The organism is Streptomyces sp. 2A115, from assembly GCF_052245575.1.
GTDB lineage: Bacteria > Actinomycetota > Actinomycetes > Streptomycetales > Streptomycetaceae > Streptomyces.
Genome location: NZ_JBQQCG010000083.1, coordinates 1 through 54,421, shown reverse-complemented (window position 1 = coordinate 54,421; position 54,421 = coordinate 1). Strand labels below are relative to the sequence as shown.

41 protein-coding genes and 1 pseudogene are annotated in these 54,421 nt (G+C 69.6%); 22 read left to right on the top strand and 20 right to left on the bottom strand.

Going from position 1 to position 54,421, the window contains the following annotated elements; translation table 11 throughout:
- From ACTWQR_RS44525 to ACTWQR_RS44510, 4 genes and pseudogenes are all read left to right on the top strand, one after another.
- Window positions 1-127 (top strand): annotated as a pseudogene (locus tag ACTWQR_RS44525) (glutamine synthetase); the annotation flags it as partial.
- A gap of 422 nt (window positions 128-549) precedes the next feature.
- Window positions 550-1,905, top strand: coding sequence for a sensor histidine kinase (locus tag ACTWQR_RS44520; protein WP_443233012.1), 1,356 nt, complete (start codon window positions 550-552; stop codon window positions 1,903-1,905).
- Window positions 1,890-2,543 carry a LuxR C-terminal-related transcriptional regulator gene (locus ACTWQR_RS44515; RefSeq protein ID WP_443233011.1) on the top strand — a complete coding sequence of 218 codons (654 nt, stop codon included), beginning with the start codon at window positions 1,890-1,892 and terminating at the stop codon, window positions 2,541-2,543. Before ACTWQR_RS44520 ends, ACTWQR_RS44515 begins: the two co-directional genes overlap by 16 nt.
- Window positions 2,544-2,778: 235 nt before the next feature.
- Window positions 2,779-4,332, top strand: coding sequence for a DUF1996 domain-containing protein (locus tag ACTWQR_RS44510; protein WP_443233010.1), 1,554 nt, complete (start codon window positions 2,779-2,781; stop codon window positions 4,330-4,332).
- Window positions 4,333-4,425: 93 nt separating this feature from the next.
- Here the strand turns inward: ACTWQR_RS44510 and ACTWQR_RS44505 are convergent, their stop codons facing one another.
- Window positions 4,426-4,863, bottom strand: a complete 438-nt coding sequence (locus ACTWQR_RS44505) for a hypothetical protein (RefSeq protein WP_443233009.1) — start codon at window positions 4,861-4,863, stop codon at window positions 4,426-4,428.
- A gap of 245 nt (window positions 4,864-5,108) precedes the next feature.
- Here ACTWQR_RS44505 and ACTWQR_RS44500 point away from each other — a divergent pair, with 245 nt between their 5' ends.
- From ACTWQR_RS44500 to ACTWQR_RS44490, 3 genes are all read left to right on the top strand, one after another.
- Complete coding sequence (locus ACTWQR_RS44500) at window positions 5,109-5,648, top strand: tetratricopeptide repeat protein (RefSeq protein WP_443233008.1); 540 nt, start codon at window positions 5,109-5,111, stop codon at window positions 5,646-5,648.
- Between the two features lie 60 nt (window positions 5,649-5,708).
- Window positions 5,709-7,655, top strand: coding sequence for a hypothetical protein (locus ACTWQR_RS44495; protein ID WP_443233007.1), 1,947 nt, complete (start codon window positions 5,709-5,711; stop codon window positions 7,653-7,655).
- Window positions 7,656-7,811: 156 nt separating this feature from the next.
- Window positions 7,812-8,501, top strand: a complete 690-nt coding sequence (locus ACTWQR_RS44490) for a TetR/AcrR family transcriptional regulator (RefSeq protein ID WP_443233006.1) — start codon at window positions 7,812-7,814, stop codon at window positions 8,499-8,501.
- Between the two features lie 28 nt (window positions 8,502-8,529).
- Here ACTWQR_RS44490 and ACTWQR_RS44485 read toward each other — a convergent pair whose 3' ends face one another.
- From ACTWQR_RS44485 to ACTWQR_RS44450, 8 genes are all read right to left on the bottom strand, one after another.
- Window positions 8,530-8,886 (bottom strand): 5-carboxymethyl-2-hydroxymuconate Delta-isomerase, encoded by a 357-nt coding sequence (locus tag ACTWQR_RS44485; protein WP_443233005.1) that lies wholly within the window; start codon window positions 8,884-8,886, stop codon window positions 8,530-8,532.
- Window positions 8,887-8,918: 32 nt separating this feature from the next.
- Window positions 8,919-10,553, bottom strand: a complete 1,635-nt coding sequence (locus tag ACTWQR_RS44480) for a SpoIIE family protein phosphatase (protein WP_443233004.1) — start codon at window positions 10,551-10,553, stop codon at window positions 8,919-8,921.
- Window positions 10,554-10,624: 71 nt separating this feature from the next.
- Window positions 10,625-16,042 (bottom strand): pullulanase-type alpha-1,6-glucosidase, encoded by a 5,418-nt coding sequence (gene pulA / locus ACTWQR_RS44475; RefSeq protein ID WP_443233014.1) that lies wholly within the window; start codon window positions 16,040-16,042, stop codon window positions 10,625-10,627.
- Window positions 16,043-16,329: 287 nt separating this feature from the next.
- Window positions 16,330-17,703 (bottom strand): alpha-amylase, encoded by a 1,374-nt coding sequence (locus ACTWQR_RS44470; protein ID WP_443233003.1) that lies wholly within the window; start codon window positions 17,701-17,703, stop codon window positions 16,330-16,332.
- 147 nt (window positions 17,704-17,850) lie between these two features.
- Entirely contained in the window at window positions 17,851-19,533 is a 1,683-nt protein-coding gene (locus ACTWQR_RS44465; protein WP_443233002.1) for a glycoside hydrolase family 13 protein, read from the bottom strand.
- A gap of 308 nt (window positions 19,534-19,841) precedes the next feature.
- Window positions 19,842-20,753, bottom strand: coding sequence for a sugar ABC transporter permease (locus ACTWQR_RS44460; RefSeq protein ID WP_443233001.1), 912 nt, complete (start codon window positions 20,751-20,753; stop codon window positions 19,842-19,844).
- A 13-nt stretch (window positions 20,754-20,766) separates the two neighbouring features.
- Window positions 20,767-21,771, bottom strand: a complete 1,005-nt coding sequence (locus ACTWQR_RS44455; protein WP_443233000.1) for a carbohydrate ABC transporter permease — start codon at window positions 21,769-21,771, stop codon at window positions 20,767-20,769.
- A 98-nt stretch (window positions 21,772-21,869) separates the two neighbouring features.
- Window positions 21,870-23,138 carry an extracellular solute-binding protein gene (locus tag ACTWQR_RS44450; protein WP_443232999.1) on the bottom strand — a complete coding sequence of 423 codons (1,269 nt, stop codon included), beginning with the start codon at window positions 23,136-23,138 and terminating at the stop codon, window positions 21,870-21,872.
- A 479-nt stretch (window positions 23,139-23,617) separates the two neighbouring features.
- On the opposite strand from ACTWQR_RS44450, the gene ACTWQR_RS44445 reads away from it, so the two are divergent.
- Both ACTWQR_RS44445 and ACTWQR_RS44440 read left to right on the top strand, forming a co-directional pair.
- Window positions 23,618-24,652, top strand: a complete 1,035-nt coding sequence (locus ACTWQR_RS44445) for a LacI family DNA-binding transcriptional regulator (protein ID WP_443232998.1) — start codon at window positions 23,618-23,620, stop codon at window positions 24,650-24,652.
- A gap of 98 nt (window positions 24,653-24,750) precedes the next feature.
- Window positions 24,751-25,737 carry a phosphatase PAP2 family protein gene (locus tag ACTWQR_RS44440; RefSeq protein ID WP_443232997.1) on the top strand — a complete coding sequence of 329 codons (987 nt, stop codon included), beginning with the start codon at window positions 24,751-24,753 and terminating at the stop codon, window positions 25,735-25,737.
- Here ACTWQR_RS44440 and ACTWQR_RS44435 read toward each other — a convergent pair.
- Entirely contained in the window at window positions 25,688-28,684 is a 2,997-nt protein-coding gene (locus ACTWQR_RS44435; protein WP_443232996.1) for a bifunctional [glutamine synthetase] adenylyltransferase/[glutamine synthetase]-adenylyl-L-tyrosine phosphorylase, read from the bottom strand. The two genes, ACTWQR_RS44440 and ACTWQR_RS44435, sit on opposite strands and share 50 nt — an antisense overlap.
- Before the next feature lie 182 nt (window positions 28,685-28,866).
- Here ACTWQR_RS44435 and ACTWQR_RS44430 point away from each other — a divergent pair, with 182 nt between their 5' ends.
- Together ACTWQR_RS44430 and ACTWQR_RS44425 are read left to right on the top strand one after the other, a co-directional pair.
- Entirely contained in the window at window positions 28,867-29,370 is a 504-nt protein-coding gene (locus ACTWQR_RS44430; protein ID WP_443232995.1) for a pyridoxamine 5'-phosphate oxidase family protein, read from the top strand.
- A 36-nt stretch (window positions 29,371-29,406) separates the two neighbouring features.
- The gene (locus ACTWQR_RS44425) at window positions 29,407-29,847 is read left to right on the top strand and encodes a VOC family protein (RefSeq protein ID WP_443232994.1); all 441 of its coding nucleotides are present in this window, start codon (window positions 29,407-29,409) and stop codon (window positions 29,845-29,847) included.
- Between the two features lie 245 nt (window positions 29,848-30,092).
- Here the strand turns inward: ACTWQR_RS44425 and ACTWQR_RS44420 are convergent, their stop codons facing one another.
- The gene (locus ACTWQR_RS44420) at window positions 30,093-31,454 is read right to left on the bottom strand and encodes a glutamine synthetase family protein (RefSeq protein WP_443232993.1); all 1,362 of its coding nucleotides are present in this window, start codon (window positions 31,452-31,454) and stop codon (window positions 30,093-30,095) included.
- Between the two features lie 354 nt (window positions 31,455-31,808).
- On the opposite strand from ACTWQR_RS44420, the gene ACTWQR_RS44415 reads away from it, so the two are divergent.
- The 4 genes from ACTWQR_RS44415 to ACTWQR_RS44400 all read left to right on the top strand — a co-directional run bounded on the left by ACTWQR_RS44415 (window position 31,809) and on the right by ACTWQR_RS44400 (window position 35,845).
- Entirely contained in the window at window positions 31,809-32,471 is a 663-nt protein-coding gene (locus ACTWQR_RS44415) for a DUF3105 domain-containing protein (protein ID WP_443232992.1), read from the top strand.
- Window positions 32,472-32,502: 31 nt separating this feature from the next.
- A complete protein-coding gene (locus tag ACTWQR_RS44410) occupies window positions 32,503-33,126 on the top strand; it encodes a DUF305 domain-containing protein (protein WP_443233013.1) in 624 nt (207 codons plus the stop codon).
- A 145-nt stretch (window positions 33,127-33,271) separates the two neighbouring features.
- Window positions 33,272-35,050, top strand: a complete 1,779-nt coding sequence (locus ACTWQR_RS44405; protein WP_443232991.1) for an NAD+ synthase — start codon at window positions 33,272-33,274, stop codon at window positions 35,048-35,050.
- Window positions 35,051-35,263: 213 nt separating this feature from the next.
- Window positions 35,264-35,845 (top strand): DUF4232 domain-containing protein, encoded by a 582-nt coding sequence (locus tag ACTWQR_RS44400; protein ID WP_443232990.1) that lies wholly within the window; start codon window positions 35,264-35,266, stop codon window positions 35,843-35,845.
- Window positions 35,846-35,912: 67 nt separating this feature from the next.
- On the opposite strand, the gene ACTWQR_RS44395 is transcribed toward ACTWQR_RS44400, so the two are convergent.
- The 4 genes from ACTWQR_RS44395 to ACTWQR_RS44380 form a co-directional block, all read right to left on the bottom strand.
- Window positions 35,913-37,133, bottom strand: a complete 1,221-nt coding sequence (locus ACTWQR_RS44395) for an MFS transporter (RefSeq protein WP_443232989.1) — start codon at window positions 37,131-37,133, stop codon at window positions 35,913-35,915.
- A gap of 88 nt (window positions 37,134-37,221) precedes the next feature.
- Window positions 37,222-38,259: an endonuclease/exonuclease/phosphatase family protein gene (locus ACTWQR_RS44390; RefSeq protein WP_443232988.1), complete on the bottom strand. Its 1,038-nt coding sequence runs from the start codon at window positions 38,257-38,259 to the stop codon at window positions 37,222-37,224.
- Window positions 38,260-38,460: 201 nt separating this feature from the next.
- Window positions 38,461-39,087: a TetR/AcrR family transcriptional regulator gene (locus ACTWQR_RS44385; protein WP_443232987.1), complete on the bottom strand. Its 627-nt coding sequence runs from the start codon at window positions 39,085-39,087 to the stop codon at window positions 38,461-38,463.
- Window positions 39,088-39,285: 198 nt separating this feature from the next.
- Window positions 39,286-40,869, bottom strand: coding sequence for an MFS transporter (locus ACTWQR_RS44380; RefSeq protein ID WP_443232986.1), 1,584 nt, complete (start codon window positions 40,867-40,869; stop codon window positions 39,286-39,288).
- Between the two features lie 192 nt (window positions 40,870-41,061).
- Here ACTWQR_RS44380 and panB point away from each other — a divergent pair, with 192 nt between their 5' ends.
- From panB to ACTWQR_RS44365, 3 genes are all read left to right on the top strand, one after another.
- Complete coding sequence (gene panB, locus ACTWQR_RS44375; RefSeq protein WP_443232985.1) at window positions 41,062-41,925, top strand: 3-methyl-2-oxobutanoate hydroxymethyltransferase; 864 nt, start codon at window positions 41,062-41,064, stop codon at window positions 41,923-41,925.
- A gap of 388 nt (window positions 41,926-42,313) precedes the next feature.
- Window positions 42,314-43,354 carry an ATP-binding cassette domain-containing protein gene (locus tag ACTWQR_RS44370; RefSeq protein WP_443232984.1) on the top strand — a complete coding sequence of 347 codons (1,041 nt, stop codon included), beginning with the start codon at window positions 42,314-42,316 and terminating at the stop codon, window positions 43,352-43,354.
- Window positions 43,351-44,169 (top strand): ABC transporter permease, encoded by an 819-nt coding sequence (locus ACTWQR_RS44365; RefSeq protein ID WP_443232983.1) that lies wholly within the window; start codon window positions 43,351-43,353, stop codon window positions 44,167-44,169. The genes ACTWQR_RS44370 and ACTWQR_RS44365 overlap by 4 nt, the downstream gene beginning before the upstream one ends.
- A 58-nt stretch (window positions 44,170-44,227) precedes the next feature.
- Here the strand turns inward: ACTWQR_RS44365 and ACTWQR_RS44360 are convergent, their stop codons facing one another.
- The gene (locus ACTWQR_RS44360) at window positions 44,228-47,539 is read right to left on the bottom strand and encodes a BTAD domain-containing putative transcriptional regulator (RefSeq protein ID WP_443232982.1); all 3,312 of its coding nucleotides are present in this window, start codon (window positions 47,537-47,539) and stop codon (window positions 44,228-44,230) included.
- A gap of 257 nt (window positions 47,540-47,796) precedes the next feature.
- Between ACTWQR_RS44360 and ACTWQR_RS44355 the strand changes: the two genes are divergently transcribed.
- Window positions 47,797-48,597 (top strand): site-2 protease family protein, encoded by an 801-nt coding sequence (locus tag ACTWQR_RS44355; protein WP_443232981.1) that lies wholly within the window; start codon window positions 47,797-47,799, stop codon window positions 48,595-48,597.
- On the opposite strand, the gene ACTWQR_RS44350 is transcribed toward ACTWQR_RS44355, so the two are convergent.
- The 3 genes from ACTWQR_RS44350 to ACTWQR_RS44340 all read right to left on the bottom strand — a co-directional run bounded on the left by ACTWQR_RS44350 (window position 48,587) and on the right by ACTWQR_RS44340 (window position 50,739).
- On the bottom strand, window positions 48,587-48,769 hold the full coding sequence (locus ACTWQR_RS44350) for a hypothetical protein (RefSeq protein ID WP_443232980.1): 183 nt from the start codon (window positions 48,767-48,769) through the stop codon (window positions 48,587-48,589). The genes ACTWQR_RS44355 and ACTWQR_RS44350 overlap by 11 nt on opposite strands.
- A gap of 135 nt (window positions 48,770-48,904) precedes the next feature.
- A complete protein-coding gene (gene npdG / locus ACTWQR_RS44345) occupies window positions 48,905-49,621 on the bottom strand; it encodes an NADPH-dependent F420 reductase (protein WP_443232979.1) in 717 nt (238 codons plus the stop codon).
- Between the two features lie 38 nt (window positions 49,622-49,659).
- Window positions 49,660-50,739, bottom strand: coding sequence for a sialidase family protein (locus ACTWQR_RS44340; protein WP_443232978.1), 1,080 nt, complete (start codon window positions 50,737-50,739; stop codon window positions 49,660-49,662).
- Between the two features lie 103 nt (window positions 50,740-50,842).
- On the opposite strand from ACTWQR_RS44340, the gene ACTWQR_RS44335 reads away from it, so the two are divergent.
- Together ACTWQR_RS44335 and ACTWQR_RS44330 are read left to right on the top strand one after the other, a co-directional pair.
- Window positions 50,843-51,445 (top strand): hypothetical protein, encoded by a 603-nt coding sequence (locus ACTWQR_RS44335; RefSeq protein WP_443232977.1) that lies wholly within the window; start codon window positions 50,843-50,845, stop codon window positions 51,443-51,445.
- 149 nt (window positions 51,446-51,594) lie between these two features.
- Complete coding sequence (locus tag ACTWQR_RS44330) at window positions 51,595-52,923, top strand: MFS transporter (RefSeq protein ID WP_443232976.1); 1,329 nt, start codon at window positions 51,595-51,597, stop codon at window positions 52,921-52,923.
- A 325-nt stretch (window positions 52,924-53,248) separates the two neighbouring features.
- Here the strand turns inward: ACTWQR_RS44330 and ACTWQR_RS44325 are convergent, their stop codons facing one another.
- Complete coding sequence (locus ACTWQR_RS44325; RefSeq protein WP_443232975.1) at window positions 53,249-53,479, bottom strand: hypothetical protein; 231 nt, start codon at window positions 53,477-53,479, stop codon at window positions 53,249-53,251.
- 60 nt (window positions 53,480-53,539) lie between these two features.
- Between ACTWQR_RS44325 and map the strand changes: the two genes are divergently transcribed.
- Entirely contained in the window at window positions 53,540-54,397 is an 858-nt protein-coding gene (map, locus tag ACTWQR_RS44320) for a type I methionyl aminopeptidase (protein WP_443232974.1), read from the top strand.
- Window positions 54,398-54,421: the final 24 nt, after the last annotated feature.

The window sequence follows — 54,421 nt, the reverse complement described above, 5'->3', positions numbered from 1 at the left end:
GGTCGAGAAGGACGGCAAGGGCTACATCGAGGACCGCCGCCCGAACGCCAACGTCGACCCGTACGTCGTCACACGCCTGATCGTCGACACCTGCTGCACCGCCCTGGACAAGGCCGGCCAGATCTGATCCCGCTTCTCTCTCTGAAGGGGCGCCCACCGATTCGGTGGGCGCCCCTTCGGCGGTTGTCCGAGTGCGGGTGGGTGGGGCTGGTCGCTCCCCCATGGCGGCGGAGCCGCAAAATGTCACAGCCCCGCGCCCGTGAAGGGGCGCGGGGCCGACCCCGTACGCAACCCGACCCCGTCTGCTTTGGAGTCATGGCCAGCTTCCGCCGCGCGGGCCCTCCGGTCAGAGTCGCCGTATGAGACTTCTGACGCTGGGTGGTACGGAGTTCGCGGGGCGCGCGGTGGTGGAGGCGAAGGTCCTGAGCCTGAGCCTGAACCCGGGTCCGGACCCGGACCGCTGAGCGTGGCCGGGGGTGCTACTGGCACCACCCCCGTCCGGGTGTCCGGCCCAGTGACCCCGCCGACCGGCTCGGCGAGACTGAGGCCATGGACGCGAAGAGCACGGACACGAGGATCAGGGGCGCGAGGACGGAGGACGCCGACGAGAACGGCGGGAGCGGCGGAAACGGTGGCGGCCGGGTGCGTACCGTCCTGCTCGCCGGACTGCGGGCGCTGGTGCTGGCCGTCGTGGTCCCCGTCGGGTCGATCACCCTCTTCGCGCTGTCCGTCGTGTCGGTCGTTCTCGTGCTGGTGGGCATCGGCATTGTCACGACGCCCTGGGTGCTGACCGCCGTACGCGGTTTCGCGGACTGGCGGCGCATGGTGGCGGCCCAGTGGTACGGGGTGCGGATCCCGCCCGCGTACCGGCCCGTCCCGAAGGACGCCAACCCGTGGACGCGGTGCTTCCGCATGCTCGGCGATCCGGCGACCTGGCGGGACCTGATGTGGCTGCCGGTCGACATGACCGCGGGGTTCGTGACCGCGGTGCTGCCGGCCGGGCTGCTCCTCTACCCCTTCGAGGGCTTCGCGCTGGGCGCCGGGTTGTGGCGGGTCTTCACGGACGGGACGTACGTCGGCTGGTGGTACGGCTTCGTGCCGGTCAGCGGGCAGGCCGGCGCCCTCGGCGCGGCCGCGCTGGGTGCCGTCCTCCTCGTCGTCGCCTACTACACGGTCCCGTACCTCCTGCGTGTCCACTTCCTGCTGACCCGGGCCGTCCTCGGGTCCGGGCAGGGCGAGCTCGCCGAGCGCGTCCGTGTGCTCACGGAGACCCGGCGCGACGCCGTCGACACCTCGGCGGCCGACCTGCGCCGTATCGAGCGGGACCTGCACGACGGCGCGCAGGCCCGGCTGGTCGCGATGGGCATGGATCTCGGCACGGTCGAGGCCCTGATCGAGAAGGATCCGGCGAAGGCCAGGCGGTTGCTCGCGCAGGCCCGCAAATCCTCCGCCGACGCGCTGACCGAGCTGCGCGACCTCGTCCGCGGCATCCATCCGCCCGTCCTCGCCGAACGCGGACTGGGGGACGCCGTACGGGCGTTGGCGCTGCGGCTGCCGATCAGCACCGAGGTGGACGTGGACCTGGCGGGGCGGCCGGAAGCACCCGTGGAGGCCGCCGCGTACTTCGCCGTCAGCGAGGTCCTCACCAACGCCGTCAAGCACTCGGGCGCCGACCGCATCTGGGTCGACGTGCACCACACGCGCGAGCACGGCAGCCGGGACCACGACGGCATGCTGCGGATCGCCGTCACCGACAACGGCAAGGGCGGCGCGGCCGTCGGCGCGGGGTCGGGACTCTCCGGAGTCGAGCGGCGACTCGGTACATTCGACGGCGTTCTGGCCGTCAGCAGCCCCGCGGGCGGTCCCACCATGGTGACCATGGAGATCCCTTGCGAGTTGTCCTAGCCGAAGATCTCTTCCTGTTGCGCGACGGCCTGGTCCGGATGCTGGAGGCGTACGACTTCGAGATCGCCGCGGCCGTCGAGAGCGGGCCCGAACTGACCCGGGCGCTAGCGGAGTTGGCACCGGACGTCGCCGTGGTCGACGTGCGCCTGCCGCCCTCGCACACGGACGAGGGGCTGCAGTGCGCACTGGAGGCCCGCCGGGCCAGACCCGGCCTTCCGGTGCTCGTACTGTCGCAGCACGTGGAGCAGTTGTACGCGCGTGAGCTGCTGGCCGACGGGACCGGCGGGGTCGGCTATCTGCTCAAGGACCGGGTGTTCGACGCCGAGCAGTTCATCGACGCGGTGCGCCGGGTCGCGGCGGGCGGTACCGCGATGGATCCGCAGGTCATCCAGCAGTTGCTGTCGCGGCGGCAGGGGGACGGCCGGCCGCTGGGCCGACTCACTCCGCGCGAGCTGGAGGTTTTGGAACTCATGGCGCAGGGCAGGTCGAATGCGGCGATCGCGGGCCAACTGGTGGTCACGGAGCGGGCGATCGCCAAGCACACCTCCAACATCTTCGCGAAGCTGGCCTTGGAGGTCTCGGACGACGACAACCGTCGCGTTCTGGCCGTTCTCGCCTATTTGGACCAGGACCGCTGAAAGGCCCTGAATGGTCCGCGATAAAGATCGGCTTTCGCTGAACGATATTCAATAATCCCCCCTCAACTGCCGTTGCTTCAGGGGCTTCTGAGCCCCTTGCGCCACAATTGCCCCACGGAACTCTCACCAATTTCTGAGGCCGCTGAACACCTCAGGAACCTCCTCCGTATTCAACGGAGCCGCTTCACCTCCTGTCGGGCACCTCGATGCCCCGCAAGGAAGCCAGAGGAGTTCCATGGGACGCACAAACCGTAAACGCCGCTCCACGCTCGCCAACCGGGCGATAGCCGCTTCGGCGGCTCTCGCGCTGGGTGGCGGCGGCTTGCTCGCGGCGAATTTCTACGCTTCGGCGCACGAGGAGAAGGATTCGACGCAGAACGCGCAGACGACCGCCGCCACGGGGGTCGCCACCATCGACTGCCCCGACGTGGGCCAGCAGCTGACCGACGTGCCGGACGGCGCACGCGCCGGTGTCGACCAGGAGCTGGCGAAGCTCGACCAGCAGGTCACGGAGGCCTACAAGCGTCTCGCGGACACACGCCAGGCTCAGGCGGGGGACCCCGGCTACGTCAACAACGCCATCCTCGGGCCGCTGAAGTCCAAGCGGACGGCCACGATCGACCGGATCGGCATCAACATCAACCGCGCGGGCGGTAAGCCTCCGCAGGGAGCCGACCAGCTCGCCGAGTGTCAGGGTGTGGCGGCCGACCAGCCGGAGGTCGTCGACGGCGAAGGCCAGGACCAGGCCGGCGACGGTCAGGACCAGGACCAGGGCCAGGACCAGGCCGGCGACGGTCAGGACCAGGGCCAGGACCAGGGCGACGGTCAGGACCAGGGCGACGGCGGCCAGGAGGGCAACGGCCCGGTGGCGGCCGACTTCCAGGACATCACCACCGTCCAGCCGAACGGCGGCGCGAAGGGCGTCGGTGCGAACGGGCTCCCCGCGAACGGGGACTCCGGTTCGACGGGCAGCTTCACCACGAGCTGTGGCACCAACCCGAACGACAACCACAACTCGGACAACGTGATCGTCGCTCCGGGTGTCGACAACGGTGCGCAGCACACGCACGACTACGTCGGCAACCAGGACAACAACGCCTTCACCAGCGACGAGCAGTTCCTCCAGGCCGACACCAGCTGCGAGAACCAGGGCGACAAGTCGTCGTACTACTGGCCGGTGCTGCGCCTGCAGAACGGCACGGACGAGTTCGACGCGAACGACCTCGGTGGCGGTGCGGAAGGCAACATCGGCCCGATCCAGGAAGCCACCCAGGCGGAGCTGAAGTTCGTCGGCAACAAGACGAGCGATGTCGTCGCGATGCCGCAGGCCCTGCGCATCATCACCGGTGACGCCAAGGCCTTCAGCAACGGCCTCGCCAACGCCAACACGAACTGGAGCTGCACCGGCTTCGAGGACAGGCAGCTGACGGACAAGTACCCGATCTGCCCCGAGGGCAGCTCGGTGGTACGGACGTCCAACTTCCAGAGCTGCTGGGACGGCCAGAACATCGACAGCGCCAACCACCGCACGCACGTGGCCTTCGTGCAGGAGGACGGTACCTGCGCCAACGGTTTCCAGGCCATCCCCCAGCTCCAGGCCCGTCTGGTCTACGACGTTCCGGCGCCGCAGATCGAGAACGGACAAGTCGTGAATCCGTTCGCGGTGGACGGCTTCCCGACAGAGCTGCACAAGCCGATCACCGACCACAACGACTTCATCAACTTCTTCGACGAGGAGACGATGAACCAGGTGGTCGACTGCATCAACAGCGGCCAGGACTGCCAGTAGCACAGCAGGCACTGACCAGTAAGCAGTAAGCGGTAGAAAGCCGGCGGTGGGAAATCCCACCGCCGGCTTTCGCTTGCCCCCGAACCCGCGCGGTCAGCCGCTGTGACCGCTCTTGTTGTGACTGCCACCGGGATTCATGTGTTCGGACCCCTCCTCCATGATCCCGCCGAGCCGGCCGCGCAGCGCTGTGACCGTCTTCTCCGCACCGACGGCGACCCACTTGCGGCCGACGAGGTAGTAGCCGCCGTAGTCCTTCGCCCCGTTCAGCCACTCGCGCTGGCCGCGGTCGGTGGCGAAGGTGGCGAGGACGAACTTGCCCCCGGAGTTCTTGCAGATGGCCTGACGGATCGTGTCCGCGTCCGTCTGCATGTTCGGCTTGCAGCCGGCCTCACTCGCCAGGTGCTCCAGACTCCCGCTCGCGGTCTCGGGGACCTTCTCCCCACCGTCGTCCGAGCCGCAGCCGGTCAGCGCCAGCAGGGCGGCGGCCACTGCGACCGCACCCCCCGCGAGCCTCTTCCTCGTCGAACTCATTCGTACGTACCTCCGGGTCCTTTTCCTTACGGCGACTGGCCTGCTCCGGCGACATGAACTCGCCGGCTCCGTGGCCGGTGTCCCCGGCCTCGGAACCGCACGGGGGCTGTCGGTTCCGGCCCACGCCGCTGAGAGCCCTGGCAAGGGCCCCGCCTTCGATACGGCTCCCGCACGCTCCGTGCTCAATCGACACAACCGGCAGTCCGGACGATCAGGTGGAGCCGAGCGAGCCCAGCGTAATGGCGATGCCGTCACGGGCACGCCTGTGCGAGGGTGGGCCCGTGACCACAGAAGACTGGGAAGAGCGGCTGACAGCCGCCTGGGCCTCCTTCGACGACCACTCGGAGGCCGAGGCGGCGGACTTCCGCGCGGTGATCGACGCGCTCGTCGCCGAGCTGCCCGCCGACAGCCCCCTCGGACCGTTCGAGCGCGCCGGCGCCTGGGACTCCACGGGTCACTCGGACAAGGCGGTTCCGCTGTACCGGGAGGCGCTGGCTCGCGGCCTGAACGGCTATCGCGGGCGGCGGGCGAAGATCCAGCTCTCCAGCTCCATGCGGAACATCGGGCAGCCGGAGGAGGGCGTCAAGCTCCTCACGCCCGAACTCGACGCACCCCCCGACGAGTTGGACGATGCCGTACGCGCCTGTCTCGCCCTGTGCCTGGCGGACCTCGGCCGCGAACGCGAGGGACTCTCCCTCGTACTCGGCGCCCTCGCCCCCCATCTGCCGCGCTACCAGCGGTCCATGGCGAACTACGCTCGGCTGCTCGTGGAGCCCCAGCGGTAACCCCGCGCGAACTCGGCGCGGTCCAGGTGACCAACCACCGATTCGCTCGTTCTGCTGAATGTGCAGTCACAGGATGTCGCCCCGCGCCCCGCTTCAACTCCCCGACCCGTTCCGGTCGTCGACGTCGAGCAGGCCGAGGCCGCGCTCGTCGAGCACTACCCGCGGCTCGTCCGGCTCGCCTATCTGGTGCTGCCGCCGAGCCTCGGCCGCAACCGCCGCGTGCTCACCGCCCACTCGCTCACCCAGCGCGCCCTGCCCAGGGGGCGGACGTCCGGGGACCCCTCGCTCATCCCGGTCCAGCAGACGGCCGAGGGCCGCGACTGCGACCCGGGATACGCGTACGTACGCCTCCAGGTGCTGCGTACGGCCCTGGAGGCCGGCCGGCCGCTGAGGCTCAAGGCGTGGCCGAAGCGGGCGCAACTGCCGCCGCTGCTCCCCCAGGTGTGGGGCCTGCGGCTCTTCCCGCGCTCGGGCGGCGCCGACGAACTCGCCCTGGACCAGCGGCTGTCGGCCCTGTCCGCGCCGGCCCGTGCCGCCTATGTCCTGCGCGGTCTGGAGCGGATGGGCGACACGGACGTGTGCGACATGCTGGCCGCGGCGGGCGAGGAGGACCCGGCCGCGGCGCTCACCGAGGCCGGCCGGCTGGAGTCCCAGGACGACCTGTTGACGTCTCCCGAGTTCGATCCGTGCTCCCTGCAGGCCCGGCCTCCCGACCTGATGCGCCGCCGCCAGCACATGAAGGCGGCGCTCGCCGCGACCGCCGCCGTCGCGGTGTGCGGCGCGCTCCTCGGACTGCCCGGCGACGGCTGGGCTCCCGACGGGCCCGCGGCGCCCCCGTACGCACAGAACCCGGCGGCCCAAGCCGCGCTGGACCCGGGCAAGTTGACGCTGGTGCCGACGGCCGCCTGGCAGTCGTCCGCTCGCACCGACTTCTCCGTGTGGCCCGCGCGCGGCAACCTCACCGGCGACAAGGCGCTGCTGCGCCGCGCGCTCGCCGTGTGGGCCCGCCCCGGCGAGTCCGTGCGGGTCTCGGCGACCCCCGGCACCCCGGCGGGCGCCCCGCCCGGGCCGCCCCAGCTGCTGTACGCGGGCGAGGTCGACCAGGGCCGGGTCGTGCTGCTCTACGACGGGCTGCGCATCGTGCGGTATGCCGAGCCGAAGGACGGCACGCGGATCGCCGCGCTGGACTTCGCGCGGGTCGACGGCGCCACCGGGGCCGAGGCGAACGCGGTGGTCCTCAACCGGACCGACGGCAACATCCGCTATCTGACGGCGCCTTGGGTGCGTAAGGCCGCCGTGCGGGACCTGCTGAAGTCCGCGCCCGGCCCGTCCGGCACCTCCGGGACGACCCGGCTGGGGCGCTCGGCCGACGGGGTGACCGAGCCGTTCGCCGGCCCCGCCGAGCGGACCGGCGAGTGCCGTTCCTGGAACGCGCTGGAGCTGACGGACGCCGCGGGCACCCGGCTGATGACCGACCTCGGCGAGCTGACTCCGGCCCATCTCACCTCGGGTCGCCCCGGGCAGCCCCACGACGCCTCGGCGGCGACGTGGTCCCCGCTGGCCTGCTCCCTCGCGGCCGTGCGCTCCCAAGGGGTGCGCTCGGTGAACGCCTGGCAGTACGCCCGGCAGCCGTTGCCCGACGCGAGCGGCACCGCCGACTGGCTGTGCACCCGCGCGGACACCTGGCGGGGCGGGGGCGCTCGGGTTCTGGCCCAGTTCCACGCCTCGGGCCAGAAGTACGGCGCGGTCGCGGCGAAGGCGGAGAACGTGGCAGCCTGCGGTCCCAAGGACCCGCACGTGCTGGCGGGCGTGCTGTGGAAGGCGGAGCACGCGGGCGACTGGTACCTGCTGGCCGCCGGCAGCAAGGACACGGCGTCGATCAACACGACGGGCGGGGTCAACGGATCCGCCCAGGGCAACGTCCTCGTCGTACGCGCCAAGCAGGGCGCGCAGGCGGGCCTCGAGGGACGACTGGCGAACGGCAGGGCGATCGCCGGGCTGCGGTAGCGGGCCCGGGTCGCGCAACTCCCCCTGGAGGGTGGGGAATCGGTACGTTCAAGGGCGAACTGTGGTGGGGCGGACATACGTTGTGGTCGGCGCGGACGTCGCGATGTGCCGGACGGGCCCGTTCGGGAGGCCGGATTCAATCGGTAGGGTGTTCGCATGACAACCGGGGTACGCCGCAGAATGGGTGTCGACGAGCGGCGGCAGCAGTTGATCGGCGTCGCCCTCGAACTGTTCAGCCGACGCTCGCCCGACGAGGTCTCCATCGATGAGATCGCGTCCGCCGCGGGTATCTCGCGACCGCTGGTCTACCACTACTTTCCCGGCAAACTCAGCCTGTACGAAGCCGCGTTGAAGCGCGCCTCGGACGACCTGACGGCACGCTTCGTGGAGCCGCGGGAGGGGCCGCTCGGAGCGCGGCTGCTGCGGGTCATGCGGCGGTACTTCGACTTCGTCGACGAGCACGGGCCCGGTTTCTCGGCGCTGATGCGCGGCGGACCGGCGGTCGGTTCGACGAACACGAACGCCCTCGTCGACGGCGTACGGCAGGCCGCGTACCTCCAGATCCTCGCGCATCTGCGGATCGACCAGCCGCCCGCACGGCTCGAAATGGTCATCCGCTCCTGGATCTCGCTCGCCGAGTCGACCGCGCTGATCTGGCTGGACGGACGGCGGATTCCACGCGGCGAGCTGGAGGCCCAACTCGTCAACGACTTCGCGGCACTCGCCGCGGTGAGCGCCGCGTACGACCCCGAGATGGCCGCGCTGCTGCGCCATATGTTCGCGGAGGAGCCGGCCGAGGGTCCGTTCACGGATCTGATCGGCCGCCTGGTCTCACTGGCGTCGTAAGCCGTGTGCGGGTTGTGGGCGTTGCTCGCTAGTTCACGAACTTCTGATACGACGGGTCAAGATCCCGAACCTCCGCGGAGGCATGCAGCGTCAGACCGTCAAGCGGCTTCACGTGGGATTTCAGCAGCTCGAGCGTCCGCTCGGTCAGCGCGGACTTCGTCTCGGCGGTCCGGCCGGGCAGCAGCGCCAGCGTGACGTGCACATGCTCGTGGCCGACGCCCTCCGCGCCGACCACGATGTCCTCGGTCGGCCGGAAGCGTGTCTTGCACGCCTCGATCTTCGCGGCGGCGGTCTCCACCACCATGGCGTGCAGGGCGAGCGCGAAGCCCTGCCGGTCGAAGGTGTCGGCGAGCGGTGTGGAGTAGTCGACGGTGATCTGCGGCATGGGCACTCCTGTTCTAGGTCAACAGATTCACCTTAGTCGCAGCGCGAGGTCAGCCTCAGGGCGAGAAGCGCGATGTCGTCCTCCCGTTCACGGCCGAAGCAGTCCAGGAGCGTGTCGCACAGGGCGCGCAGGCCGGCCGGTGCGTCGGCGGCGACGGTGCGCAGGTGTTCCATGGAGACCGCCAGGTCCGTGCCGCGGGTTTCGATGAGGCCGTCGGTGACCAGCAGGAGCCGGTCCGTGGGGGTCAGCAGGATCTCGGACGGCGGCGGCCGGTCCAGGCCGAGCCCGAGGAGCGGGCCACAGGCCTTGGCGTACTCGGCGGCGCCCGTGTCCCGTACGACGAGCGGCGGGATGTGGCCCGCGTTGGCGATGCGGGTGCGGCCGGTGTCCGGGTCGACGAGGACCAGACAGACGGTGGCCGTGACCTCCGGGTGGTAGTGCTGGAGCATCCGGTCGAGCCGCTCGGCGAGCACCCCGGGATCGGACTCGTCGACGCAGTAGCCGCGCAGCGCGTGCCGGATCTCGACCATGACGGTGGCCGCTTCCAGCGAGTGCCCGACGACGTCGCCGACCACGGCGAGCACCCCGTCGGGGGTGCGCAGGCCCGCGTAGAAGTCGCCGCCGATCTCGGTCTGCCGGGAGGCCGGTAGATAGCGCACGGCGGCCTCGACGCCGGGCAGGTGGGGCAGCCTCTTGGGCAGGAAACTGTGCTGGAGGGTCAGCGCGACATGCCGTTCGACCTGGTACATCAGCAGCGGCTGCGCGGCCAGGGCGGTGGCCTGGGCGAGCTGGGCGAGGACCCGGTCGGTGTCCGGCTCCGGGGTCCGGGCGCCGCGCGCGGGGGTGGCCAGGCACACCAGGGCGCTGGTGTCCTGGGTCCGGGTCAGCGTGAGGCGCGCGTCGTCGAGCCCGGCCGGCCGGAAGAAGCCGCGGGGCCACAGAGGCGCCGGCACGACGGTGCCACGCACCTCGGTCCGCCCTGCCATGACGCGCCGCATCAGCCGGGACACGGCGTCGTGGGCGCTGCCGTCGGGCGGCGTGAGCCGTGCCCCGGACCGGGACGTGCCCGAGTACAGCTCGCCGTCCCCGCCGAGGACGAAGACCGCGGCCGGAGCGCTGGTGAGCCGGGCGGCTCCGGCGGCGGCCGCGTCGGCGAGCTCCTGCAGGCACCGGGCGGCCTGCACAGCCACGATGGCCTCGGAGAGCACCGTGAGACGCCGGACGTGCGCCTCGGTCCCGGATCGCACCCTGGCTCCGCGCAGCGCGGCCCGTACCACCGCCTGGATCTCCTCGGGCTCCGCGGGCACCGTCAGATACGCCTCGCCGCCCGCGTCCAGGCCGCGGCATCGGTCGGCGGACGCCACGGCCGCGGCCGAGAAGTGCACGACGGGCAGGTCGGCGGTGGGAGGGGACGCCTTGAGGCGGCGGCACAGTTCGAAGCCGCTCATGTCCGGCAGCCCGACATCGACGAGCGCCACGTCGGGCAGGGAGCCGGCCCGCAGCCGTACGTCGAGTTCGCCGAGCACCTCCGCCGCGCTGGCGACGGGCACGACACGGTATCCGTCGCGGCGCAGCACGGCGCCCATGGCGTACCGGCCCGCCGCCGCGTCGTCGACCACCAGCACGGTGGAACTGGTCTGACTGCCCTGACTGCCGTTTCCGTCCATGTCCACCGCACCTCGGTACACGACTAGGTGGGACAGGCCGCGTTCGGGGCCTGTCCCACCAAGCTAGTCCGCTACCGGGCCGTCCGGGCGAATACGGCGACGCTGCGTCCTGGAACGGCGAATGTGCCCGATCCCGGATCGAAGGAGCTGGACTTGACGGTAGGGTCGGCGCCCTCGGCCTGCACCGGGTGCAGCGCGTACGCCGTCCCGGTGAGCGCCGAGATCCGCTGGTTCTGCCGCTCGGGTGTGGCGTTGAGGACGACGACCAGATCGCCGAGCCTCATCGTGATCACACCGGGCGTCTCGTCCTTGCCGGACAGCGGGAAGGACAGCTTCGACCGCACCTGCTCGGTGCTGTCGAGTCCGAAGACGCTCTCGCTCGTACGGATCTTCAACAGGTCCCGGTACGCGGCGGAGGCGCCCTCGATCTGCGGACAGCCCACCTCGACGGACGTCAACAAGGGCTTGGCGTAAGGCCACTTGGACTCGTTGTCGGCGGCCATCGGCAGTCCGCGCCCGAAGCCGTTGCCGTCCCGGCAGTCCCAGTGGACGGCGTTGAACCAGTCACCGCTGTCGTACGAGTTGCGGTCAAGGGACTTCGAACGCAGCAGGTCGGTGCCGGCCTGGGACAGCGCCGGGCCCTGCGACAGGGTGGCCGTCGCCATGGCGAGGACCTGCATCCGCGCCCGGTCGGCCGCGCTCACTGAGGTCGGCAGCTTGAACGTGAGCGCGTCGAACAGCGACTCGTTGTCGTGCGCGTCCACGTACGCGAGGGCGTCGCCTGGCGCGTCCGCGTACCCGGCGGGCGCCCCGTTGTAGTCGACCTCGGAGCCCTTGACCTCCTTGCCGCTGGTGTCGGTGAAGGTGAACGCCTTGAGATTGCCCGAGAGCCCCACCTTGATCAGGTCCTGGTAGTGCAGGAGCCGGGCCTTCTGCTCGGCCGAAGTACCGTTTGCCCCGGAGGAGTTGGGGTCGGTGTAGAGGCCGGACGCGAAGCCCTGGACGCCCGGGTCCTCGTCGAACGGGCCACCGCCGCGCACGGCGTCACGGGCCCGGTCGGAGAAGGTGGCGACACCGGTTCCGGCCATGTTCTTCTGCGTGGCCTGCACGAAGCGGGCGTCGTCCGCGACCTCGCCGAAGTTCCAGCCCTCGCCGTACAGGATGATCTTCTTCCCGTCGACGCCGTCCTCTTCGGGGGTGAGCGCGTCGAGGGCCTTCCTGACCGCCAGAATGTTGGCCTTCGGGTGGTGCCCCATCAGGTCGAAGCGGAAGCCGTCGACCTTGTACTCCTTGGCCCACGTGACGATCGAGTCCACCACCAGCTTGCCCATCATGGTGTTCTCGGTCGCCGTGTTGGCACAGCAGGTGGAGGTGGCGACGCTGCCGTCGGCGAGCAGCCGCTGGTAGTAGCCCGGCACGACCTTGTCGAGCACCGAGGTGTCGGCCTGGCCGCTCGCGGTGGTGTGGTTGTAGACCACGTCCATGACGACCCGCAGGCCGTCCTCGTTCAGGGACTTGACCATCTTCCTGAACTCGACCGTGCGGCCGGTCCCGTCGGGGTCGGTGGCGTACGAGCCCTCCGGCACCGTGTAGTGGTACGGGTCGTAGCCCCAGTTGTACGCGTCCTTCGCGGCGATCTTCGCCACGCACTCCTGCTGTTTCTCGGAGTCGGCGGCGTAGGAGGCGAGGTCGCAGTCGACGGTCGCCTGGTCGGACTTCTTCTCCGGGATGGTGGCGATGTCGAAGGCGGGCAGGAGATGGACGTACGACGTCCCGGACTCCGCAAGCCTCTTGAGGTGCTTGGAGCCGTCGCTGTCCTTGTCGGTGAAGGCGAGGTACGTGCCGGGGTTGGCCGCCGTCCTGTCCTCGACGGAGAAGTCCCGGATGTGCAGCTCCTGGATCTGGGCGTCCTTCAGCGGAACGGCCTTCGGCTTCTGGAGACCCGACCAGCCGCTCGGCGCAAGGGACTCGTCGCGGAGGTCGACGACGAGGCTGCGCTCGGAGTCGGCGGTGAGAGCGACCGAGTAGGGGTCGGTGACCTTGTTGGTGACGACCTCGCGGACGCTGGGCGCCCACACCTTCACGACGTAGCGGTAGGGCTTGTTCTTCCAGGACTTGGGACCGGTGAGGGACCAGACGCCGGTGGCGTTGTCCCTCTTCATGGGCACGGCCCGGTCGCCGATCTCCAGCGACACGTCCTGCGCCGTGGGCGCCCAGACAGCAAGCGTGGGGCGGCCGCCCCGGAACGTCGGCCCGAGGTCGGCCTTCGTCGCGTCGTACAGATCGTCGAGTACGCCCGCGATCTGCACGCCTGTCGCCGCCAACACGGCACCGTTCGCCGCCCGTTGGGAGGCGACCAGCTGGCCGCGCAGTGCCTCGCGCACCCGGTCCCGGTCGCGCGGGTCGACGGACCAGGCCGGGTAGTCCTTCAGGTGCGGGAACTCGGCCTTCTGCGCGTCGGTGAGCGTCGCCTTGTCCAGCCGCAGCCAGCGCTCGTCGTCGCTGACGAGGGCTCCGTCCTCGACCTTGATGGAGCCGTCGCGGGAGTACAGCAACTGGGTGGAGGCGGCTGCCTCGTTACCGTTCCACGCCACCGTGTTCCGGTCGATCCAGACCGCCTTGGAGGTGGTCAGGTCGAGTGCGGCGGCGCTGCCGGCGGGCTGTGGCAGGAGGTACTTCTCCTGGCCGTTCAAGAGCCACACCTCGTGGCCGTCGGCCTTGAGGTCGAGCGACTGGTCGGCGGGCAGGTCCTTCTCGTCGCCCTTGTGGATGATGTAACCGAGGCTGGTGGCACCCTCGGTGAGCGGTACCTCGAAGACCGCGCCATACGCGTCAGTCTTCACCGGCTCCAGGGGCTTCGACCAGTCCGTGGGGTTCGCGGAACCGGTCCAGGTGTGCAGACCCCAGCCGTCGTAGTTCCCGTCGGCGCGGCGGTAGTGCAGGACGGCCTTGGTCTTGTCCGGCGCCGGATAGTCGGCGGTCGGCCGCTCCGTCCGTACCGCCTCCTTTCCCTGCTCGACCCAGATCTCGCCCGTCTTGGTGACGTCGATCGTGCGGTCGGCGGAGACGTCCTTGTTGCCGTCCTTGTCGATGACGAGGAAGCCCACGTTCGACGCGCCCGGCTTCAGCTTCACGTGGGCGAAGGCCCCGTAGGCGTCCCGGCCGACGAAGTCGTGGCCCTCGGGCCAGGTGGTGCCCTCGCCGTCGGCGATGTCGCCCCAGGCGTACAGGCGCCAGTCGGTGTAGTCGCCGTCCTCGCGCTTGTAGTGGACGATCGCGTACTCGCGCGAGGAGGCGGTCGGAACCTCCTCGGCGGGCGGGGTGCCGGTGGTGGAGGCGGCCGTGGCACCGGCCGTACGCCCTGCCGAGTCGATCACAACCGCCTTGTAGCGCAGGGCGGTTCCGGCCGGTACGTCCTTGCCGACGACCTGAGTGACCTTGTACGGGGCGTGGTCCGCGGAACCGAGCGTCCGCCACTTGCCGTCGCCGACCTGGGCGGCGAAGACAACGCGGTTGAGCTGACCGCCGTCCACGTCGGCGGAGAGCTCGACGGTGCCGGTGGCGCCCGCGGCGGGAGCCTTCAGCGTGAGGGCGGGCTTGGTCGCAGGCTCAGCGAGCCTGCCCGCCGCCTTGAACACGACCGAGGAACCGGCCGGGACGGTGACGGTGACCTTCTTGTCGCCGGTGCTCTTCAGCACGTCGTCGGTGCCGTAGATCCCGCGGAACGTCATGCCCGCCGAGCCGGTCGCGAAGGTCGCCGCCTTCGCCTCGTCGGCGTTGTTGACGGCGACGACGTACTCGACGCCCGTCTCCGCGTACGTGCGGGAGAAGGCGTAGACGCCGGCGCCGTCGGCCGCGTACCGCTCCGTCTGTACGCCGTCCGCGAGGGCGGGGTTGTCCTTGCGGAGTTTCGCGAGAGCACTGATCTGCTTGTAGAGCGGTGCGCTCTTGTCGTACGCGTCCTCGGCGTGCGTACGGTCGGTGCCCAGCTCGTCGTCGTCCAGGTAGTCGGCCGTCCGGGACGCGAACATCGTCTGTCGGGCGTCCTTGTCGCCGCCCGCGCCGGTGAAGCCCTGCTCGTCGCCGTAGTAGACGACCGGGTTGCCGCGGCTGAGGAACATCAGCTCGTTCGCGAGCCTGTCCTTCTTCACCAGCTCGGCATCCGACGCCTTGGGGTTGTCCTGCTTCAGGAAGTACCCGATGCGGCCCATGTCGTGGTTGCCGAGGAAGGTGACCTGCTCGTACGCGTTGGCCTTGTCGGTCGTGTACTTGTAGTCGTCCGCGAAGACCGAGGCCAGGCGCTTCGCGCTGCCGCCCTGGGAGGCGTACGCACGGGCCGCGTCCTGGAAGGGGAAGTCCAGCGTGGAGTCGAGGCGGCCCTGGGTGACGTACGGCGAGGTGATCGACGTGTCCGCCGAGTAGACCTCGCCGAACATGAAGAAGTCGTCGCGGCCCTGCTTGGCCGCGTACGCGTCGAGGGCGGTGGCCCACTGGGTCCAGAACTCCGTGTTGACGTGCTTCACGGTGTCGATCCGGAAGCCGTCGATGTCGTAGTCCCTGACCCAGCGCTGGTAGATCTTCTCCATGCCGCCGACGACCTCGGGACGCTCGGTCCACAGATCGTCGAGGCCGGAGAAGTCGCCGTACTCGGCACTCTCGCCGGCGAAGGTCGAGTCGCCGCGGTTGTGGTACATCGTCGGGTCGTTGAGCCACGACGGCACCTTGAGGTACTTCTTCGCGTCGGCCACGACGGGCGTACGCGGGAAGGAACCGGCACCCACGGACGGGAAGTCCTTGGTCCCGTCCGCGTAGTCGGCGTCGTCGAAGGGCACGCCGTCCTTGGTCAGATACGGGAAGGCGCCCTTGGAGAGGTAGTCGTAGGACTTCTCCTCGTAGTCGACGACGTCGGCGGTGTGGTTGGTGATGACGTCGAAGAAGACCTTCATGCCCTTGTCGTGGGCCTTGTCGATGAGCTTCCCGAGGTCCTCGTTCGTGCCGAAGTGCGGGTCGACCTGGGTGAAGTCGGTGATCCAGTAGCCGTGGTACCCGGCGGAGGCGTCCTTGCCGACGCCCTGCACGGGCTGGTTCTTGAAGATCGGCGCCAGCCAGATGGCGGTGGTGCCGAGGTCCTTGATGTATTCGAGCTTCTTGGTCAGCCCTTTGAGGTCGCCGCCCTGGTAGAAGCCCTTGTCGGTGGGGTCATAGCCGGTCGCGAGGCGGGAGCCGGTGAGGCCGCCCTCGTCGTTGGACGCGTCGCCGTTGGCGAAGCGGTCCGGCAGGACGAAGTAGAACTGCTCGCGGGTCAGGTCGTGACGCGACGGCTCGGCGGCGAGCTTCGCGTCCGACGGGGGCGCGGGCGGGGTCTCTGCCCGGGCGACGAGGGGCTGGACGAGGGTGACGGCAAGCGCGGCGGCAGCTGTCGCCGCGATCCGTCCGCGGTGCGTGGCGGCGGCGCGGCGCACCCGCGGCGCCGGCCATCTCGGTATCAGGGCCACAGGCGTGAACTCCTAGCAAATACGGCTCATTTGACTCATTGGGTCCGACCCCACGCCACGGCACGGCTGCTCTGCCGGGCGTCGGCGTGAACGTATCGCCTGTGCAAGGCTTGCAGCAAGAGTCTTGAAAGGATCAGAAAGAACTTTCAGTCAGGAGCGCCGCGAAGCCCCGGTCACCGTGACAGCGATGACCGGGGCGACCCCAGTGACAGGGATGGCAGAAGCGGCCGGGCCTTCCATCCCCGCCCAGCACTCGGCGCCCAGCACTCAGGGCTCAGGGCTCAGCAGCTGGACTTGCCCGCGTAAATCGCCAGCGCCGCGTTGGACGCGAGCGTCGCCGTGAGCTGACCCGAGCCGTTCACCGTGACGCTGGTATTGCTCTGGACGTCGCAGTACGTGCCCGCGGCCAGCGAGGTCTGGTAGGTACGCGTCAGCGAGCTCGACTCGTGATTGATGGCCACGTAGCCCTTGCCGCCCCTGCCGAAGGCGATCGCGTCGTTGCCGTTGTCCCACCAGTCGCTGACGGATTCACCCCTGGTGGTGTTGCGGAAGGCCACCAACGACTGGATCTCCGGCCAGGCGTGCTGGCACTTCCAGCCGTCCTGCCAACAGGCGTTGACCGTACCGCCGTTGGGCGGACCCGCGTCCGTCGAGGAGAACTCGTAGCCGGAGTTGATGTCAGGCGCGCCGTATGGCCAGGCCAGCATGAAGACGTTCGCCAGCGTGTAGTTCGCGTTGTCCTTGTAGCTGAGCGTGGAGCCGTTGCGCTCGGTGTCGTGGTTGTCGACGAAGACGCCGGAGACGCCGCTGTTCAGGTATCCCCAGCCCTCGCCGTAGTTCTTCAGGTAGGCGAGGTTCTCATTGTTGAAGACGCGCTTGAGGTCGTACGCGTACCGGAACTCCTGGACGTCTCCGTTGCCTGTGTACTCGGTCGGCTGGACGGCCTCGCCGGAGCCGAAGATGACCTCCTGCTTCCAGTACACGGACGGATTGCTCAGCCGGGCCTTGATGTTGGCGAGGTCAGCGGCCGGCATGTGCTTGGCCACGTCGACACGGAAGCCGTCGACGCCGAGGGAGAGCAGGTCGTTCAGGTACTTGGCGATGGTCGCGCGGACGTACTCCTCGCCGGTGTCCAGATCGGAGAGCTCGACGAGTTCGCAGTTCTGCACGTTGGCGCGGTTGGTGTAGTCGCTGATGGTGGCGGTGCAGTCGTCGAAGTCGTACGAGGAGTACAGGCCCGGGTAGTTGTACTTCGAGTACGAGGAGCCGCCGGTGCCGGTGCCCGAGCCCGCCGACATGTGGTTGATGACGGTGTCGGCCACGACCTTCACGCCTGCCGCGTGGCAGGTGTTGACCATGCTCTGGAAGGCGGTCCTGTCACCGAGCCGCCCGGCGATCTTGTAGCTGACGGGCTGGTACGAGGTCCACCACTGCGGGCCCTGTATGTGCTCGGCGGGCGGCGAGACCTGGACGTATCCGTAACCGGCCGGGCCCAGGCGGTTGGTGCACTCCTTGGCGACCGAGGCGAAGGTCCACTCGAACAGGACGGCGGTGACGTCCCTGGTTCCCGGCGGGGAGGCGTGCGCGGTGCCCGCAGGGACGACGAGCGCGGCCGCCGCGAGGGCGAGCGCGCCGGAGAGAGCTCTCTTGGCCATGTGGGGGTCCTTCTCCGTTGAAGGTTCTTGCTGCAAGATTCAACCGCCATGCGGTGCGCCAGATACTAGAAGCCCGCCTCCCGAAGCGGAAGGCGGGCTTCTGAAAATTCCGGAAAGTTCTTGCAGAACCCCTCGGTTGACGGGCGGTCAGTTGTCGGTCCACCACACCGTGGTGTCCGCCGGCAGCTTCGCCTCGCCCTCGTCCGTCACGGCCACCTCGCCGCTGGTGAGCAGCACCCGCCCGTACGCCGGAACGGTCACCGCCTCACCACCGGTGTTCGTGGTGCAGGCGAACGCCCCGCGCCTGAAGGCCAGTACGCCTTCGGGTGCCTTCAGCCACTCGACGGAGTCGCCCGCGCCCAGGTCGGGCTGCTCACGGCGCACGGCGAGCGCGGACCGGTACAGCTCCAGCGTGGAGTCCGCGACCCCGGTCTGCGCCTCGATGCTCAACTCGCCCCAGCCGGACGGCTGGGGCAGCCAGCTGCCGCCACCGCCGAAGCCGTACGACGAGCCGTCCCGCGTCCACGGGATCGGCACCCGGCACCCGTCGCGGAACCCGTCCTGACCGGCCCCCCGGAAGTAGGCGGGGTCCTGACGCACCTCGTCGGACAGGTCGACGACGTCGGGCAGGCCCAGCTCCTCGCCCTGGTACAGGTAGGCGGACCCGGGCAGCGCGAGCATCAGGAGCGTCGCCGCGCGCGCCCGGCGCAGGCCCAGCTCGCGGTCTCCGGCGGTACGGATCTGGGTGCCGAGCCCGGCCGGGTTGGCGAACCGTGTCGCGTGCCGGGTCACATCGTGGTTGGACAGCACCCAGGTGGCGGGGGCGCCGACGGGGCGCATCGCGTCGAGGGTGCGGTCGACGCAGGAGCGCAGCTCGTCGGCGTCCCAATGGGTGCTCAGGTACTGGAAGTTGAAGGCCTGGTGCAGTTCGTCGGGGCGGACGTAGTTGGCGGTGCGCTCGATCGTCGGGGTCCAGGCCTCGGCGACGAAAATGCGCTGGCCCGCGTATTCGTCCAGGACGATCCGCCAGGACCGGTAGATCTCGTGCACGCCCTCCTGGTCGAAGAACGGCATGACATCGTTGCCCAGCAGCTTCACCTGCCCATGGGAACCCAGGTCGGGCAGGCCCGCCGCCTTCACCAGCCCGTGCGCGACGTCGATACGGAAGCCGTCGACGCCCATGTCGAGCCAGAACCGCAGGATCGAGCGGAACTCGTCACCGACGGCCGGGTGGTCCCAGTTGAAATCGGGCTGCTCGGGCGCGAAGAGGTGCAGGTACCAGTCGCCGGGGGTGCCGTCCGGCTCGGTCACCCGGGTCCAGGCGGGCCCGCCGAAGATGGACTCCCAGTCGTTGGGCGGGAGTTCACCGTCGACGCCCTTCCCCGGGCGGAAGTGGTAGCGGTCCCGCAGCGGCGAACCCGGGCCGTCGGCGAGGGCCCGCTTGAACCACTCGTGCTGGTCGGAGGAGTGGTTGGGCACGAGGTCGACGATGATCCTCAGGCTCAGCTCGTGGGCGTCGCGGATCAGCGCGTCGGCGTCCAGCAGGTTGCCGAACATCGGGTCGACGGCCCGGTAGTCGGCCACGTCGTAGCCGGCGTCGGCCTGTGGCGAGGCGTAGAAGGGGCTGAGCCACACGGCGTCCACGCCGAGGTCACGCAGATACGGAAGTCGGGAACGTACGCCCTCCAGGTCGCCCATGCCGTCGCCGTTGCTGTCGGCGAAGCTGCGCGGATAGACCTGGTAGATCACCGCGTCGCGCCACCAGTCGCGGTGGGCGGCGACGGTGGCGAGGGCGGAGGTCGGTGCCTGGTCGGCGGAGTGCTGGCTCATGGCGTCCTTGATGCGGTGGGGAGAGTGCGGTCCACGGAGGTCTGTCGACTGGTCTACAAAATTGTGGCGCTTTCAGGTTTTCGGCGGTTTGCGGAAATCTCGGAGTCTGCCGGATGCCGGATGTGAGGCGGCCGCGCTGAACGCACGGGAGCTCGGAAGCTCGGCTCCTGTCGTCAAAGCTGGCGCCTGCCGGGGGTCGGGCGCCACCCGGCAGGCGGTACTTCGCCGACAGGACGTCGTGGGCGTAGTGGGCGTAGTGGGCGTCGTGCGTGCAATAGACGTAACGGGCGTAATACGCGTCAAGGGCGTCAGCCTTTCGTGCCGCCCGCGGTCAGACCGGTCACCAGGTTCTTCTGCACAAGGTAGAAGAACGCGGAGACAGGGATGGCCACCAACACCGCGGTGGCGGCCATCAGGTTCCGCTGGGCGTCGTGCTCGCTGACGAAACTCTGCAGACCGACGGCGAACGTGTACTTCGTGTCGGACAGCATGAACGTCGAGGCGAAGGCGACCTCGCCGAACGCGGTGATGAAGCTGTAGAAGGCGGCGACCGCCAGGCCCGGCTTGGCGAGCGGCAGGATCAGCCGCGCGAACGTGCCGAAGGGCGACAGGCCGTCGACGCGCCCCGCCTCGTCGATCTCGAAGGGGATGGTGTCGAAGTAGCCCTTGAGCAGCCAGGCGCAGTACGGCACGGCGGTCGAGCAGTAGACGAGGATCAGGCCCAAGTAGTTGTCGATGAGCTGGAGTTCCGAAAGGATCTCGTACATCGGCACCATCAGCACGGCGACCGGGAACATCTGGGTGACCAGCAGCACCCACATGAACTTCTTGTAGCCCGGGAAGCGCATGCGGGAGACCGCGTAGCCCGTGGTGGCGGCGACCAGTACGCCGATGACCGTCGTGCCGAGCGACACGATGAGCGTGCTCCACAGCCAGTCGAAGAACGGCGTGTGCTGGAGGACGAACGAGTAGTTGTCGAGCGTCATCTTGCCGAGGATGCCGCCGGGGTGCAGGTAGTCGTCCTTGTCCGGGCCGAGGGACAGGTAGACCAGCCAGGCGATCGGGAAGAGCGCGATCAGGCTCGCGACGATCAGGATGCCGTGCGAGGTGAGCGAGCCGGCGAGGCCGCGCTCACCTCGCCGCCGCCCCTTGCCCGTCGGGGTGGTGTCCGTGGGGACCCGGTCCGCCGGGGCGGAACTCTGGACTGTCGTGGTGCTCATGGGGGCTCCTGCCTCAGGTCGCGAGCTGCTGCTCATTGCGGGCCAGCCAGCGGCGGTAGACGGAGGTGAAGACGATCAGGATGGAGAGCAGCAGGACGCCGTACGCGGCGGACTGCGCGTAGTCGCGCGGCTGCTGTCCGAAGCCCAGGTAGTAGGCCCAGGTGACGAGGATCTGCGCGTCCGGCGCGGTGTCGCCGAAGAGCAGGAAGATGATGGCGAACTGGTTGAAGGTCCAGATCACGCCGAGCAGTACGACGGTGGAGCTGACCGACCGCAGCCCCGGCAGCGTGACGTGCCGGAACCGCTGCCAGGCGCCCGCCCCGTCCATCTCCGCGGCCTCGTACAGCACGGAGTCGATGGACTGCAGCCCGCCCAGCAGCGAGACCATCATGAACGGCACACCGCACCACGTGTTGACCATGATCGCGGCCGCGCGCTGCCAGAAGGTGTCCTCCAGCCACAGCGGCGACGGCAGGTGCACCGCGTCGAGCATGGAGTTGATGATCCCGGCGTCGGCGAGCATGAACCGCCAGCCGAAGACGGTGACGAAGGTGGGCACGGCCCACGGCAGGACCAGGATGAGCCGGTAGAAGGTGCGGCCGCGCAGCTTCTGGTTGAGCAGCAGGGCCAGGCCGAGGCCGATGGCGTAGTGGAGCAGGACGCACAGGGCCGTCCACACGATCGTCCAGATGAAGTGCGACCAGAAACGGTCGTACGAGGTCGGGCCCCACAGGATGTCGGCGTAGTTGTCGAGGCCGATGAACTCGTAGGTGGCGTCGATGTGGTTGACGCCGATGGTGCGGGCCGAGTTGAGGCTGGTGGCGTCGGTGAACGTCAGGTAGATGCCCCGCGCCAGCGGATAGAGCACCAGCACGCCGAGCACGACGACCACCGGGGTGATCATCGCGTACGCGTACCAGTACTTCTGGTACGAGTGTCTGAGGCGCTGGAGCGGACCGGGGCGCGGGTCGCGCTCACCGCGGCGCTTGCCGGTCGCGCGGTCGATGACGACTGTCATGGTTCGACACCTTCTGGAAAATCATCGGGTTGGGCGCACGCACAGCCGGTGGCCGACGGATCCCCCCCGGTGGGGGAGGATCCGGCGGCCACGCGGGCTCACTTGCTGAAGTCCGGGACCAGCTTGGCGATCGCGGTCTCCGCGTTGCTCAGGCCCTTGTCCAGCGACTCGTTGCCGGCGGCGACCTTGTTCAGCTCGATGTCGAGCGGACCCCACAGCGAGCTGTACTCGGGCAGCGCCGGGCGCGGCTGGGCGGAGGCGAGCACGCTCTGATAGCCCGCGATGCCCGGGTCGGCCTTGACCTCGGCCGTGTAGGCGTCCTCGCGCGTCGGGAGCGTGGAGTTCTTGAGCGCGATCGTCTCCTGCGACTTCTGCGACGACATGAACTTCAGGAACTTCAGCGAGGCCTCCTGGTGGGCCTTGTCCGAGCCCGCGTACACGGAGAGGTTGTGGCCGCCGGTCGGCGCGCCGGCCTTGCCGCCGGCGCCGGCCGGGACGGTGGCGATGCCCAGGTTGGCCTTGTCCTTGAAGGCCGAGCCCTTGTAGAAGTTCGTGATCTCCCAGGGCCCCTGGATGATCGAGGCGACCTTGCCGCTGACGAACGCCTCCTGGATGTGGGCGTAGGCGTCGACGGTGGTGTCGGCCTTGTGCAGGCCCTTGCCGTCGAACAGGCCCTGCCAGGTCTCGTAGCCCTTGACCGCGGCGGCCGACTTCACGGTGATCTTCTTGGCGTCGGCGTCGACCGTGTCGGTGCCCTCGCCGTAGAGGAACGACTGCGCGTAGTACGCCTGCGTCGACCCCCAGTAGCCGTCGACGCCCGTCTTCTTCTCGACCGTGGCGGCGGCGCTCTTGAGCTCGGCCCAGGTGGTGGGCGCCTCAAGGCCCGCTTCCTTGAAGAGGGCCTTGTTGTAGACGAGCGCGAGGGTGTCGGTGACCAGCGGCACGCCGTACGTCTTGCCGTCGTACTTGGCCTGCTCGATCAGGCTGGGCTGGAACTTGCTCTGGTCCGCGAGGGCCTCGGTGCCGTCGAGGGGCAGGAAGAAGCCCTTCTTCGCGAACGCGGGGGTCCAGCCGACCTCGGAGCGCAGGATGTCCGGGGCGCCCTTGGAGCCGGCGGCGGTGTCGAACTTGTTCTGCGCCTGGTCGAAGGGCACGTTGACGTACTTGACCTTGATGTCCGGGTTGGCCTTCTCGAAGTCCTTGGCGAGGGCCTTGTACGTCGGTGCCTCGTTGGTGGCGTTGGACGTGTCCCACCAGGTGATGGTGACCGGACCGCCCGCCTCGCCACTGTCGCTGTCGCCGCCGCAGGCCGTCGCCGCGAGGGCGAGGGACGCCACCAGTGCGGTGGCCGCTATGCCACGCCGCATGAGTTCTCCTTGAGGGTGAAAGCCCGTGTGGTTGAGGGAGCGGCCCCGTCCTGCCGTCCCCGCCGACTTGCCGACCGCGTCGTTGCCGCCGCCGGGCGACGTGAACGTAACAGCGATGCAAGGGCGGCGAAAGGTCTTGCAGCAAAAAAATGCAAGACCGACCGACAGTTACCCGCCCGTGACCACCTCTCGACCATCCCGAGGCCTCACTTGGGGCCGTTCACCGGCCAAGAGGCCGCTGTGCAAGACTCTGCAAGCTCTTGCCATACCGGTCCGCCACGGGGATCATCACACCGCAGACGCCTTGCGGGATCCGCCCGACTGACCCGCGAGCGCACGCGGCAGGCACCGACCAGCATGCCGACCAGAGACCACGAGGGAGCGCGATGACGCAGCAGCCCGGAGCGCGCCGTTCAAGTGCCCGCGCACGGCGTTCGTTCGGTGGGCAAGGCGTTACCCGGCCGGTACAGTCCACCCCTGTGACCACACGGCTTGCCGACATCGCAGCCCAGGCGGGGGTGAGCGAAGCGACGGTCAGCCGCGTCCTGAACGGGAAGCCGGGCGTCGCCGCGACCACCCGCCAGTCCGTCCTGGCCGCGCTGGACGTGCTGGGCTACGAGCGGCCCGTACGCCTGCGGCAGCGCAGCGAAGGGCTCGTCGGGCTGATAACCCCGGAGCTGGAGAACCCGATATTCCCTGCCCTGGCCCAGGTCATCGGCCAGGCTCTGACCAGGCAGGGCTACACGCCCGTCCTGGCGACCCAGACACCGGGCGGCTCCACCGAGGACGAGCTGACCGAGATGCTGGTCGACCGGGGCGTCGCCGGCATCATCTTCGTCTCCGGACTGCACGCCGACACCTCCGCGGACATGCAGCGGTACGAGCAACTGCGCGGCCGAGGGGTGCCCTTCGTCCTGGTCGACGGTTTCTCCCCGAAGGTGCAGGCCCCCTTCATCTCCCCCGACGACCGGGCGGCGATGGCCCTCGCGGTGACCCACCTCGTCTCGCTCGGTCACACCCGGATCGGCCTCGCCCTGGGCCCGAAGCGGTTCGTGCCGGTCCAGCGCAAGATCGAGGGTTTCGTCCGCACGATGCAGGACCTGCTGGGCCTGACCGCGGCGGACATCGAAGAGCGCCTGGTCCAGCACTCGCTGTACACACTGGAGGGCGGCCAGGCGGCCACCAACGCGCTCATCGACCGCGACTGCACGGCCATCGTCTGCGCGAGCGACATGATGGCCCTGGGCGCCATACGGGCCGCCCGCCAACGCGACCTCAAGGTCCCCCAGGACATCTCCGTCGTCGGCTTCGACGACTCCCCGCTCATCGCCTTCACGGACCCGCCCCTCACCACGGTCCGCAAACCGGTCCCGGCCATGGGCCAGGCCGCGGTGCGCACGTTGCTGGAGGAGATCGGCGGGACGCCGGCACCCCACAGTGAGTTCGTGTTCATGCCGGAACTGGTGGTACGCGGTTCCACCGCTTCGTCCCCTGGGGACCGAAATCGTACGTAGGCAGTAGCGCCCCACCTACTCCGGGTGTAGAACATGCGACCGGAACCCACCCGAGGGATGATCTGTGGGGAAAGGCTTATCTGGCAGACTCTGTCCCTATGGGTGAGAGCACCGTGACGACATTGGAAGGCCAGCAGTCGGCCACTCCACAGCCCGTCGCGGACGAGGCGAAGGACCGCGCGGGGCAGCGTCTCCTGCGCGGATTGCGCACGCCGCGCCGCCCTCGGCTCTGGTTCGAGATCCTGCTGATCGCGGTGAGTTACTGGACGTACTCACTGATCCGCAACGCGGTCCCGGAGCAGCGGGCGGAAGCCCTGCGCAACGCGGACTGGATCTGGAAGGTGGAGCACCACCTCGGCCTCGCCATCGAGGACTCCGTCAACCACACCGTGAACTCGGTGACTTGGCTGATCGTGGGCATGAACTACTACTACGCGACGCTGCACTTCGTGATCACCCTGGGCGTCCTGGTCTGGCTCTTCCGGGGCCATCCCGGCCGCTACGCGGCGACCCGCATGGTGCTCTTCGCGACCACAGGTGTGGCCCTGCTCGGTTACTATCTGTATCCACTCGCCCCGCCCCGCCTGATGACCAACACCGACTTCATCGACACGGTCGTGGTCCATCAGACCTGGGGCTCGATGGCCTCCGGCGACCTGAAGAACATGTCGAACCAGTACGCCGCGATGCCGTCCATGCACATCGGCTGGTCCCTCTGGTGCGGCCTCACGATCTTCGCCCTGGCCTCGGCACCCTGGGCCCGCATCCTCGGCCTCCTCTACCCCACGGCGACCCTGGTGGTCATCGTCGCCACGGCCAACCACTTCTGGCTGGACGCGGTGGGCGGCATGCTGTGCCTGGCATTCGGCTTCACGGTGGCACGCGCCTGGTACGGCTCCCTCCCGTACGCCCTGCCACAACTGGTACCGGCGAAGGGCCGGGGCGGCCCGAATCAGGGGCGCGGGGAACTGGGCGACCGGCCCCCACCCACCGGCACTGGAACAACCGCCGAACAACCGTCCAACCGCCGGAGGCCTACGCCCCGTAAAACAGCTCATCCACCACAGCCCGAGCCCGCCGAGTAGTACGCCGATAGTCATCGAGCATGTCCCCCACATGCCCAGGCCCGTACCCCAGGTACCGCCCCACCGCGGCCAGCTCACGCCCGCCGGACGGAAACGTATCCCCCGCCCGCCCCCGCACGAGCATCACAGCGTTCCGCACCCGAGTGGCCAGCACCCACGCCTCGTCCAGTATCGAAGCGTCCTCAGCAGAGATCAGCCCAGCGGCACAAGCCGCGGCAAGCGCTTCCCGCGTACGAGTCGTCCGCAGCCCCGGCTCCACCCACCCGTGCCGCAGCTGAAGCAGCTGAACGGTCCACTCCACATCGGAGAGCCCGCCCCGCCCCAGCTTGGTGTGCAAGGTCGGATCGGCCGCACGAGGCATCCGCTCCGACTCCATACGAGCCTTCAGCCGCCGAATCTCCCGCACCGCGTCATCGCCGAGCCCCTCCGCCGGATACCGCAACGGATCGACCAGCTCGAGGAACCGTCGCCCCAGGTCCGCGTCCCCCGCGACGACCTCGGCCCGCAGCAACGCCTGCGACTCCCACACCAACGACCACCGTCGGTAGTAGGCCTCGTACGAGTTCAAGGTCCGTACCATCGGCCCGGACTTCCCCTCCGGCCGCAGGTCCGCGTCGATCAACAGCGGCGGATCAGAACTGGAGACCTGAAGCAGCCGCCGCATCTCGGAGACAACGGCATTCGCGGCCCGGGAGGCCTCCTGCTCGTCCACACCCTCCCAGGGCTCGTGCACGAACAGCACATCGGCATCGGACCCGTAACCCAGCTCGTGTCCACCGAAGCGCCCCATACCGATCACCGTGAACCGGGTGGGCAGAGTCTCCCCCCACCCGTCCCGCACCACGGCCCGCAAAGCCCCGGCCAGCGTCGCGGCGGTCAGGTCGGACACCGCCCCGCCCACCAGGTCCACCAGCGCACCCTGATCGGCCGAGGCGGGCGACTCCTCGGTGCCGTAGGAACTGATGATGTCGATGGCGGCCGTACGGAACAGCTCCCGCCGCCGCACACCCCGCGCCGCGGTCACCGCGGCCTCTCCCCCACTGGCCCGCCCCACGGCCGCGAGGATCTCCTGCTCCAGGTGGGCCCGGTCCCTGGGTTCGAGACCGCCCGCCTTGCCGTCCCCGAGCAGCGCCACCGCCTCGGGCGCCCGCATCAGCAGATCGGGCGCGAGCCGTCCGGCGGACAGCACCCGGGCAAGATTCTCAGCGGCAGCCCCTTCGTCCCTCAACAACCGTAGATACCAAGGGGTCTTGCCCAACGCGTCAGAAACCTTGCGGAAGTTGAGCAACCCGGCATCGGGATCGGCGGAGTCCGCGAACCACCCCAACAACACGGGCAGCAAGGTCCGCTGAATGGCGGCCTTCCGAGAAACCCCGGAAGCGAGCGCCTCCAGATGCCGCAACGCCGCAGCGGGATCCGCGTACCCGAGAGCGACCAACCGCTCCCGCGCCGCACCCGCGCTCAACCGGCTCTCACCGGGCGCGAGTTGAGCGACAGCATCGAGCAACGGCCGGTAGAAGAGCTTCTCGTGCAGTCGGCGCACGACGGCGGCGTGCCGCTTCCACTCCCGGTTCAGCTCGGCGACCGGCTCCGTACGCAGCCCCAACGACCGCCCGATACGCCGTAGATCGGCCTCGTCGTCGGGCACGAGATGCGTACGCCGCAGCCGGAAGAGCTGAATGCGGTGCTCCATGGACCGCAGAAACCGATAGGCCTCATCGAGCTGCCCGGCATCGACGCGCCCCACGTACCCGCCCTCCGCCAGCGCCCTGAGGGCATCCAGCGTGGTCCCGCTCCGCAACGACGTATCGGCCCGTCCGTGCACCAACTGCAGCAGCTGCACAGCGAATTCGACGTCCCGCAGGCCTCCCGGCCCGAGCTTCAGCTCCCGCTCGAGCTCAGCGACCGGAATGGTCTCGACGACTCTCCGCCGCATCTTCTGCACGTCGGAGACGAAGTTCTCCCGCTCGGCGGCCTGCCAGACGAGCGGCGCGAGCGTGGCGACGTACGTCTCCCCCAGCTCGATGTCCCCGGCGACGGGCCGCGCCTTCAACAGGGCCTGGAACTCCCAGGTCTTGGCCCACCGCTGGTAGTACGCGAGATGGCTGGACAGCGACCGCACCAACGGCCCGTTGCGCCCCTCGGGCCGCAGATTGGCGTCAACGGGCCAGATCGACCCTTCCACGGTGGTCTCGGAGCAGATCCGCATCAGATGAGAAGCCAGCCGGGTCGCGGCCCGAAGCGCCTTCCCCTCATCGGCCCCGTCCACGGCCTCCCCGACGAAGATGACATCGACATCGGAGACGTAGTTGAGCTCGTGGCCTCCGCACTTGCCCATCGCGATGACCGCGAGCCGGCACAGCGCGGCGTCCTCGGGCGCCGCGCCCCGGGCGATGGCGAGGGCGGCCCGCAGCGTGGCGGTCGCGAGGTCCGCGAGCTCGGCCGCGGTCTGCGCGAGATCGGTCGTCCCGCACACGTCACGCGCGGCGACGGACAGCAGACAGCGCCGGTAGGCGACCCGCAGCGACACCGGGTCGGTGGCCTCGGCGAGCCCGCGCTCGAACTCCGCGATGCCGGGGTGCAGGTCCTGCGGCTCGTACATCACGAGGGCGTGCCAGTCGAGCGGATGCCGGGCGAGGTGGTCGCCGAGGGCGGCGGAGGCGCCGAGCACTCCGAGCAGCCGGTCCCGCAGCGGCTTGGCCGCGATCAGCGTGTCCAGCAGCTCGCGCTGGCCCGCGTGACCGTCCTGCGCCTCGACGAGCCGTACGAGCCCGAGCAGCGCAAGATCCGGATCGGCGGTGGCCCCGAGCGCGTCGAGCAGCACCGGGTCGGTCCTTATCGGCGCCAGCTCCGCGCTCTCCAGCAGTCGCTCGGCGGCCGACGGATCGATGAAACCGTGCCGCAGCAGCCGAGTGAAGGTACTGCTCCTGCGCCCCGGCGTCGTCATCCTCGGCCCTCCCGTCGGATCAAGGTCGTACGGCGTTGAGCCTAACCGGAGTGCCGGAGAGAAGCGCCGGAGCGGATCGGTGACCGATGAGTTCCGCCCGTGGCCGAGGTCTGTCCTGACGAGGGAACTCCAGCCATCCGATTCATCATGATTCATCCGATTTCTGCGCCAGGAGGAAACCCATGCAAGCACGGGCCGAGCTAGACGCCCGCTACAGCGACGAGACCGCCACCGCACGCCCCTGGTCCGAGGCCGAGACGATGCTCTCCGAGGCCGAGCTGTTCTGGATCTCGACCGTACGGCCCGACGGCCGCCCGCACGTCACGCCGCTGCCCGCGGTGTGGGCGGACGGCGCGTTGCACTTCTGCACGGGGCCCGAGGAGCGCAAGGCACGCAATCTCGCGCTGAACCCGCACGTGGTGCTGACCACCGGCACGAACACCTGGAACAAGGGATACGACCTCGTGGTGGAGGGCGAGGCCGTCCGGGTGACCGACGACGGCAGGCTGCGCGAGCTGGCCGGGGCGTGGGAGCGCAAGTACGGCAGTTTCTGGCACTTCGAGGTGCGCGACGGCTTCTTCCACCACGGCCCCGGGAATGCCCTTGTCTTCGCGGTGGCGCCCGGGACCGTTTTCGGCTTCGGTAAGGGAGAGCCGTTCAGCCAGACCCGTTGGCGATTCGGCTGACACTCCTGTCGGTGCGACTCGGAGGACGAGAAACAAATGCAATACACACTCGAAGTGATCCCGCTGCCAGTCAGCGACATCGACCGGGCCCGGGACTTCTACCGGGACAAGGTCGGCTTCCACGTCGACATCGACCAGGAGGTCATGCCCGGCATGCGCATCGTCCAGCTGACGCCTCCGGGCTCCGGCTGTTCCATCGCCCTCGGTGACACCCTCTGGGAGACGATGGCAGGACCGACGCCGTCGCCGGGCTCGTACCAGGGCCTCCAACTGTGCGTCGCCGACATCAAGGCGGCCCACGCCGAGCTGTCCGAGCGCGGCCTCGACATCTCCGAGCCGGTGCAGTACGCCCCCGACGACGGCGCCACCTTCATGTACTTCAAGGACCCGGACGGCAACGGCTGGTCGGTCCAGGAGTACCGCCAGCGGGCGACGAAGCCACTGCATCAGCTGCTGACGGACCTGGCTCAGCAGTAGCGCCTCCGCTCATCCGCTGACGCCGAGGGGCGGCTGCCCCTCGGCGTCGGATCGCACGTTCGGAGACCCTGTAACGGCTGCCCTCGGCCTCGCCGACGCCCGCTCTCCACTCACGTCACGGACTGCTCGACTCCGGATCCCCGATTACCCGCCTTGGACGACGGCCTGTGAGACGCCGTGGGGCCGACGGTCAGCGACCGTCGGCCCCACGTGCCGTTCTGGCGGGATACCCCGCTGACCTGCACCTACAGCACAGGCAAGTTCTTCCGCAGCTCAAAGGCAGTCACCTCGGAGCGGTACTCCTCCCACTCCTGGCGCTTGTTGCGGAGGAAGAAGTCGAAGACGTGCTCGCCGAGCGTCTCGGCGACCAGTTCGCTGCGCTCCATGAGGGTGAGGGCCTCGCCCAGGTTCTGGGGCAGGGGCTCGATGCCCATCGCGCGGCGCTCGGCGTCGGAGAGGGCCCAGACGTCGTCGTCGGCGCCCGGCGGGAGCTCGTAGCCCTGCTCGATGCCCTTGAGACCGGCGGCGAGGAGCAGCGCGTACGCCAGGTACGGGTTCGCGCCCGAGTCCAGGGAGCGGACCTCGACCCGCGCCGAGCCCGTCTTGCCGGGCTTGTACATCGGGACGCGGACGAGGGCCGAGCGGTTGTTGTGGCCCCAGCAGATGTACGAGGGGGCCTCGCCGCCGGCGCCCGCGGTGCGCTCGGAGCCGCCCCAGATGCGCTTGTAGGAGTTGACCCACTGGTTGGAGACGGCCGAGATCTCCGCGGCGTGCTTGAGCAGGCCCGCGATGAAGGAACGGCCGACCTTGGAGAGCTGGTACTCGGAGCCGGACTCGTAGAAGGCGTTGCGGTCGCCCTCGAAGAGGGAGAGGTGCGTGTGCATGCCGGAGCCGGGGTGCTCGGAGAACGGCTTCGGCATGAAGGTCGCCTGGACGCCCTGCTCCAGCGCCACCTGCTTCATGACCAGGCGGAACGTCATGATGTTGTCGGCCGTGGAGAGCGCGTCCGCGTAGCGCAGGTCGATCTCCTGCTGGCCCGGGGCGCCCTCGTGGTGCGAGAACTCGACCGAGATGCCCATCGACTCCAGCATGGTGATCGCCTGGCGGCGGAAGTCCATGCCGACGTTCTGGGGGGTGTGGTCGAAGTAGCCGGAGTTGTCGGCCGGAGTCGGGCGCGTGCCGTCGACCGGCTTGTCCTTCAGCAGGAAGAACTCGATCTCCGGGTGGGTGTAGAAGGTGAAACCCAGGTCGGAGGCCTTGGCGAGGGCGCGCTTCAGCACGTACCGCGGGTCCGCGAAGGACGGCGAGCCGTCCGGCATGAGGATGTCGCAGAACATGCGGGCCGTGCCGGGGGCCTCCGCGCGCCACGGGAGGACCTGGAAGGTCGACGGGTCCGGCTTGGCGATCATGTCGGACTCGTAGACGCGGGCGAAGCCCTCAATGGCCGATCCGTCGAACCCGATGCCCTCGTCGAAGGCCTGCTCCAGCTCGGCCGGAGCCACGGCGACGGACTTGAGGAAGCCCAGCACGTCCGTGAACCACAGGCGTACGAAACGGATGTCGCGCTCCTCCAATGTACGGAGCACGAACTCCTGCTGCTTGTCCATCTTCCGCTTCCACCCAATCCTTGCTGGTCAGGCCGCCTGCTCCCGTCCCAGGGAGGCGGTCGGGCACCTGAGCATCCCACCACAACAGCATTTCATGCGCATTGCGGGCCGCGATCGGCCGGCCGACCTCGGTCCGAACGCCTCACGTACGGCAGGTGTACTGCTCTGATGCCCATCTTGCCTGCTGACCGCCGCACATGTAATGGCCGACGCCCGCCGTCTCCGCTCACCGTAAAATTGTCGCCGGAGGCCCGGATCATTCGGCCATTCCGCTGGCCTCCCTGCGAGTGCGCCTCGCTCCCCCACTACGATCAGCTGACCCGACCGCCCCCTTTTCCCCAGAAGGACCACCGCATGGGTTCCGCCAAGAAGACAGACAGCAGGTCGCGCAAGGCGCGGATAGAGGAGATGCGGCGCGCCGAGCAGTCCCGTGAGCGCCGCAACCGGATCCTCACGATCACCGCCAGCGTGATCGTCGTCGGCGGTCTCGTCGCCGGTGGCGCGGTCCTGATCAACTCGCAGTCCGACGACGAGGGCAGCACGTCGAGCCAGTCGACCTCGGGGAAGTTCGTCACCGGCAAGGACGGCGTGAAGACGTGGAGCGAGAAGCTCTCCCAGACCCACGTCACCAAGGACGTGAAGTACCCGATGGAGCCCCCGGTCGGTGGTGACCACAACCAGGCCTGGATGAACTGCAACGGCGACGTCTACACCGAGGCGATCAACAACGTGAACGCCGTCCACTCGCTGGAGCACGGCGCGGTCTGGGTGACGTACAACAGCAAGGCGTCGGACGCGGACGTGAAGGCGCTCGCGGACAAGGTCAAGAAGACCCCGTACACGCTGATGAGCCCGGTCGAGGACCAGAAGGACCCGATCATGCTCTCCGCGTGGGGCAAGCAGCGCACGGTGACGAGCGCGGGCGACCCGAACGTCGACAAGTTCTTCTCGGAGTTCGTACAGGGCAAGCAGACGCCGGAGCCGGGTGCCGCCTGCACCAACGGCCTGTCGAAGTGACGTTCGCGGTGAGGAATTCGCGGTGAGGAAGATGAAGTTCGCCGGTTGGATCACCGGGGCCGCCGCGACCGCGCTCGTGGCGGCCGGGGCCATAACGTACGCGGTCGCCGACGGCGACGAGTCCGGCATGAAGGCCCCGGCGGCGGACTCCGCGGACGCGGGCTTCGCGCGTGACATGGCGGTGCACCATCAGCAGGCCGTCGAGATGTCGTACATCGTGCGCGACCGCACCGAGGACGATGAGGTGCGGCGCCTCGCGTACGACATCGCGCAGACGCAGGCCAACCAGCGCGGCATGATGCTCGGCTGGCTGGACCTGTGGGAGCTGCCCAAGGTGTCGGCCGACGAGCCGATGGCGTGGATGGACATGGGCGGCATGGCGTCCGGCGAGGACGGCTCGCTGATGCCTGGGATGGCGACGAACACCGAGCTCGACTCGCTGCGCGAGGCGAACGGCAAGGCCGCCGAGGTCCGCTATCTGCAGCTGATGTACGCGCATCACACGGGCGGTGTGCACATGGCCGAGGGGTGCGTGGACAAGTGTGAGGTCGGCGTGGAGCGCCGGCTCGCGCAGGGCATGGTCCAGGCCCAGGAGTCGGAGATGAAGCTGATCACCGACCTGCTCAAGGAGCGCGGCGCGAAGCCGCTGAACTGAGGCGTCTGTACTGAGGCCTTGGTAGAGAAACAGCGTCTGCACTGAGGCCTCGGTGCCGAAACAGGGGTGAGGCAGCGGGCCCACGTGGGGCGCCCCACACCCCTCCCCACCCCATCGCGTCGCTCTGACGATTACACTGGGACGCGTGCCTCAACTACGCCTCGCCCTGAATCAGATCGACTCGACCGTCGGCGATCTCGCCGGGAACGCCGAGGCGATCGTCCGTTGGACCCGGCACTCCGCCGAGCAGGGAGCGCATCTGGTGGCGTTCCCCGAGATGGTGCTGACCGGGTATCCCGTCGAGGACCTGGCCCTGCGGTCGTCCTTCGTCGAAGCGTCCCGGGCGGCCCTGCGGGGTCTCGCCGGGCGGCTCGCCGACGAGGGTTACGGAGAGCTGCCGGTGATCGTCGGCTACCTCGACCGGACCGAGACCGCCCAGCCCAAGTTCGGGCAGCCGGCCGGTGCCCCGCGGAACGCTGCCGCTGTGCTGTACGGAGGCCGGGTGGCGCTCACCTTCGCCAAGCACCACCTGCCGAACTACGGCGTCTTCGACGAGTTCCGCTACTTCGTGCCCGGCGACACCCTCCCGGTCGTGCGGGTGCACGGTGTCGACGTCGCCCTCGCCATCTGCGAGGACCTCTGGCAGGACGGCGGCCGCGTACCTGCCACGCGGAGCGCGGGGGCCGGGTTGCTGGTCTCCATCAACGCCTCGCCGTACGAGCGCGACAAGGACGACACCCGGCTGGAGCTGGTGCGCAAGCGTGCGCAGGAGGCCGGGTGCACGACCGCGTACCTCGCCATGATCGGCGGGCAGGACGAGCTGGTTTTCGACGGTGACTCGATCGTCGTCGACCGGAACGGTGAAGTCGTCGCGCGGGCGCCGCAGTTCGCCGAGGGGTGCGTCGTTCTTGATCTCGATCTGCCGGCCGCTGCCGCGGAGCCGCCTTCGGCCCGCGGCGCAGCCGCCAATGGACGCATCGTCGATGATGGGCTGCGTATCGATCGTCTGGTGATCTCCGAGGAGCCGCTGCCCGCGTACGAGGCGGAGCTCGGTGGTGGATACGCCGAGCGGCTCGACGACGACGAAGAGGTCTACTCGGCGCTCGTGGTCGGGCTTCGGGCCTATGTGGCGAAGAACGGGTTCCGGTCTGTGCTGATCGGGCTTTCGGGTGGTATCGACTCCGCTCTCGTCGCGGCGATCGCCTGCGACGCGCTGGGCGCGCAGAACGTGTACGGCGTCTCGATGCCGTCCAAGTACTCCTCGGACCACTCCAAGGGCGACGCGGCCGAGTTGGCGCGGCGGACCGGGCTCAACTTCCGGACCGTGCCGATCGAGCCGATGTTCGACGCGTACATGGGGTCGTTGGGGCTCACCGGGCTGGCCGAGGAGAACCTTCAGTCGCGGCTGCGCGGGACCATGCTGATGGCCATCTCCAACCAGGAGGGGCACATCGTGCTGGCGCCGGGGAACAAGTCCGAGCTGGCGGTGGGGTATTCGACGCTGTACGGCGACTCTGTGGGGGCGTACGGGCCGATCAAGGACGTGTACAAGACGTCGATCTTCCGGCTGGCCGAGTGGCGCAACCGGGCGGCGGCCGAGCGGGGTCAGACCCCGCCGATTCCCGAGGCCTCCATCACCAAGCCGCCGAGCGCCGAGCTGCGGCCCGGTCAGGTCGACACCGACTCGTTGCCGGACTATCCCGTGCTGGACGCGATCCTGGAGCTTTACGTCGACCGGGATACGGGGGCCGATGCGATCGTGGCCGCCGGGTTCGATCACGAGCTGGTGACCAAGACGCTGCGCATGGTGGACACGGCGGAGTACAAGCGGCGTCAGTATCCGCCGGGTACCAAGATCTCGGCGAAGGGGTTCGGCAAGGACCGGCGGCTGCCGATCACCAACCGGTGGCGCGAGAACGTGTGACCTGGCCACCACACCACGGGGTCCGTCCGAGGGGCACAGGCTCAGGTGATTGTTGGTGGCGGTGTGCGGGTGGAGGGTTAGCGAGGCTCCGGTGGACAGGAGTGGAGCATGAGCGTTTAGAAAGCGCGTTTCGTGAGACTTATGGCGGCGTCGTGACAGAGCCGGTGATGACACCGGCTCGGTCAACCCCCGATCCCGTTAGGGGATTTCTCCATGAGTGTCACCGCTTACCGTCGCGGCCGAACCGTCCGCACTGTCTCCGCTTCCGTGCTGGCTGTCGCCGCCCTGACCCTGACCACCGCGTTCAGCGCGGGCGAGGGTACCGGCAGCAGGGCCGACGCCGCAGGCTTAGGCAACACCGCCGGTGGAAGCTCGAAGGGAGAGCCGATCGGAGACTGTGACATCAACAAGACGGTCTTCTCCGTCCAGAGCGTCGAACGGCCCGTCAACCACCTGCTGCTCACGGCGACCAACGGGGCCGGGGTGGACTGCAGGCTCGCGGACTTCCCGAGCCTGAGGTTCGGGGACTCGCAAGCCGCCACCCCGCAGATCGAGGAGAGCAAGCCACAGTCCGCCCCCGTCCTCACGCCGGGAGAGAGCGCCTACGCCGGTATCACCACGTCCGCGGCGGACGGCTCGGGCTCCCACGGCCGCGTGGTCAACTCCCTGGAGGTGTTCATCGAGGGCAACGAGGACGGCACTGACGTCGAACTGCCCGGCGGTTCCGTCTTCGTCGACAGCAGCGCCAAGGTGACGTACTGGCAGACCGATGTGGAGGACGCCCTTTCCTGGTGACTCCCGCGAGCACTCGGTGCGGCCCGGCGGACCGTTGTCCGCCGGGCCGCGGTCACCCCGGCATCGGTCAACGGTCAACGGCGGTCTTTTCGCGATCGTGCGGGACGTGCGTAGCGACCACTCGGCCCGCCGTCCGAACGACATGGCGCTGGTCCACCGCGTACGCCACCCCCGCGACACCCAGCCCCAGGACGGCGAGCACCGCGCCCGCGAGCGCCGGGGACGTGACGCCGAAGCCCGCCGTCAAGGCGAGGCCGCCGATCCACGCGCCGCCGGCGTTCGCGAGGTTGAAGGCGGCCTGGTTGGCGGAGGAGGCCAGGGAGGGGGCCGAGGATGCCTTCTCCATGACCATCAGGAGGAGGGGGGAACTGGTGACGAATGCCGCCGCGCCGAGCAGTACCACGGCCAGGGCCGCGCTCCACTCCGTAGTCATCAGGAGCGGGAAGAGGGCGAGGACCGCCGCCAGGGAGATCAGGCCGCCGAACAGCGTGGCCCGCATCGAGCGGTCGGCCAGCCGGCCGCCGAGGAGGTTGCCCGCGGTCGCGCCGACGCCGAACAGCGCCAGGAGCAGCGTCACACTGGAGTCGGCGTATCCGGCGGAGTCGGTGAGCATCGGCGTGATGTAGCTGTACGCCGAGAACAGCGCGCCGAAGCCCGCGACCGTCGTGCCGAGGGCGAGCCAGACGGGCAGGGAGCGGAGGGCGGCCAGCTCGCCGCGCAGGCCGGCGGCGGGGGCGTGCGCGTGGTCCTGGGGCAGCAGCAGGGCCAGGGAGGCGATGGCCGCGAGGCCGATCACGCTGACGCCGATGAACGTGGCGCGCCAGCCGAGGTGCTGGCCCATGAGGGTCGCGACGGGCACGCCCGCGATGTTCGCGACCGTCAGGCCCAGGAACATGAGTGAGACGGCGCGGGCCTTGCGTTCGGGGGCGACCATGCCGGTGGCCACGACCGCGCCGACGCCGAAGAACGCGCCGTGCGGCAGGCCGCTCAGGAAGCGGGCGGCGAGCAGCCAGTGGTGGTCGGGGGCGAAGGCGGAGAGCGCGTTGCCCGCGACGAAGAGGACCATCAGGCCGATCAGGACCTTGCGGCGGGAGAGGCGGGCGGTGACCGCGGCGAGCAGCGGGGCGCCGATGACGACGCCCAGCGCGTAGGCCGAGACCAGGTGGCCCGCGGTGGGTATCGAGATGTTCAGGTCGTCCGCGACGTCGGGCAGCAGGCCCATCATCACGAACTCGGTGGTGCCGATGCCGAAGGCTCCTACGGCGAGGGCTAGGAGGGCCAGGGGCATGAGGGGCCTTTCAAGGGAGCGAGCGGAGTTCCGTACAGCATATGTTCACCTGCGGAACAAAGCCTCTCAGGCCCAGTATTCCCAGCGGTTACGGCGTGGTTGCCGAAAGCTTCACGCGGGCGGCGATCGGAAGATGGTCGCTGCCCGTCTCCGGGAGGGTCCACGAGGTGACGGGCTCGATGTCCCGCACGAGGATCTGGTCGATCCGCGCCATCGGGAACGACGCGGGCCAGCTGAACCCGAATCCGCTGCCCGCCGCGCCCTGCGTGGAACGCATCTGCGCGGTGACCCCGTTGAGCGCGCGGTCGTTCATGGTGCCGTTCAGGTCGCCGAGCAGGACGACCTGCCGCAGCTTCTCGTGGGCGATGGCCTCACCGAGCGCGTTGGCGCTCTTGTCGCGCTGCCGCGCGGTGAACCCGGCCTCGATCTTCACCCGCACGGAGGGGAGGTGGGCGACGTACACAGCGAGTTGCCCGGCCGGAGTGGTGACCGTCGCCCGCATCGCGCGCGTCCAGCCGAGCTTGATGTCGACCGGCCGGGCTTTGCTCAGCGGGTACTTGCTCCACAGGCCGACGGTGCCCTGCACGGAGTGGTACTTGTACGTCGGGTCGAGGGCCTTCTCATAGGTGGGGACCGCGTCGTCCGTCAGCTCCTCCAGGGCCACCACGTCGGCGCCGGACGCTGCCACGTCGCGGGCCGTGCCGGACGGGTCGGGGTTGTCGGCGTTGACGTTGTGCGTGGCGACGGTGAGATCGCCACCGCCGCCGGTCTTGTCGCCGATCAGCCCGCCGAAGAGGTTCAGCCAGACGGTCAGGGGCAGCACCACGGCGATCAGCGCGGTCGCGGACCTGCGGACCAGCGCGAGGACCAGCAGCACCGGGATGAAGACGCCCAGCCAGGGCAGGAACGTCTCGTTGAGACTGCCGAGGTTGCCGATGGTGTTCGGGATCTGCGCGTGCAGCACCATCGCCAGGGCGACCAGGATCGCGAGCGCGGCGATGACGATGCCCCGGCGCCAGACACCGCGGTCGTTGCGGAGCGCGGCGTACAGGCGCCGGAGCCGGGATCCTCTGCGGTCGGGCCCCTGGCCGCCGCTGCCCGTCTCCGTTTTGTACGCCTGCGCCATACCGTCGCCTCACCAACTGCCGTGCACTCATTCCCCGCGTCTAAGACCCTAGGGGATGATCGCGTTCGTTCCTGCCGTCCCATGACGGCCCGTACGGGCGCGAGGACGAGCGAGTCGGCGTGACGAGTTGCGATTGAGGGTCCGGTGGGGGTGTTCTGTGACGAAACGCTCACATTCCTTCGGGGGTTGACGGACCGTGACTCAGCGGGTGGAGGCCGGCCCGAGCCCCTGCAGGACGGTGTCGACGATCTGTTCGGACAGTCCCTCGTCGAGGCCTCCGTCCGGGCGCATGACCGAACGCAGGAGCATGGGGCCCATGAACAGGTCGTTGGCCAGTTCGACGTCGACGTCCGCGCGGATCTCGCCGCCCGCCTGTCCGCGGCGCAGCACGTCGAGGGTGATCCGGCGGCGCGGTTCGATGACGGCCGTGTGGTACGCCTTCCACAGCTTGGGGCTGCTCTTCATCTGGGCGTAGACGTTGTGCAGGATCGCCGACGAGCGGTTGGCCAGGCCGCGTCTGCGCACCGATTCGAGAAGGACGATCAGGTCGTCGCGCATAGAGGTGCCGGGCAGCTCCGGGTCGGGCGGTTCGGCGGTGCGCAGCACGTCGATGAACAGCTCTTCCCGGCCGCTCCAGCGGCGGTAGATGGTGGCCTTTCCCACACCGGCGGTGCGGGCGACCCGCTCGATGGAGATGTCCGCGAGCGGGACGCCGTCCTCCAGCAGTCTCATGACGCCCTCGACGATCGAGCGCTCCACGGTCTCGCTGCGCGGGCGCCCCCTGACGGTCCCGCCTCGTCCGGCCGTCTCCTGCTCCACGACGCCCACGTCTTCACTCCGCCCTTCCGTTCGGCTCGTCCGTTCCGTTTGCCTGTGCGGTCCGTTTGCCTGTCCGGCTGGTCCGTCCGGCTCTTCGCCACTCCGCGCTTCGGCCGACCGCCCCGTCGATTCTCCCCGGTGTACGAGGAGTTCGGCGACCGCTGCCCGGATGGGCCGGCTTCCCGCGTACGAGTCGGTGTGTACGGCTCAGTGGTCCACGCCCACCAACTCCGCGTCCTCGCCCGCCTTCTCCTCCGGGGCCGGAGCGCGGCCCGGCAGGAACAGGGCGACGACCACCGTGCCGACGAAGGCGACGCCCGCGCCGCACAGGGCCGTGACGTGCATCGCGTGCAGGAAGGCGTCGTTGGCCGGGCCGATGAGGGCGTCTCCCTTCGGGCCGAGCTTCGCGGCGTAGCCGAGCGTCGACTCGATGGACTCGCCCGCGGTGCGCCGGGCGGCGGCGGGCAGCTTGTCCTCGATGCCCGAACGGTATGCGGCGGAGAGGACCGAGCCGAGTACGGCGATGCCCAGGGCGCCGCCGACCTGGCGGAACGTGTTGCTGAGCGCGGAGGCGGAGCCCGCCTTCTCGCGGGGCAGAGTCTGCATGATCACGACGCTGGTCGGCGTCATGATGTGCGCCATCCCCGTACCCATGAGGAAGAAGATGACCTCCAGGATCCAGATCGGCGTGTCCGCCTCCAGCGTCGCGAACGCGGCCAGCGTCGCGGCGATGATCAGCATGCCGCCCGCGGTCGTGGCCTTGTTGCCGAAGCGGTCGACGAGGAGCCGGGCGCGTGGCGCGAAAATCATCTGCGCGGCGGCCAGCGGCAGCATCAACAGGCCGGTCTGGAGAGGCGAGTAGCCGCGCACGCTCTGGGTGTAGAAGACCGAGAAGAAGGTCACACCCATCAGCGCGAAGAAGACCAGCGCGATGGCGGCGATCGCGGACGAGAAGACCTTGTCCTTGAAGTACGTGACGTCGATGGACGGATGACTGCTGCGCTTCTCGAACACGACGAAGCCGACGAGTACGGCCAGGCCGGCGCCGATGGTCGCCAGGACCGCCGGATCGGTGAAGTCGGCGAGCTGGCCGCCCTTGATGATCCCGTACACGAGCAGGACGAGGCCGACGACGGACAGTACGACGCCGATGGGGTCGATGCGCCCGGGCTTCGGGTCGCGGGAGTCGGGAACCAGCCAGACCATCAGCGCGAGCGCGACGAGGACGATCGGCACGTTGATCAGGAAGACGGACCCCCACCAGAAGTGGTCGAGGAGGACCCCTCCGGTGATCGGTCCGATGGCGATGGCGAGTCCGACGCCGCCCGCCCAGATGCCGATGGCCTTCGGCTGTTCGTGGCGCTCGAAGACGTTCATGAGGACCGCGAGGGTGGCGGGCATCACGAAGGCCGCGCCCAGGCCCATCACGGCGCGGAAGGCGATGAGCTCGACCGGCGAGCCGGAGGAGGCGGCGAGTGCCGAGCCGATACCGAAGACGACGAGCCCGCCGAGCAGCACCTTCTTGCGCCCGAGCCGGTCGCCGAGGAGGCCCGCGCTGAAGAGCAGGCCCGCGAAGACGAGGGTGTAGGAGTTGATGGCCCATTCGAGCTCGCTCTGGGTGGCTCCCAGGCCGGTCGGGGCGGGGGTGGAGATGGTCTTGATCGCGACGTTCAGGATCGAGTTGTCGAGGACGACGATCAGCAGGCTCAGCATCAGGACGCCGAGAATCGCCCAGCGGCGCCGGTGCACGGCCTCCGGTATCCGGGGGACGGGAACGGCAGGAGTTGTCATGCCGACGAGCCTAGCGAAATTCGATACGAGACCGTCTCGTATATAAAATCCTTTACCGAGACCTTACGCAGGGGGAGGCAGAGAAGAGGGCAGGGGTGGCCCCTCTAGCCGTTTCCTGGCACGAGGTGCCACCATGGAGGTGATCCGGGGACGCCGTGAGGGCGCCTCGAGATGACAGAAGGAGCCGTTGCAATGACGCAGCTTTCGGCTGCCCAGACCACCGACAGCAGCAGTAGGGCGCTGTACGGGGGCAAGGGCACACGTCGTATCACCGTCCGCGACATCAGCACCGCCAAGGAGCGCGGCGAGAAGTGGCCGATGCTCACCGCGTACGACGCGATGACCGCGTCCGTCTTCGACGAGGCCGGGATTCCGGTGATGCTCGTCGGTGACTCGGCGGGGAACTGCCACCTCGGTTACGAGACCACCGTGCCCGTCACGCTCGACGAGATGACCATGCTGTCGGCGGCGGTCGTACGGGGCACGAGCCGCGCCCTGATCGTCGGTGACCTGCCCTTCGGGTCGTACCAGGAGGGGCCGGTGCAGGCGCTGCGCTCGGCCACTCGGCTGGTCAAGGAGGCCGGGGTCGGTGCGGTGAAGCTGGAGGGCGGTGAGCGCTCGCACCGTCAGATCGAGCTCCTCGTGGAGTCCGGGATCCCCGTCATGGCGCACATCGGCCTGACTCCCCAGTCCGTGAACTCCATGGGTTATCGCGTCCAGGGGCGCGGCGAGGAAGCCGCCCAGCAGCTTCTCCGGGACGCGAAGGCCGTCCAGGACGCGGGGGCGTTCGCGGTCGTGCTGGAGCTGGTGCCGGCCGAGCTCGCCGCCGAGGTCACGCGGGTGCTGCACATTCCGACCGTCGGGATCGGTGCCGGGCCCGACACGGACGCGCAGGTTCTCGTCTGGACGGACATGCTCGGGCTGACGGGGGGCAAGATGCCGCGGTTCGTGAAGCAGTACGCCGATCTGCGTCAGGTCATGGGCGACGCGGCGAAGGCCTTCGCGGACGATGTCGTCGGCGGAACGTTCCCTCTGGAGGAGCATTCCGTCCACTAATTTTTCCGGCCCCACCAGTCCACTGTGGCACCAGGCAGCCCGCCGATCTTCCCCCGTCGGCGGGCTGCCTCTTTGCGGCGCGGGCTGGGCCCGGGGTTTTCGCCCCCGCCGCCCCTACCCGTCCCATCCCTGGGGCTGCCGCCCCCAGACCCCCGCTTTCGGCCTGGACGGCCTCGTCCTCAAACGCCGGACGGGCTGGGTGATTCAGCCTCTCCGGCGTTTGAGGAGGGGGGTTCGGGGGCCGGGCCCCCGAAGGGGTCTGGGGCGGAGCCCCAGGGGATGGGACGGGTAGGGGCGGCGGGGGCGAGAAAACGACTGTCGGCGACATATCGAACCCTGTCGGCAAGCTGTAGGTGGTTTGTCGGTGGGGGCTGGCATCTTTGTCGGCATGACGCGAATCGACAAGAAGCCCCGACAAGAAGGTGCCGGCGACCGCGACGCCGTCACGGTACGGGGGCTGGTCAAGCACTACGGCGAGACCAAGGCACTGGACGGCGTGGACCTGGACGTACGCGAAGGCACCGTCCGCGGCGTCCTCGGACCGAACGGCGCCGGCAAGACCACCCTCGTACGCATCCTGTCCACCCTCCTCATCCCGGACGCCGGCCGGGCGACGGTCGCCGGCTACGACGTCATACGCCAGCCCCGTCAGCTCCGGCGGGTCATAGGGCTCACCGGCCAGTACGCCTCCGTGGACGAGAAGCTCTCCGGCCCGGAGAACCTCTATCTGATCGGCCGGCTCCTCGACCTGCCCCGCAAGGACGCCCGCGCCCGCGCCGGCGAACTCCTGGAGCGCTTCTCGCTGACGGACGCGGCCAAGCGCCCCGCGAGCACGTACTCCGGCGGCATGCGCCGCCGCCTGGACCTCGCCGCGTCCATGATCGGCAGCCCGGACGTCCTCTACCTGGACGAGCCGACGACCGGCCTGGACCCGCGCACCCGCATGGAGGTGTGGACGGAGGTCAAGCGCATGGTCGGCGACGGCGTCACCGTCCTGCTCACCACCCAGTACATGGAGGAGGCCGAGCAGCTCGCGAACGAGCTCACGGTCATCGACCGCGGCAAGGTCATCGCGAACGGCGGCATCGACGAGCTGAAGGCGAAGGTCGGCGGCCGCGTCCTGCGCATCCGCCCGGCCGACCCCCTGGAGCTGCGACCCACGGCGGCGGCCCTCGACGATTTCGGGCTCACCGGACCGGGCAGCGCCACCGTGGACATCGAGACCGGCACGGTCGTCGTGCCGATCCTCAGCGACGAGCAGCTGACCGCGGTGGTCGGCGCGGTCACCGCCCGCGGCATCACGCTCGCCGACCTCGGCACCGAACTCCCCAGCCTGGACGAGGTGTTCCTGTCCCTCACCGGCCACCGGGCCACCGACCCGCTGGACGACACCCAGCCCGCACACGCCTACGAGGAGGTCTCCGCGTGACGACCGCCGTCATCGACGCCCCGGCCCAGCTCTCGGACGACCCCCGCGTCGGTCTCCGCGCCCACCTGCGTCACATCAGCGCCCTGGTCCGCCGCAACGTGCTGTGGATCCGCCAGGACCCGGAGTCGATGTTCGACGTGGTCCTGATGCCGATCGTGTTCTGCCTGCTGTTCGTGTTCGTCTTCGGCGGCGCGATCGCCGGCCAGGGCAACCAGGACGTGTACGTCAACTACGTCGTTCCGGGGCTCATGGCGATGATGGGCATGAACATCGCCATGGGCGTGGGCACCGGTTTCAACCAGGACTTCCAGACGGGCGTGATGGACCGCTTCCGGTCCCTGCCGATCTCCCGTGCCTCGGTCCTGATCGCCAAGATCGCGGTCGAGATCGGCCGCCTGCTGGTCGCCACGGCGATCCTGCTCGCGGTCGGCTTCATGCTCGGCCTGTCCGTGGCGAGCGTCCCGGGCCTCCTCGCCGCCATCGGCCTGTCCGTTGTCTTCGGCTCCTCCATCATGTGGATCTTTCTGACCATGGGCGTGGTGATGAAGAACGCCCAAGCCATCCAGGGAATGGGGTTCGTGCTGATGCCTCTGCAGTTCGGTTCCTCGATCTTCTCGCCGCCGTCCACCATGCCGGGCTGGCTGCAGGCCTTCACCGACTACAACCCGCTGTCGTCCCTCGCGGACTCGGCCCGTGGTCTGATGAACGGCGGCCAGTCGGTCGCCCACGACGTCACGATCACCCTGATCTGGTCGGTCGTCATCACCGTGGTGATGGCCCCGATCGCGATCCACAAGTACCGCACCAAGAGCTGACGTTCACTCGCATTACCCGACAAAGCGATCCGCTTACCCGATACAGCGATCCGCGTCGTCAGACCAGGGCGGTGGCCTCCCGGAAGGAGAGGCCACCGCCCTCCGCGTAAGCGGCCTCGTACGCCTCGTCGTCGATGACGGCGCGCACCGCGGTCTCGGCGCGTGCCCGCACCTCGCGCTCCACCACGGCCGGGACGTGGCCGACCGGCAGCAGGTGGTCGGCGACGCCGAGGCAGCGGGCGGCGTCCCGGGCATGTCGGCCGCCGTCGATGCCGGACAGCGCGATGGCGGCGGTGGCCAGATGGCCGGAGCGCATGTGCGGCGCGATCATCAGCGAGAGCGAGTCGTCCGCCCGAGCCAAGGCGCCCCGTACCTTCGCCACGGCTTCCTCGTACCGGCCGTCCAGCGTGTCCAGCCAGGCCTCCACCCCGAGGACGAACCCGTCGAAGACCACGAACCGGACGGCTCCGAAGTCGGTGCGCAGCCGGACCATCTGCTCGCGTGCTTCCGCTACCCGACCGCTGCGGCCGAGCCACATCGCGAGGAAGAGCCGGGCCGCGGGCATCCCCTCGTTGAGCGTGCCGTGGCCCTGTTCCAGGACGTCGCGCAGCATCCGCTCGCCGCGCTCGGTCTCGCCGGAGTCGACGAGCACGCTGCCGAGGCGGGCGCCGAGTACGGCCATCTGGGCGCGGGCGCCCAGGCGTTCGGCGTGCGTGATGGCCAACTCGTAGTCCGCCGCCGCGAGTTCGTACTCGCCCTTGCGTTCGTGGGCCTCGCCGCGTGCGGAGAGTGCCTCGGCGGCGCCCCAGGCGTCCTCGACGCGGATGAAGATCTCCAGCGCCTCGTCGGCGTCGCGGGTCGCGTCGCCCGCCCAGTCGGCGCGGTTGGCGAGGATGTTGGCGCGCATCTGCAGGCCGACGGCCAGCTCCCAGCCGTAGCCGAGCTCGCGGCAGGTCTCGATGCTCGCGTCGATGACCCTGCGCAGCCGGTCCATGTCGCCGGTCAGCATCACGGCGAAGAACCAGAGGTAGCCCGGGTTGCGGCAGACCTGCGGGAGCCCCGGGCGGTAGGTCTCGGTGATGGCGCGCAGCTTCGCCTCGGCCTCCGGTGTCTGCCACGTCTCCAACTCCAGGTCCATACAGGCGAGATGGAGGAGGTGGACACCGCGCCGGGCCTCGATGAGCACCTCGGGGCGCATCGGTGGCGGGGTCGCGGTGCAGGGTTCGTACAGGGGGACGGCGGGCGGTGCGTGCGGTGCGAACGGGTCGGGACCGAGGGCGATGACCTCACGGACCCAGTTGCGGATCGACGTGCGCAGGTCGCGGATCTGCCAGTACCAGGCGAGGGAGAGGACGAGGCAGAGCGCCTCCTGCTCGTCGCGTTCGGCGATGGCGTGGTGCAGGGCGGCACGCATGTTCTCGCCCTCGAGCTGGAGCAGTTCGATGGCCGCGCGCTGGTCGGGGCCGCGCAGTCGGGGGTCGGTGACGCGGGCGAGTTCGCGGTAGTACGTGAGGTGGGCGCGCTCGGCGTCGGGGCGCTCGCCGGATTCGTCGAGCCGCTGTCCGGCGTACTCGGCGACGGTCTCCAGGAGCCGGTAGCGCATCCCGCTCCCCTCTCCCGAGGACTCACCCGAAGGCGCGGCCACGACAAGGGACTTGTCGACGAGCGAGCCGAGCGCCTCCAGCGCGGCGGGTCCGCAGACGGCCTCGGCGGCTGCGAGCTCGCAGCCGCCGGCGAAGACGGACAGCCGCCGCAGCACGCCCCGTTCGTCGGCGTCGAGGAGGTCCCAGGACCAGTCGACGACGGCACGGAGGGTCTGCTGGCGCGGCAGGACGGTGCGACTGCCGGAGGTGAGGAGCCGGAAGCGGTTGTCGAGGCGGTCGGCGATCTGCCGCGGGGTGAGCATCCGCAGCCGGGCGGCGGCGAGTTCGATGGCGAGCGGCAGTCCGTCGAGCCGTCGGCAGATCTCGGCCGCGGCTTCGGGATCGTCCGCGATGCGGAAGCCGGGGCGGGCGGCCGCTCCCCGGTCGGCGAGCAGCCGCAGCGCATACGGCTCGGGCAGCGGTTCCACCGGCCGCAGCAACTCGCCCGGTACGCCGAGGGGTTCGCGGCTCGTGGCGAGAACGGTCAGTCCGGGGCAGCGTTCGAGGAGCGTCTCGACGAGGTGGGCGGCCGCGTCGACGACGTGCTCGCAGTTGTCGAGGATGAGCAGCATGCGGCGCTTGGCACAGTGCTCGGTGAGCCGGACGAGTGGGTCGTCGTGCCGGTCGGCGACGGCCCGCATCTCCTCGGCGCCGGCCCCGCGCAGCACGGTCTCCCGCGCCCCGACCGCGGTGAGTACGGCCTCCGGTACGGCCTCCGGGTCGTCGACGGGCGCGAGCTCGGCCAGCCACACCCCGTCGGGAACGTCCGGGGCGACGCTCTCCCCCGCCTCCTGCGACAGCCGCGTCTTCCCGGCGCCGCCGGGTCCGAGCAGCGTGACGAGCCGAGCCGCCGCGAGGTCCCCGCGGATGGTTTCGAGGTCGGTGTCCCGGCCGACGAAGGAGGTGAGCCGGGCGCGGAGGTTGCCGGGCGGCGGGGTGCGCGTGCGCGGGTCCGACTCGGGGGCCCGCTCGCCCTTCGGAGCCCGTACGGGGTCGGGTGTGCCCTGAAGCAACTCCCCGTGCAGCGCCCGCAGTTCTGGCCCCGGGTCTGTCCCGAGACGGTCGGCCAGGAGCTGTCGTACGGACTCGTAGCCGGCCAGTGCCTCCGCGGTGCGGCCCGCGTCGCGCAGGGCGCGCAGCCGGAGGAGTTGGAAGGGCTCGTCCAGGGGGTGGGCGTCGCAGAGGGCTGCGAGATCGGGGAGGGACTGTTCGGCGTGGCCGAGGGCGAGGGCGGCGGTGAGGCGGGCGCGGCGGGCATCCAGGCGGCGGATCTCCCAGCGGGACGACTCGGTGGTGCGGTCGGGGAGGTCGGCGAGGGCGGGGCCGTGCCAGAGGGCGAGGGCGTCGTCGAGGATGACGGCCGCCTTGCCGGGGTCGTCGTCGGCGAGTGCGCGGGTGCCCTCTCCGGCGAGCCGCTCGAAGCGGTACAGGTCGATGTCGTCGGCCGACGCGCGCAGCCGGTAGCCGCCCTCCGCGGAGCCGATCGCGGCCGCGCCCAGCGCCCTGCGCAGCCGGCCCACCAGGGCCTGCAGCGCGCCGGTGGCGTCGGCGGGCGGGTCGGCGCCCCACACCTCGTCGACCAGTACGGCCGCGGGCACGGTCCGTCCGGGCCGCAGGGCGAGCACGGTCAGCAGGGCACGCAGCCGCGCCCCGCCGACCGGGACGGGGGTGCCGTCGGTGCGGAGTGCCTGGGTGGTGCCGAGGATGCGATAGCGCACGGGGTCCATTGTCTCCGGTGGTCTCAGCGCCGGTAGCGGGGTTTCGGCGGTGTGGCGTCCGGGATCTCGGGGGTGACGGGGACACCGGTCCCGACCGGCTCCTCCGGCGTACGGCCTTCGTCCATGGTGAACCCCCTGGGTCCACCTTCCTGGAACTCACAGCCGACCGCGAGACGTTTTCGGCATACGCCCGGTACGGTCGGGCACGCCCATCAGGATGAACCCCTCCGCACGAACCTCTGCGCGAACCCAGGGAGCCCGACCACATGACCACCGCCACCACCCGGCACAGCGACCGGCGGATCAGCCCTGTCTTCATAGGGATCGTCGCAGTCGCGGCGGTCACCGGATGGGCCACCTGGACGGGCTTCGCCGAGCAGCCCGGCGTGGCCGTCTTCCTCTTCGTCACGGCGGCCTGGATCGTCTCGCTCTGTCTGCACGAGTACGCGCACGCGCGCACGGCCCTGCACAGCGGCGACATCTCGATCGGCGCGAAGGGCTATCTGACCCTGAACCCGCTGAAGTACACGCACGCGCTGCTGAGCATCGTGCTGCCCGTCATCTTCGTGATCATGGGCGGTATCGGTCTGCCGGGCGGCGCGGTCTGGATCGAGCGGAGCCGCATCCAGGGCCGCTGGAAGCACAGCCTGATCTCGGCGGCGGGCCCGCTGACGAACATACTGTTCGCGGTGGTCTGCACGGCCCCGTTCTGGCTGGACGCCCTGGACGGTGTGCCGGCCGACTTCCAGTTCGCCCTCGCGTTCCTGGCGCTGCTCCAGGTCACGGCCGCGCTGCTGAACTTCCTGCCGGTGCCGGGCCTTGACGGCTACGGCGTGATCGAGCCCTGGCTGTCGCACAACATCCGCCGCCAGGTGGAGCCGCTCGCGCCCTTCGGGCTGCTCCTCGTGATCGCCATCCTGTGGATCCCGTCGGTGAACAACGTGTTCTTCGACGTGATCGACGCGCTCCTGCGCAGCCTGGGCATCGACGAGATCCGGACCTACTGCGGCCAGAACCTCTACCGCTTCTGGACGGAGACCAACCAGTACTGCTCGGTCACCCAGTGACGGTCCTGCGCCGCGCCCGGTCCCGGCGCAGGTAGTACCAGGTCATGTTGGACGACAGCCCCGCGAGCAGCACCCATACGATCCCCAGCCAGCTGCCCTGGGCGAAGGAGACGACGGCCGCGGCGACGGCGAGCACGCAGACGACGAGGGCGTAGAGGGCGAGTCGGGACATGGGGGCGGCTCCTGTCGATTCCTGTCCGGCCGTGCCGGCTCATACCGGGTCGTACCCGGTCGTGTCGGTTCGTGCCGGGGGGACACTGCTGTGCTCCAGTGTCCCCCACCTCCGCGGCATGTCCGTCCGCACGGCCTACACGTCGGTCAGGCGCAGACCCGCGTGGGCCTTGTACCGCCGGTTCACCGAGATCAGGTTCGCCACCAGCGCCTCGACCTGGTGGGCGTTGCGCAGCCGTCCGGAGAAGATGCCCCGCATGCCCGGAATGCGCCCGGCCAGTGCCTGCACGATCTCGACGTCCGCCCGCTCCTCGCCGAGCACCATCACATCGGTGTCGATCTCCGCGATCTCGGGGTCCATCAGCAGCACGGCCGAGAGGTGGTGGAAGGCGGCGGCCACCCGCGAGTCCGGCAGCAGGGCGGCGGCCTGCTCGGCGGCACTGCCCTCCTCGGGCTTCAGCGCGTACGCGCCCTTCTTGTCGAAACCGAGCGGGTTGACGCAGTCGACGACGAGCTTGCCGGCCAGCTCCTCGCGCAGCGACTCCAGCGTCTTGCCGTGCCCCTCCCACGGCACCGCGACGATCACGATGTCGCTGCGGCGCGCGGTCTCGGCGTTGTCGGCGCCCTCGACGCCGTGTCCGAGCTCCTCGGCGGCGGACTGCGCGCGCTCGGCGGCCCGAGACCCGATGATCACCTTCTGGCCGGCCCGCGCCAGCCGGTAGGCGAGGCCCTTGCCCTGCGGGCCGGTGCCGCCGAGCACGCCCACGACGAGCCCGGACACGTCGGGAAGGTCCCAGGGATCCTTGGCCGCAGCCTTCGCGGGGGCCTTCTGCTCACTGTCGTTAGAGGTCATGGGCCGACTTTACGTCGGCGTGGTTCCCGCGATCGGACTCAGGTCAGGTCCGTCACGGGCAGACGGCGGAAGGTGATGGTCTCGTACGCGCTGAAGTCGCCCGTCTCGTAAAGGAGTCCGACGGTGTCGTCGTCGACGCGCACGAGATCGGAGTACGCGGCGGGCAGCCCGTCCGCGGTGTGCGCGGGCCGCCAGGTGGTGCCGCCGTCGGTGCTCACGCGGATCGTCATCAGGGCGCGGAAGCCGGGGTCCGCGGGGCCGGAGAAGAGGAGGACGTCCGGGCCGCGGAGCTGGAGCACGCTGCCCTCGACGACGGGGGCGGTGAGGCCCGCCTGCGGACGGAAGGGTTTCAGCAGGGTCTGGCCGCCGTCCTGGGAGTAGGCGTCGGCGCGGGTGCCGGGGGCGGGCGAGTCGTTGCGGGTGTTGAAGTAGACACGCCCGTCGGGGAGTTCGGCGGCCGTGGTCTCGTTCACGTTGATGTAGCCGTCGGTGTTGTCGTCGACGTATCCGATGCGCCAGGTCTCGCCGCGGTCGTCGCTCAGCAGGCAGTGCCCGCCGTTGTACTTGCCCTCGGTGCCGTTGTCCTGGCCGGTCGGCGGGAGGGAGTGGTTGGCGGGGACGACGACCCGCCCGGTGCTCAACTGGAGGGCGTGGCCGGGTGTGGTGGCGTACCACCGCCATGCCGCCCGCTTCGTCTGCCCCGTGATCTCCCTCGGGTTCGACCAGGTGAGCCCGTCGTCGTCGCTGTGCTGGACCCAGACGCGGCGTCCGTCGGTCGCGCTCACCTTGCCGCGGCGGATGGCGTCCTCGGTGGCGAGGGCCGCGTTGCGGACGTGGACGAGCAGGATGCGGCCCGTGTCGAGGACGACGGGGGCCGGATTGCCCGCCAGATGGTCGCCGTTCCTGGCGGCGACCTGGAGCGGGCTCCAGGTCAGCCCTCCGTCCGTGGACCGCTTCAGCACGACGTCGATGTTCCCGAAGTCGTCGCGCGAACCTACCCGGCCCTCGCAGAACGCCAGCAGGGTTCCGGCGCCGGTGGCGACGACGGCCGGGATCCGGAAACTCGCGTAACCCTCCTGCCCCGCCTGGAACGGCACGGATACCTCGTTGCTCGCCATTGAGCCCTCCCCTTGCCTGTCGGGTCGGACACTCTGCCCACCTTGGGCGAATTCATGGTGAACTCCGCCTGACGAGTGGCCGATTGCGGCAGGATGCCTGCGCATGGACGCCGTACGTGTCGCCTTGTTGCGCGAAGTGCTCGCCGGAACCGAGTGGTTGGGTGCCTCGCGGCGGTTCGCGGGGGCGCTGCGGTCCTCCGTGGTGCCGCACGGCGGCGGGTTGCTGCTGGTGGGCACGGCGGAGTACGAGCCGTGGCACCTGGCCGCCCATCTGGTGGACGAGGCCGCCTGGTCGGGCACGCCCGAGCTGACGCCGACGCTCGTACGGCACGGGGCGCGGCCCGCGGATCCGGCCCATCTCGCCGTGGGACTTGGCCGGATCGAGGCGGCCCGGCGAGGTGAGACGCTGCTGGTGGTGGCGCCGGACGCGCCCGGGGCTCCGCTCCTGGAACGGGTCCATGACGCGCGCCGGGCCGGAGCGACGGTCCTCGCGCTGGACTCCGGCAACCGGGAACTCCACGCGATGGCCCACGAGGCGCTCGCGGTGCCCGCCGAGCCGGACCTCGACCTGGACACCGTGCAGCACCTGGTCAGCGCGGCCGCCGGAGAGAACGCCCTGCCCGCGCCGCGCGGCCGGCGCCGCTTCCGGGACCGGCTGTCCCGGCTGGCGGAGCAGTTGACGTCGCCGCCACCGACGCGCTGGTAGGCGTTGCTTTCAAGCCTTCAAGCCTTCAAGCCTTCAAGTCTCCAAGCCCTCAATGCCCCAAGTCCTAAGGCCCGCCAAGCCCTAGTCATGTCCCCGTCGGCCGGAAAAGCGTTTGTCTTCACGGGGTCGGCACCGCAGCATGGCCGGTCGTGACCGACTCCGAGGACGTGCCCGACTCCGGCTCCGCCTCCTCCTTCATACGCTTGCGCGCGCTGCTGCCCGATCTGGCCCCGTGGCGGACCTCCGCCGACTTCCGGCGGCTGTGGGTGGCCGGACTCATCACCAACTTCGGCAGCTTCCTGACCTTCGTCGCGCTGCCGGTGCAGATGAAGGAGCTGACCGGTTCCGCGGTGGCCGTCGGGGCGATCGGCGCCGCGGAACTCGTACCGCTGATCGTCTTCGGTCTGTACGGAGGGGCGCTCGCCGACGCCCTGGACAAGCGGACGTTGATCGTGTGGACGGAGGTGGGGCAGGGGCTGCTCTGTGCCGGGCTGCTGGTCAACTCGCTGCTGCCGGACCCGCTGGTGTGGCCGCTGTACGCCGTCGCCGCGGTCTCCTCCGCGCTCGTCGCGATCCAGCGGCCGGCCCTGGACGCGCTCACGCCGCGCATCGTCCGGCACGAGCACCTGCCGGCGGCGGCCGCGCTCAACTCCCTGCGCTGGACGGTCGGCGGCGTCGCGGGCCCGGCGGTCGCCGGGCTCGTCGTGGCGTACGCGGGCCTCGGCTGGGCCTACGCCGCGGACCTCGTCACCTTCGTGATCTCGGTCGTCCTCGCCGTCGGCCTCGCCGCGTCGCCCGCCGCGCACGAGGCGGCGAAGCCGTCGCTGCGCTCGATCGCGGAGGGTGCGCGGTACGCGTGGAGCCGCAAGGAACTGCTGGGTACGTACGCCATCGATCTGTCCGCCATGTTCCTCGCCTTTCCACTCGCCGTGCTGCCGTTCCTCGCGGACGAGTTGGACGCCGAGTGGTCGCTGGGGCTGATGTACGCGGCGCTGCCCGCCGGGGCGCTGCTGGTGAGCCTCACGAGTGGGTGGACCTCGCGGGTTCATCGGCACGGGCGGATGGTGGTGCTGGCGGCGGCGTTCTGGGGTTTGGCGATGGTGGCCGCGGGCGCGGTGCACAACGTCTGGCTGGTGCTGCTCTTCCTGACTCTCGGCGGGTGCTTCGACATGGTCAGCGGGATCTTCCGGGCGGCGATGTGGAACCAGACGATTCCGGACGAGCTGCGGGGGCGGCTGGCCGGGATCGAGTTGCTGTCGTATTCGGTCGGGCCGCAGCTGGGGCAGGTGCGGGCCGGTGGGATGGCAGCGTTGCTGAACGTTCGGGCGTCGATCTGGGCCGGGGGTGTGCTGTGTGTGGCGGCGGTGGGGGCACTCGCGTTGTGCCTTCCGAAACTCATGACGTATGACGTGCGGACGAATGAGCATGCGGTGCGGTTGAAGGAGGCGCGGGAGGGGGCGGCTGCGGGCGGCTCGTAGGCCACGGGTTGCCGCCGGCGGTTGGGCGGTTGTTCGTCTGCGGGTTGCCGCCGGCGGTTGGGCGGTTGTTCGTCTGCGGGTGGGTGGGGGCGGTTGGGCGGTTGGGCGGTTGTTTGTCTGCGGGTGGGTGGGGGCTGGTCGCGCAGTTCCCCGCGCCCCTTACGGGGCGGACGCCGGTTCCTATGCTGCGGGATGTGGGAGCTGAGCTCGCCCACGCGGCGGAGCCGCATATGTCACAGCCCCGCGCCCCTTGTGGGGCGCCCACCCGCCCTGACAGGGGCGGGTGGGCGGAGGAAATTCGCCGCGGAACGGCGTTCAGCGGCGTTCAGTCCTCTTCCGAGCCCCGCGCAGCGGAGTCGTGCCAGCGTGGGTCGTTCTCCCACTCAAGGTTGCGTTCGCGGGCGATTTCCATCGCGTGCTGGGCCTCGCCTCGGGACGCGTACGGGCCGAAGCGGTCCTTCGCGGGGCACTCCGGGCCCTCCTCGACCTTCTTGTGCTGCAGGCAGTAGTACCACTCGCCCGGCTTTCCGACCGTCCGCTTCTTGAACAGGGCCATGACTCAGGCTCCTTTCGCCAGAGACATCGTCCCCCACACCCGCTGGTTAGACTCGCTGCCATGTCTGGCCAGTCGCTGCTCGTACCAGGGGAGCTCTCTCCCATCCGTCCCGTCCCGGGAAACATCAGGCGTCCCGAGTACGTGGGCAAGCCCGCCCCCACGCCGTACACCGGTCCGGAGGTCCAGACGCCCGAGACGATCGAGGCGATGCGCACCGCGGGCCGGATCGCCGCACGGGCGATGGAGGAGGCCGCGAAGCTGATCGCTCCCGGCGTCACCACGGACGAACTGGACCGGGTCGCCCACGACTACATGTGCGACCACGGCGCCTACCCGTCCACGCTCGGCTACCGCGGTTTCCCGAAGTCCCTGTGCACCTCCGTGAACGAGGTCATCTGTCACGGCATCCCCGACTCCACGGTCCTGCGGGACGGCGACATCATCAACCTCGACGTGACGGCGTACATCGGCGGCGTACACGGCGACAACAACGCCACATACCTCGTCGGGAACGTGGACGAGGAGAGCAAGCTGCTCGTCGAGCGGACCCGCGAGTCCCTCACCCGTGCGATCAAAGCGGTCAAGCCCGGCCGGCAGATCAACATCATCGGGCGGGTCATCGAGTCGTACGCGAAGAGGTTCGGCTACGGGGTCGTACGGGACTTCACCGGGCACGGGATCAACTCGTCGTTCCACTCGGGGCTGATCATCCCGCACTACGACAGCCCGCACGCGACGACCGTAATCCAGCCGGGCATGACGTTCACGATCGAGCCGATGCTCACGCTGGGGACGCACGAGTACGACATGTGGGACGACGGCTGGACGGTCGTGACCAAGGACCGCAGGCGGACCGCGCAGTTCGAGCACACGCTGGTCGTCACGGACAGCGGGGCCGAGGTTCTGACCCTTCCGTAGCCCGCCCCCGCTCGCCCTCCCACC

What these genes read in the sequence shown, in the direction of transcription:
- ACTWQR_RS44520 (WP_443233012.1), top strand. Translation starts at nt 550, where the DNA reads ATGGACGCGAAGAGCACGGACACGAGGATCAGGGGCGCGAGGACGGAG.
- ACTWQR_RS44510 (WP_443233010.1), top strand. Translation starts at nt 2,779, where the DNA reads ATGGGACGCACAAACCGTAAACGCCGCTCCACGCTCGCCAACCGGGCG.
- ACTWQR_RS44505 (WP_443233009.1), bottom strand. Translation starts at nt 4,863, where the DNA reads ATGAGTTCGACGAGGAAGAGGCTCGCGGGGGGTGCGGTCGCAGTGGCC.
- ACTWQR_RS44500 (WP_443233008.1), top strand. Translation starts at nt 5,109, where the DNA reads ATGCCGTCACGGGCACGCCTGTGCGAGGGTGGGCCCGTGACCACAGAA.
- ACTWQR_RS44490 (WP_443233006.1), top strand. Translation starts at nt 7,812, where the DNA reads ATGACAACCGGGGTACGCCGCAGAATGGGTGTCGACGAGCGGCGGCAG.
- ACTWQR_RS44485 (WP_443233005.1), bottom strand. Translation starts at nt 8,886, where the DNA reads ATGCCGCAGATCACCGTCGACTACTCCACACCGCTCGCCGACACCTTC.
- ACTWQR_RS44480 (WP_443233004.1), bottom strand. Translation starts at nt 10,553, where the DNA reads ATGGACGGAAACGGCAGTCAGGGCAGTCAGACCAGTTCCACCGTGCTG.
- ACTWQR_RS44470 (WP_443233003.1), bottom strand. Translation starts at nt 17,703, where the DNA reads ATGGCCAAGAGAGCTCTCTCCGGCGCGCTCGCCCTCGCGGCGGCCGCG.
- ACTWQR_RS44465 (WP_443233002.1), bottom strand. Translation starts at nt 19,533, where the DNA reads ATGAGCCAGCACTCCGCCGACCAGGCACCGACCTCCGCCCTCGCCACC.
- ACTWQR_RS44460 (WP_443233001.1), bottom strand. Translation starts at nt 20,753, where the DNA reads ATGAGCACCACGACAGTCCAGAGTTCCGCCCCGGCGGACCGGGTCCCC.
- ACTWQR_RS44455 (WP_443233000.1), bottom strand. Translation starts at nt 21,771, where the DNA reads ATGACAGTCGTCATCGACCGCGCGACCGGCAAGCGCCGCGGTGAGCGC.
- ACTWQR_RS44450 (WP_443232999.1), bottom strand. Translation starts at nt 23,138, where the DNA reads ATGCGGCGTGGCATAGCGGCCACCGCACTGGTGGCGTCCCTCGCCCTC.
- ACTWQR_RS44440 (WP_443232997.1), top strand. Translation starts at nt 24,751, where the DNA reads ATGGGTGAGAGCACCGTGACGACATTGGAAGGCCAGCAGTCGGCCACT.
- ACTWQR_RS44435 (WP_443232996.1), bottom strand. Translation starts at nt 28,684, where the DNA reads ATGACGACGCCGGGGCGCAGGAGCAGTACCTTCACTCGGCTGCTGCGG.
- ACTWQR_RS44430 (WP_443232995.1), top strand. Translation starts at nt 28,867, where the DNA reads ATGCAAGCACGGGCCGAGCTAGACGCCCGCTACAGCGACGAGACCGCC.
- ACTWQR_RS44425 (WP_443232994.1), top strand. Translation starts at nt 29,407, where the DNA reads ATGCAATACACACTCGAAGTGATCCCGCTGCCAGTCAGCGACATCGAC.
- ACTWQR_RS44420 (WP_443232993.1), bottom strand. Translation starts at nt 31,454, where the DNA reads ATGGACAAGCAGCAGGAGTTCGTGCTCCGTACATTGGAGGAGCGCGAC.
- ACTWQR_RS44415 (WP_443232992.1), top strand. Translation starts at nt 31,809, where the DNA reads ATGGGTTCCGCCAAGAAGACAGACAGCAGGTCGCGCAAGGCGCGGATA.
- ACTWQR_RS44410 (WP_443233013.1), top strand. Translation starts at nt 32,503, where the DNA reads ATGAAGTTCGCCGGTTGGATCACCGGGGCCGCCGCGACCGCGCTCGTG.
- ACTWQR_RS44400 (WP_443232990.1), top strand. Translation starts at nt 35,264, where the DNA reads ATGAGTGTCACCGCTTACCGTCGCGGCCGAACCGTCCGCACTGTCTCC.
- ACTWQR_RS44395 (WP_443232989.1), bottom strand. Translation starts at nt 37,133, where the DNA reads ATGCCCCTGGCCCTCCTAGCCCTCGCCGTAGGAGCCTTCGGCATCGGC.
- ACTWQR_RS44390 (WP_443232988.1), bottom strand. Translation starts at nt 38,259, where the DNA reads ATGGCGCAGGCGTACAAAACGGAGACGGGCAGCGGCGGCCAGGGGCCC.
- ACTWQR_RS44380 (WP_443232986.1), bottom strand. Translation starts at nt 40,869, where the DNA reads ATGACAACTCCTGCCGTTCCCGTCCCCCGGATACCGGAGGCCGTGCAC.
- panB (WP_443232985.1), top strand. Translation starts at nt 41,062, where the DNA reads ATGACGCAGCTTTCGGCTGCCCAGACCACCGACAGCAGCAGTAGGGCG.
- ACTWQR_RS44370 (WP_443232984.1), top strand. Translation starts at nt 42,314, where the DNA reads ATGACGCGAATCGACAAGAAGCCCCGACAAGAAGGTGCCGGCGACCGC.
- ACTWQR_RS44360 (WP_443232982.1), bottom strand. Translation starts at nt 47,539, where the DNA reads ATGGACCCCGTGCGCTATCGCATCCTCGGCACCACCCAGGCACTCCGC.
- ACTWQR_RS44355 (WP_443232981.1), top strand. Translation starts at nt 47,797, where the DNA reads ATGACCACCGCCACCACCCGGCACAGCGACCGGCGGATCAGCCCTGTC.
- ACTWQR_RS44350 (WP_443232980.1), bottom strand. Translation starts at nt 48,769, where the DNA reads ATGTCCCGACTCGCCCTCTACGCCCTCGTCGTCTGCGTGCTCGCCGTC.
- npdG (WP_443232979.1), bottom strand. Translation starts at nt 49,621, where the DNA reads ATGACCTCTAACGACAGTGAGCAGAAGGCCCCCGCGAAGGCTGCGGCC.
- ACTWQR_RS44340 (WP_443232978.1), bottom strand. Translation starts at nt 50,739, where the DNA reads ATGGCGAGCAACGAGGTATCCGTGCCGTTCCAGGCGGGGCAGGAGGGT.
- ACTWQR_RS44335 (WP_443232977.1), top strand. Translation starts at nt 50,843, where the DNA reads ATGGACGCCGTACGTGTCGCCTTGTTGCGCGAAGTGCTCGCCGGAACC.
- ACTWQR_RS44325 (WP_443232975.1), bottom strand. Translation starts at nt 53,479, where the DNA reads ATGGCCCTGTTCAAGAAGCGGACGGTCGGAAAGCCGGGCGAGTGGTAC.
- map (WP_443232974.1), top strand. Translation starts at nt 53,540, where the DNA reads ATGTCTGGCCAGTCGCTGCTCGTACCAGGGGAGCTCTCTCCCATCCGT.